The sequence below is a fragment of the Sediminibacterium sp. genome, from assembly GCF_030695065.1.
GTDB lineage: Bacteria > Bacteroidota > Bacteroidia > Chitinophagales > Chitinophagaceae > Sediminibacterium.
Genome location: NZ_JAUYTR010000011.1, coordinates 57,672 through 115,342 on the forward strand (window position 1 = coordinate 57,672; position 57,671 = coordinate 115,342).

Sequence of the window (57,671 nt, forward strand, 5' to 3'; positions counted from 1 at the left end):
AAGTTCAGATTCAATAGTTAGTGAACCATTTAATTCATCAATAAGTCGCTTTACTAAAGACAAGCCAAAGCCATATCCTTTTTCTCCAGTAGTGCCACTAGAAGAGGCTTTAACACCTTTTAAAATATCATCTATTTCGTTTTGAGCCAACCCTACCCCATTATCGGTAACTTCAATTTCTAAAATCTGCCCAGCTCCAGGATTTGAATGAATATTTAAATCAACTGAAATCTTTCCATTGTTATCGGTAAACTTAATAGCATTGGTAATTAGATTACCTGCAATCTGTAACAATTTATTTTTAGGGATAGGCTTTTGCTCTTGACCAACTTTAATTTTGAGCAATAATTCAATTTGTTTATTGGCAGCTTGTGGTGCATAAAGCCTTTCTAATTTTTCTTTAAAACTAAGTAGCGTAAACTCCTCTGCAACAATAACTCCTCTTGCTTGCAAATCTTCTGCATTTAATATTTCAGTAGCTAAGTCTAACAATGAATTACCTGCACGCTGAATTAGTTTCATGATTTCTAGAATATCATCGAGCTTTTGACCCTGTCCATGTTCTGTAACCATTTGCGCTAATCCAATAATTCCAGAAAGTGGTCCACGAATATCATGCGCAACTTTTTTACTGTTTTCGTTTATCTGACTTACTTTAGACTTCAGACTTTGTATATATTTTATTGTAGACAATCTGTTTACGACTTCTTTTGCTACAATTTTTAATAACTCCACTTTTTCTGGAGACAATTCCTTAGACTTTGTATCCATTACACAAAGTGCTCCTAAATTATGACCATCAGCTGTAGCCAGGGGAATACCAAAATAATATTCCAAATTAGGATTGTCTACAACATAAAATTTGTCTTTAAAACGATCATCTGAAGAAAGACTTTTAACTTCAAATTCATCATTATTCAAAATAGTGTATTGACAAACCGAGTCCTCTCTTTTCATTTGCTCAATTGGTAATCCAAAATTGGCAACTGACCATTGGGTGTAAGTATCAATTAAATTGACCAAAGAAATTTGGGTTCCAGCAATTTTTGCAGCTAATTCAACCAAGTCTTTTAATAAACTAGATATATCTGAATAATCAATATCGTATTCTGCTAAAGCCCAAACTCTATCATCTTCATTCTTGGGAATTGGTTGCTGCATTGTTTTAATTGGTTTATGCAAAATTAACGCAAGAATATGACGATTTTGTAATGATTCTTCTGAATTACTATAGCCCAATAAAAAAGGGGCCGTCTATTACTAGACAGCCCCCTTGGTTTGTTTAAGTTATTGGCTTACTTAATCTTGATCAACTGAACCACTTTACGCTGGTTGCCTTGAATAAACTCTACAAAGTAATTGCCTGTTGCATAGTTCTGACCCAATTGTAACGTGCTGTTCGCAGCTTGCTTAGCTTTCGCATCTACCAATCTACCCGCTGCATCTACTACTTTTATATTCACTGGCAATTCAGACTTACTTACCAATTTCAATGTAAAGTACGTAGTACTTGGATTTGGCATCACCGTCACTTTTAAGTCGTCGGCTACAACTACATCTTCTGCTGTTTTGTTGTACACTGGTTGTGCATCAGCCGCAGCTATTGGTGCAGCCGTTCCGCAAGCATAGCTGTTCCAGATAATATTTCTGCCATCTCCCTCTACCTCGTATCCAATGAATAGACCAGTCATCTTCACCACTGTACTGCTGTGGTTCTTATGACAACCTTCTCCACCTTTTACTTTAATGTCTCCAGTAGGGGCATATACATTCGCTATTACCGTGGTGTTGCCGCCTTTCACTTCAAACTTCTGATCGCCATCACCATGACCTCTGTCGTGGTCATCATCATCTCTATCGTCGTCATCGTTGTCGTGTCCTTCGCCATGTCCATTGCGGTGTTTATTGCAATCGTGGTTGCTTTGCTTGCCTAAGTAGAACGTTACTTTGTTTCCATCTGGATTAATAAAGCAATCTTCTTCTATGGTTACATGTTTCGCTACTCGTATGCTGGTATTGTCTGCAAATCTTACTTGGGTTAAACCATTGTTTGGTCCCTTACCCACTTTCAAGTGCTCTACATTAATAACTGTGCTTGTAAATCTTACCACACTGCCTTCTTCTATTTCAATATTGCCATAAGTATTACCACTTAAGGTTACATTAGAACCCTTTCTAATCTTCAGGTTCTTGTAGTTGCCACTTAAGCTGATGGTTGCGCCTTGGTTAGTTGTATAGTTTGGTAAGTTATTCGTGTTGCTGGTGTTGTACTGCATGGTTGGTAAGCTTACTGTTGCTACGCCTATCAATCTTACTGGCACATTGGCTCCTTGCTTCACTTCTATCTTAGGTGCTTTTACAAACGCACCAGGTGCTGCTACCGAACTGTTCTTACCAATCTCTGCCTTACCCTTCTTGCTCATTACACCTACACTACCTGTTTGTACCGTATTGTATTCTTTAAGTTCTGCTTCTTTATAAGCTAAGATGGTGTAATTGCTGATGGTGTTTTGTTTGCTGTACTGGTAGCTTACCGCTGTTAAGCTGGTACATCCCTTGTTGTCTGTTACATACAAACTATACGTACCATCTCCATTCGTATTGTCTAAGGATACCGCTTGTGTACTTGCAAACGATGCATTGTTGTAACTCCATGCATAGCTGCTGATAGCACTTGTGCTATTTGATACTAATACCAACTTATTACAGAACGCATCTGGGTTAGAAGCTGCAATAGTGGTCGTAGGTGCTTTGTTCACCGTTACAACTATTGACTTCACAGTTACATTACCGTTTACGTCAGTTACCGTATAAGTGATTGTGCTCGCTCCTACATTAAAGGCAGTGCCCGCATCAAAACCAGTACCGTTTCTTTGGGTAACACCCGTGATAGCGTAACTAACCGTTGCAACGCCACAATTATCTGAAGCACTTACCACAGGTAGCGTGTATAATCCTGAAGTATTCTCACAGAATACCGGTGCAGCAGGTAAGTTAATAACTGGTGCAGTATTGTCTGTTACGATAATCTCAAAAGTTCCTACTGATGTTCCTACCGCATTGGTGGCAGTAGCGGTTACTACCGTAGTGCCTAATGGGAAGGTTGATCCTGGTTGATGTGAATACGTAATCGTTGATGCTGGAATGGCTGTGGTTTCTGTTGCAGCAAAGTTTACTACCGCTCCACAATTGCTCGCAGAAGCATCTACACGAATAGTTGCAGGTACCACAATCACTGGTGGAACGCCTACTACGGTTACAGTGAATGTAGTGCTTGAACTATTGTTGTATTGGTCAGTAGCTAATACTGTTACAGTAGTGGTTCCTATTGGGAATACTGAACCACTTACTGGAGTTGCTACTATAGTTACTTGACCGCCACAATTATCTGTTGCAGTTGGTAAAGTATAATTAACAACTGCTCCGTTTGCACTAGTTGCAATCGCATTCAAATTAATAGTTGCTCCTATGATTGGTGCAGTTACATCTTTAACAGTTACTTCAAATGTTCCTACTGATGTTCCTACTGCATTGGTTGCAGTAGCGGTTACTACTGTGGTTCCAACAGGGAAAGTTGATCCAGGCTGATGTGAGTAGGTGAGTGTTGATGCAGGTATGGCTGTGGTCTCTGTTGCAGCAAAATTAACTACCGCTCCACATGCATTCGCTGGTGAAGCAACCGTAATTGTTGCAGGTACTACAATTGAAGGTGCTATCCCTTTAACAGTAATATTCATTGTTGAAGTAGCAATATTACCTACTTCGTCAATTGCAGTAAATGTTACTATAGTTGTTCCTATTGGGAAAGTTGAACCACTTGCAGGTAATGAAGTTACTATTACGTTGCTTGAGCAATTATCTGTTGCTGTTGGTAAAGTATAATTAACTATTGCACCTGCTGCAGATGTTGCAATTACTGAGCCATCTGCTTGTGTAGGAGTAACTATTGTTGATGTTCCAATAACTGGAGGCGTATTGTCTTGAACTGTTACAATTTGTTGAGCCATTGAGGTATTACCACTAGCATCTGTATAAGACCATGTACGCTCTAAATCATAAGTCTTAGGTGTTGATCCGCCAGCGTAAATTTTCAATTGATCTATTAAACCTATGAATGGTTTAGAATTGTCTCTGTAGTCTTTTCCAACATATGAACCAATTGTTCCATTCAATGGTAATAAAGGTCCTGAACCACTAGCAACAAGGTTTCCGTCTACAAACACTCTTCCGTTTGTTCCTTGTCTTTCAGCAATAATATGGTGCCATTTGCCATCATCTACTCTTACACTTGAAACCAATTCAAATTGGAAAGCGTTATTATATACCATAAAGTAGACCTTACCTGGAAATTGATTTCCGCCATTATGATCTGAACCAATATTTAAAATGTATTGACCATTGTACTGACCATCTCTTTGTTGAATTACAGTCATTGGTGAACCAGAGCTGGTTTTAACCCATACTGATAATCCAAAATTAATAGTACCGTTTAATGAAGCACTAGTACCAAAATTGACGTATTGGTTTAGGTTGCCATTGAAACTAAGTGCATTTCCAGATATGCCTGGTACAAAAGTTATTGAACCCACATTTGCTCCAGTAACAGCGCCCTTTGAATCATTTGCATTATTCTCGAAGTTAAATTCGTGAACCAAATCAGTCTTCATTCCACTACCCATAGACTCATACATCAGGCTGCTAGTAATAGCACTAAAATCAGAAACATTTAATGCTATTTGCGTTGGAATTGATTCACAAGTAACAATAATATTTGCCGGCGGATTACTAATAACAGGTGGTTGGATATCTAGCACTGTTACGGTGAATGTGCATGTTGCTGTACTACAAGTATTAGTTGCAGTAATAGTAACCGTTGTGGTTCCTATATTAAATGACTCTCCTGATCCTGTTCCTACTCCACTTCCTGTAGTTGCACCACTAAATGTATAAGATAGAGTAGCTGTAGGTGTAGAAGTAACAGTAGCATTATAAGTAACGATTGCGCTATTGAATCCTGAAGCATTGTTGGCAGTTTGATTGCTAGGACAACTCGTAAACACTGGCGCCTTATTCACTGTAATATTAACTGGCGCTGAAGTTGCAGAACAACCCGCTGCGTCCGTAACGGTTACAGTATATGGTCCATCAACAGTAGCAGCAATGGACGGTGTTATTGCTCCGTTACTCCATAAATATGTTTGCCCAGCTGATGCTGTAGACACCCATGTAGGATTATTAACTAAAGCACCAGTACCATTGCCAGCAGCATCTGCAGTTGATGTTCCTGTACCTTCATTAAACTTATAGTACCTAATTAAATTAGGCGTGCCTGATGGAATAGGAAGTGCAGCTGCATCAGATAATACTTGTGCATCTGTTCGCTGAACATTCCATATTCTGAAGTCGTCTATAGTTCCACTAAAAAATCGCTCATTGCCATTCCATGAACCAATACTATATGAAGCATTACCAACAACTGGAACCGATCCAAAGTATAGGCCAGTATTGATCAAGACTCCATTAACATAAAACTTCACATAATTTCCAAATCTAGAATAAACCACTGCTATGCGGTAGGTGGTATTTGGAACAAAATTAAAAGTACAATACTGATCTACTGGATTAGCTCCATTAATGGCAAACTGAAGGCGTCCATCAGGAAAGAATTGAAAATGAATTGTACCCGTGTACCAACTATTGTGGTTCATTAATACTTTAAAAGTACCGTCTGCTAGTACTGTTGGTGTTATGGTAGCTTCAATAGTAATATCATTTGTTGTAGCAAAACCATTAGGAACATTTACGTGTTGAGATCCATTAAACCTCAAAGCATATGGTGCAGCGTTTAACGGCACATTGGCTCCTTCACAAATGGTAGTTGCCCCATTGACTGCTATATCTGCTATTGGTTTACTAACAGTAACAGTGAATGTTTTGGTTGATGTACCTAAAGTGTTTGTTGCTGTTGCAACAACTGTAGTTGTACCTATTGGAAATATTGAACCTGGCGCAATTGAATAAGTAATAGTTGAACTAGGAATTCCTACTGTTTCAGTTGCAGCAAAATTAACCACAGGATCACAGCTTACTATATTCGTTGGAACAACTATTGAAGGAGCAACTCCTGCAATTACAGTGATGGTAAATTCTTGTTCAACATGAGAAGGATTACCATGGTGATAAATATCTTCTAATTCTAAATGAACAGTATTTGATCCAGCATTTGCTGCAGTAGGTGTACCTGTTAAAACAGCCGTGGTTGGGCTTGTTTGCGTAAGTGTTAACCAAGCTGGTTTTGTTGCAGCTACTATATCTAAATGATCACCAAATGGAATATCAGGATCTGTAGCCACAATATTATAAGTAAAAGGTTGACCTGCCATCACCGTTAATGATGTTGGAGGTGTACTCGCAAATACTGGTGGCGTATTTACTTCTATTTGATAATTATGTTGTGTAAATATGGAAGGCAAATTGCTTATAACAGCTTGAAAATTCAAATTGTGTAAGCCCCAATTTGCAGGGGTTGGCGTCCAACTTAATGTGGTTGTTGCTAAATTAGCGCCTGTTGTAGGAATTGCTGGTGAAAGCGTTGCTCCATTAGGAATGGTTGCAAATGCGATACTTACATTAGAACCTAAACTACTTGATGCAACAATTTGATCTTGGTGTAAAACACCAGTAAGTATTTGTCGAGCAGAATTCAGTACAGGTGTTGGTGCCACAAAAACTGGAGCAGGTTCAGCTACCACTTTAATAGTAACCGAAGTTGAACTTTGTACACCTACATTATCGGTTGCACTAAAATTTAAAACAGTAGCGCTTCCAATTGCAGCTCCATTAGGCGTGTAACTAAAACTGGTTACAGCAGGATTGCCAGTAGCTGGTAATGGATTCGCGCTAAAGTTGGCCAAACTGATGGCTGAATTTAAACCAGCAACTGATAAACTAACCGTACTATTAACATCAGGATCAGTTGCTCTAATTCCAAAACTTAAAGTTTGTCCTGCAATAACATTAAACTCGGCACCATTAGCAGGGGTTACTGAATAATCAAAAGCAGGAGGATTAGATGGTCCAACCATATTAATTAAAAAGTCTAGAAAAATAGTATTCCCATCATTATCTTTTACGGTAATCATGGCATTGTATTGTTGCCCTATTGATTTACCTACCGTATTGAAAGTGATTACACCTGCAGGAGAAATAGAAAACCCAGTTGGATTAGAAGAGTTGATTAAACTTCCAGTAAAAGCAGGAGTAGCAAATGTGAAAGTTGTACCAGCGTCAGGATCTGATACTGGAACTGAATAGGTTGCGGCAGGAGCACCAATAGGCATATTGATGATTGCTGGCATATTCGATACCGGCGGATTACCTGGTGCATTGGTGTTTAGAATACAATAAACATCCCAAGGTTGATTGGCGTTATTTGAGATGGTACTAATTTTAGCATTACTCGCAAAACTTAACCTTGTTGGGGTTGCTGATTTATTTAATACTACCGTAGCAGTTGCAATATGATTTCTCCATTGGCCGGAAGGATCTAGTACCAATGGACCTGTTACAAGGAATGATCCAGTATTTCCTCCTGATCTAACAATAGAGTGTGAAGGTGTAGTTGTTCCAAAATTCCATGCCAAGTTCCAAGATGTAGACAAGGTAACTTGATAAGTAACAGTGGTAGGCGTTTCAGACAATCGTGTTGCTGTCATCACACCATATCTAAAGTGCGATCCAAATACAGCAATTGTACTACTCATTAAAAAGAATAATACAAAAAATGTCTTTTTCCATTGAACGGAAAAGGTAGACTTTTCCGTTATGGGAATAGTTGGGCAGGTAGAAATTCGCATAGGTTTCTTTAATTAAGTATGAATAAATCAACGATTTTGGACTAGGGAATAAAAATGAGGAGTTGATTTATTCCATTGGATTTTAAGCAGTAAATATAGATTATTACGCAACAAAAAAAAGAAAATGTTAATAAACATTTTCTTTACTTAAGTATGCATTAAAGTTAACATGTTAACTTGACCGCCACTTTCTATACAATCGAATTGCGATAATTAGGACTGATATCAAAGCGATTATACCAATCACCATCCAAAAAAAACTAATCCATTGTTTTACAACAACCAACGCAACTATGGCAAAAAGAAGAAGCGTAGGTACTTCATTCCAATAACGAATTTGTTGAGCAGTGTAAGGATATTGCTCATCCTCTATTTTATTAATTAAATACTGCAATGAAAAATGAAAGGCGTACAAAAGGACCACTAATAAAATTTTGAGTTGAAACCATATTCCTTCTTTTGTAAAAAAAATGCTAAACCATTTACCGTTGATTGCTACAATTATACCAAGTATTAAGGTTATGATTGCAGATGGCCAAGTAATTGCCAGCCATAATCTATTCAACATAATTTTTAATTGAGTCTGTATGATTAGTCTTTCAGACGATGGTTTTGAATTAGCTTCAATTATATAAATAAGTAACCTAGGAACATAAAAAAGACCTGCAAACCAAGTCACAACAAAAATGATATGCAGCGCTTTTAAATAAGGATACATCAACTATAGCTTTAACGATAAGAATTAATAATTTGATCTACAGCATTTATCCAAGTGCTTTGTGCATTTAAACAAGGAATCATTGTAAAAGATTCCCCACCCGCTTTTAAAAATATTTCTTTCCCTTCTTCAGCAATTTCTTCTAAAGTTTCTAAACAATCAGAAACAAAAGCGGGACATGCAATTAATAAATTCTTAACACCTTCAGCAGGCAATTCTTTTAATCTTGCTGCTGTGTAGGGTGTAAGCCATTTATCTTGTCCTAAACGAGATTGAAATGTTTGTTCAAAAAGATTTGGTGCTAGCCCAAGCTTATTGGCAACTAAATTAGTGGTTTCAAAGGTTTGATGACGATAGCAAAATTCGTGTGATGCACAAGATACATTACAACAATCTTTCACTTTTAAACAATGATTTAAAGTAATATCGCCCTTTTTAATATGACGCTCAGGAACGCCATGATAGCTTAATAACAACTTATCAAATGGATTCTTTAAAAATGGAGCAATAGAATCTGCCAATGCATTTATGTAGTAAGTATTATTATAATAAGGTGGAATAGTAGTAAGCTTGAAAGGATAATATTTCTCCTTGTGAATTTGTTGAGCATATTCAACAGCAGTCTCAAAACTACTCATTGCATAATGCGGGTATAAAGGGAATAGAATCACTTCTTCCAAATCGGGTATATTACTCATTAAACTATCATAAGCTTGAGATGGATGTGGATTTCCATACCGCATACATACTTCCACCAATTCAGGTATTTTAGAAGAAAGCGCATGTTGCAATTCATAGGTATTAACCAATAATGGTGAACCTTCTTTAGTCCATATTGATTGATAAGCATGAGCAGATTTAGGCGAACGAAATGGAACTATAATACCTTTAACCAATAAGGTCCTCAGTATAAAAGGAATATCAATCACTTTTTCATCCATTAAAAATTCTTTCAGATATATCTTCACATCGCTTACTGATGGGGAATTAGGCGAACCCAAATTCATTAAAAGAATCCCTTTTTTAGTCATATAAGAATTAATATTATTAAGAAGACAAAGTTCAAGATAAAAGAAAGAATAAATAAGATTTTATAAAATGATTTTATAAAAAAGACAGTATCGTGACATACTCCAAGTAGCTACAAAATAACTTTGCTGTTATACTATACAGATTTATGAATTTATTTCAATTCATTTTAGTAGGCATTAATTATAAGAAAACTGAAGCTTCAACACGTGGACTATTTGCAATAAATAATCAAGAAAACAGTTCACTGCTTAAAGCAGCAAAAAAGGAAGGCATTGAACAATTATTTGTTTTGAGCACTTGCAATAGAACAGAAGTATACGCAGTTTGTGATTCTATTGAAAAGGTTTTTAAAATATTAGCAACACATACTAAAGGCGGAATAGCTTTATTAAAAGAAAAAGCTTACTGCAAATATTCTGAAGAAGCTATTCAGCATTTGTTTGAAGTAGCTGCTGGTATTGATTCTCAAATATTAGGAGATTATGAAATAATTGGACAATTAAAAAATTCTTTTAAAATAGCTAAACAAGAAAAAGTTGTCGGTGCCTTTTTAGAGAGACTATTTAATACAGTTTTGCAATCATCAAAAGCCATAAAGAATAATACTAATTTAAGTAGTGGAACAACTTCCATTTCTTTTGCAGCAATACAATATATACTTGACCATATTACCGAGCCTAGCTCAAAAATTTTTATAGTAATTGGCACTGGTAAAATTGGAATTAATACTTGTAAAAATATCAAAGACTATATCAATCCCAAAGAATTATGGGCATCCAATAGAACTGAGGAAAAAGCCGTAAGTCTGGCAAATGAGCTCAATATAACAGTACAGCCATTTGAACACATGAATGAAAACATCCAGAAAGCAGATGTAGTAATAGTCGCGACCAACTCAGCTGATTATATAATAAAAAAAGAAAATGTTTTTTCAGATAAGTCAAGATGTTTTATAGACTTATCTATTCCGAACAATATAGATGTTTCAATCTCAACAATATCACAGCAAACGTTAATCAACATAGATGATTTATCTAAAATTAATGATCAAACACTATCATTAAGAAAATCTAATATTCCGAAAGCCCTAGAAATTATTGCTATGCATGTTAATGAATTTAATGAGTGGCATCGATTAAGAAAATTTGCACCTGTTTTAAAACTATTAAAAACAAGTTTGGATACATTAAACCTTCAATCAACAAAAGCAAGTCAATCTAATTCTAAGGAAGTAAATTTTATAGTGAATAAAGTTGCTACTGAATTAAGGACTAAGCAACAGCCATCTTGTTTTTACATGCAAGCAGTTCAGGATTTTATAAAACAACCCAATTTCAATTAATGAAGTCAATTTGGAAAATTGGAACGAGAGAAAGTAAATTGGCATTGTGGCAAGCCAATTTAGTAAAGGATTTACTAGAATTGCAGGGAGAAAAAGCAGAATTAGTTCTTGTAAAATCTGAGGGTGATATTGATTTAGTTACGCCACTTTATGAAATGGGTGTTCAAGGAATATTTACTAAATCTTTAGATACTGCCTTACTAAAAGAATCCATTGATATTGCTGTACACTCAATGAAAGATGTGCCAACAAAATTACCAGAAGGTATCGTACAAGTGGCTGTTTTACCTAGAGCATCTTATAAAGATGTGTTTGTTATAAATCATTCAATTGATAACAATGCTTGTACAGAATTACTTGGGAGAGAGGAGAATGATTTTTTTAAAGAAATACCGATAACACTTGCTACAAGCAGTATCAGAAGAAAAGCACAATGGTTAAATAGATTCCCTCAACACCAAATAGAATCAATAAGAGGAAACGTAAATTCCAGACTACAAAAAGTATATGAGAGCAGATGGAATGGGGCCATTTTTGCAAAAGCTGGATTAGAAAGAATTGGAATTTTGCCTAAAGATGCCATAGAACTTGATTGGATGCTTCCAGCACCGGCACAAGGTGCAATAGTTTTAGTTACAAGAGACGATAATCAAGCACTTATCCAATTATTAAATACACTAAATGATTATCATACAGACTTATGTACAAAAATAGAGCGAGACTTTTTAAGAACCTTATTAGGCGGTTGTACTACACCCATTAGCGCATTAGCAGAAGTTAAAGAAGAGTTGGTTCACTTTTCTGGACAATTACTATCAGTTGATGGGTCAGAGAAAATAGAAATCAGTAGCATTAAGCCAATTTCAGAATCAAAAAACATAGGTATAAATGCTGGATTAGAGATTCTTGCAAATGGTGGAACCGCTATTATACAAAAAATGAATTTACATTGATTAATCCTATTCAAATATTATTTACAGGGCAAACCCTAGATAAAGAAATTGTGAAGGATATCCCAAATGGGTTTCATATAGATCATTTGCCATTTATTGAAACAATACCCACAAGAGACCAAAAAACAATTGAAGCATTACAAACAATCAGTAATCAAAAAGCAGTACTTGTAATCACTAGCCCAATTGCGGCAGAATGGACAAATGGAATTATTCAACATATTCCTGACTGGTCAATTGCTTGTATGGAAGGAAAAACTGAAGGAGTATTAAAAGAAAACAATTGGGAAGACTTAATTAAATATAAAGCTGATAACAGCCTTACACTTGCTGAACAAATTGCATCCAATACCTCAAAAGAACAACCAATTTATTATTTGGGAAGTAATTTAAGATTAGAACATCTACCCTATTTTCTTCGAGAACAAGGATACACCTTACATGAAATTGAAGCTTATCAAACTAAATACGTAATCCAACCAATACAAAAAAAATACAACGCTATTGCGTTTTTAAGTCCAAGTGGTGTGAAAAGTTTTTTTAACCAACATGCTATAGATGAATCAACATCATTATTTGCAATAGGAGATACAACAGGCCAATCATTACAAGAAATCTCCAATAAGGAAGTGATTATATCACCACTAGTAAATCAGAAAGCACTCTTTAATACTATTTATAATTATTATCAACTGATATGAATTTAAAAAACGATTTATTATTAAAAGCCCTAAGAGGGGAAGATATTGAGCGAGTTCCTGTTTGGATGATGCGACAAGCAGGCAGGTATTTACCTGAATATATAAAAATTAGAGAAAAATATAGTTTTTTTGAAAGGTGTCAAACACCTGAATTAGCAGCAGAAATCACTATCCAACCAATAGATATCATTGGAGTAGATGCAGCTATATTATTCTCTGATATCTTGGTAGTGCCGCAAGCTATGGGCTTAGAAGTTCAATTAATAGAATCGAAGGGGCCTTATTTACCCAATCCAATAAAAACAAAAAAGGATTTCGAGAGAATACGAGTTCCTGAAATTGATGAAACGTTGTTTTATGTGATGGACGCCATTAAATTAATCAAAGAAAGATTAGACAACAGAGTACCACTTATTGGTTTTGCTGGTGCGCCGTGGACCATTTTATGCTACATGGTACAAGGTAAAGGGAGTAAAACCTTTGATGAGGCTAAGGCATTCTGTTATCAAGAACCGGTATTGGCAAATCAACTTTTGCAAATGATAACCGATACTACCATTGCATATTTAGAAGCACAAATTGAAGCAGGAGTAGATACTGTTCAAATTTTTGATAGCTGGGGAGGTCTTTTAAGTAAAGCAGATTTTGAATTGTTTTCACTACCCTATATTGAACAAATAGTAACCGCCATAAAATCGAAAGCACCTACAATAGTATTCGCAAAAGGGGCATGGTCATCACTGAATACCCTAAGTAAAACTGGAGCAGCAGCTTTGGGTTTAGATTGGTGTATTACTGCTCCAATGGCTCGTCAATTTGCCGGAAGCAATATAACCTTGCAAGGAAATTTTGATCCAGCAAAATTACTATCGCCCATTCCTACCATTGTTAAAGAGACTGAAACAATGTTAAAAGGATTTGGCAAGAGAAATTATATTGCCAACCTAGGTCATGGTATTTTGCCTAATGTTCCAGTAGATCATGCTAAAGCATTTGTAAACACCGTAAAAAACTTTGATTATTCAAAACTGGCATAATGTACCTACAAAGAAGAAATAGAATACTTAGACAAACACCTGCTATTAGATCAATGGTGTCAGAAAACAATCTGCTTGAAAGTGATTTTATTGCACCTTTATTTATTGAAGAGGGTGAAAATAAAAAGACTGAGATTAACTCAATGCAGGGGTATTATCGTTACTCTATTGATAATACTATAAAAGAAGTGAAGGAGCTTTGGTCATTAGGAATAAAGAGTGTACTCATTTTCGTAAAGTCTGCAGATGAATTGAAAGATAATACTGGTAAAGAAGCTTGGAATCCTAATGGATTAATGCAAAGAAGTATTAAAGCAATCAAAGATGCAGTTCCTGAAATAGTTGTAATGACCGACATAGCTTTGGACCCCTACTCTTCATATGGCCATGATGGTATTGTTGAAAACGGAGAAATTGTAAACGACAAAACAGTAGATGCATTAATTAAAATGAGTATCAGTCATGCTGCTGCTGGCGCAGACTTTTTAGCCCCAAGTGATATGATGGATGGAAGAATTGGGGCTATTCGAAATGCTTTGGAACAAGAAAATTATACCCATATTGGTATTATGAGTTACAGTGCAAAATATGCTTCCTGTTTTTATGGTCCATTCAGAAATGCTTTAGATAGTGCCCCTGGTTTTGGAGATAAAAAAACCTATCAAATGAATTATGCCAATAGATTAGAAGCCATCAAAGAAACTCAAATGGATATTGAGGAGGGTGCTGATATTGTTATGATTAAACCTGCAATGGCCTATTTGGATATAATTAGAGAAATCAAGAATGCGGTTTCAGTTCCTGTAAGTGCTTATCATGTAAGTGGAGAATATGCTATGATTAAAGCAGCAGCCGAGAAAGGTTGGATTGACGAAGAAAAAGCAATCATAGAGAGTTTAACTTCTATCAAAAGAGCTGGTGCAGACTTAATTGCTACCTATTTTGCCAAAGATGCTATTAAAATAATGAATGAATTATAATTAAATGAGATTATGCTGCAATTAATCAAAAGCAAACACCTATTTGAGCAAGCACAAAAAAGTATACCTGGTGGAGTTAATTCTCCTGTTCGTGCATTTAAAAGTATTGGAGGTACCCCTTTATTTATAAAATCTGCAAAAGGGGCGTATCTTTTTGATGAGGACAACAATAAATATATAGATTATATAGCTTCGTGGGGGCCGATGATTTTAGGACACGCTCACCCGGCAATAATTAAAGCAATTCAACAACAAGTGGAGCTTTCCACTTCATATGGAGCACCTACTTCCTTAGAAATTTCTATGGCCGAACTCATTAAAGAGATGGTACCCAATGTAGACTTAATTAGAATGGTCAGTAGTGGAACAGAAGCTTGTATGAGTGCGCTAAGATTAGCAAGGGGTTATACCGGAAAAAATAAGTTTATCAAATTCAATGGATGTTATCACGGTCATGCCGATGCATTTTTAGTAAAAGCAGGTAGTGGTTTAGCTACTTTGGATATTCAATCTGTACCAGGAATTACAGCAGGTGTTAGCATTGATACATTAACCTGTGATTATAATGATCTTGAAGGTGTAAAAAAATTAGTAGGAACGCATAAAAATCAAATTGCGGCAATCATAATAGAACCTATTGCTGGTAATATGGGTTGTATATTACCTGAACAAGGATTTCTTGAAGCCCTTCGAGCTATTTGTACTGAAGAAAACATTGTGCTCATTTTCGATGAAGTAATGACCGGATTTAGGCTAGCGAAGGGTGGAGCTCAAGAGTTATTAGGAATACAAGCAGATCTTATAACTTATGGCAAAGTGATTGGTGGAGGAATGCCCGTTGGAGCATTTGGAGGTAGATATGAAATTATGCAACATATAGCTCCATTAGGAAATGTTTATCAAGCAGGTACATTAAGTGGAAATCCTATTGCCATTAGAGCTGGTTTTACCTTATTGTCGCTTTTAAATGAGGGCGATCACTTTCAATCGCTCGCAAAAAAAACAGCCTATTTAAAAGAAGGTCTTAATAAGGTTTTTTCGAATAGTAAAATCCCGTTTACTATTAATCAAATTGGCTCAATGATTAGTGTACATTTTAGCGACCAGCTAGTTACAAATTTTGAAACCGCAGGAGCTGCTAATAATCAACTCTTTAACCAATTCTTTCACCAGATGTTAGCGAAAGGGGTTTATTTGCCCCCCTCTGCATTTGAAAGTTGGTTTTTAAACGACGCCATAACTTATGCAGACTTAGACTTTACAATTAAGGCGGCGGAAGAAAGCTTATCCTTGATACTTTAAAACAATTACTATGCAAGTAAGTGCTACATTATTAGACAAATACAATATTCCAGTCCCTAGGTATACTAGTTATCCAACTGTACCCTACTGGAATGACACCATAGTAGTTGAGCAATGGCAAAATTTATTCATCAAGAGATTTGATGAGTGTAACCAACAAGAGGGTATTAGTTTATACATTCATTTACCTTTTTGTGAAAAACTTTGCACATTTTGCGGATGCAACAAAAAGATCACTACTAACCACGGTGTGGAACTAGAATATATTACTCATTTATTACAAGAGTGGAGTAATTATCGTTCTAAAATGAATAGTAAACCAATTATCAAGGAGTTGCACATAGGAGGGGGTACACCCACTTTTTTTTCTCCAGAAAATTTAAACAGAATAATCAATACCATTTTAGCTGATTCCATCATTCCTGAGTCACATGAATTTAGCTTTGAAGGGCATCCCAATAATACAACTTACGAACATTTAGAAACATTGTACCAACTCGGTTTTAATAGAGTCAGTTTTGGCGTACAAGACAGTAATATAGAAGTTCAAGAAGTAATCAACAGAATACAACCACACGAGAATGTAGTGAAAGTAGTAGAATGGGCTAGAACTATTGGCTATGAGTCTATTAATTTAGACTTAGTGTATGGTTTGCCACTACAAAACTTGAGTAGAATGGAAAAAACCATTCAAAATGCTTTATCAATTAAGCCAGACAGGATTGCGTTTTACAGTTATGCGCATGTGCCATGGACCAGTAAGGCACAACGTTTATTTGACGAGTCCGATTTACCCGATAGTGCCACTAAAATGCAATTGTATCAGTTGGGTACAAAAATGTTCACAGAAAATGGGTATACAGATATTGGAATGGATCACTTTGCACTACCCAATGATTTAATGGTTAAGGCAAGCAAAAAAGGAAATTTACATCGCAACTTCATGGGCTATACTGTTCAACAAACTGGGATGTTATTGGGTTTGGGCGTATCAAGCATCAGTGATATTTATTATGGATTTGCACAAAATAAAAAAACCATTCATGAATATTATGAGGAAGTATCTAAAGGGCATTTAGCAGTAACCAAAGGTTATTTTTTGACCACAATAGACCAAGCGATGCGTCAATATATTCTTGACATTGCTTGCAGGGGTGTTACAAAATTTAACCCTACAGACTACACACTCTTAAAAAAATATTCATTTCCTGTTTTATCAGATTTAGAAAAGGATGGTTTTATAATTTGGGATGACAAAGGATTAACAGTTACAACACTCGGCAAACATTTTATTAGAAATATTTGCCGAGCTTTTGATATAAAACTGTTATCAGCTGAAACGCAAAAACAAACTTTTAGTAAGGCAGTTTAAAAAATAGCCTTTATGCCCATATTAAAACCAAGGGGCATATTCGGCCTGTAACCATTAGGCAAATTGGCAACTATACTTTTGTTGTTCGTGATATTATTGATTGTTGCAAAGGCACTCAATGTTTTATTGATTTGATAATTGCTAGAAAGATCAATGATTACAAAACCGGCAATCGCATTTACGTTATTGTATAGAACATTCCTTTCGGGAACTATGGTATTAGTTTGACCAGGTGTTGTTCTGGTTTTGCCTACATAACGTGCAACCAAAGTAGTATTCATTTTTTGGGTTTCTATACCAATGCTTGCAGTAAATAGATGGGGCGTAATAAATGGAATGAAATCTCCTCTATTAATGATTCCACTCCCCCAATCTCCCCCACCATTCTGAAATGTTTCTCTAAATGTAGCATTGGTATAAGTATATGCCAAGTTGATGGGCATTTTTGTGGTAACATTTTCTTTGTATAACAAATCATAACCAACACTTAATTCTATTCCTTTGATGGTAGCATTTCCTGCATTAAACTGATCACCAGTACCTAACCCTCCTCCAGACATATTATCTGAACCCAAAATATTGGCATAATCGTTCAAGAAAGCAGCAGCTTGTAATTGGACAGCTTTATTGTTGTATCTATAGCCTAGTTCATAATTGATTGCAGTTTCAACTTTAGCTTGACCAGTTGTAGAATTAACTGAAGGCATGCCTGGAGGAGAAAATCCTTTGTGAATGCCGGCAAATAAATCATTGCCATTATTTAACGCATAATTAAATCCTATTCCAGGTAAAACAATTTTCATTTGATTAGTTGCAGATCTCAAATTAGCCCCTAGTCTTCCATTGTCTGCATTGCCAAAATTTTGAAAATCGAATTGTATATTTTCATAGCGGATGCCAGGACTTATGGTTAACCCCTTATAAGTTAAATCATAACTTAAATATGTTGCAACAGAATTTGCATTTCGTATTTGATTTTCTTGATTTCCATTTACACCAGCACTAGTCTGTACCATTGTTCCATTGGTCATTGCATAAACAGAACGGGTGGCATATCGATCTGCTTGATCAGCATGAATTCTAACTCCCAACTGTAACTTATGAATTAGATTACCCGTTGTAAAATTGAATTGTGCATTAGACTGAATACCTTTTGAAAAATAGGTCCTTGCAGCATTTTGAAAATCAATATTACCATTCGCTTTTCCAGTCATTATTTGATAAGGGAGTTGGTGCAAAGTTGGATTGCTTAAAATATTATTGACGCTTTGTCCACCTATGGTATTTACCCTACCCCAATCTCTGAATGTAGTTGAATAATAAGCAGTTGTTACTATAGAGAACTGATTGGTTGGTTTTATGGAATGGGTTAACGAAATATGATTATGACTCAAATTCAATAAATCTTTTTGTGTAGCTGAGTATCTTCTTAGTGCGTTTGCTTGATAGTCTTCGTATGTTAAACCCAAATAGGTTTCATTGGCTTTCTCAGAAGTGTTTACTATTTTAAGGGTGACTGATTGAGGAACTCTTGATGATGCGCCATTATGCCAACGTAACTTGGCCAAGACATCTCTTCTATCAAAACCTGTATTGTCGCCATTATCTAGCTCTTTAAATCCGTTGCTTGCTAAACGATTTACTTCAAAAACATAATCAAAGTTTTGTTGACTATCTCCCACCCAAATTCTTTGTTGATTGGTACCAAAACTTCCAACAGATAAATGTGCAAACCCTTTGAACGAATTGGGAATTGATGTAGAAAGAAGGTTAACAGCCCCTCCAACGGTGTAAGGACCGTATTTAATTTGGCTACTGCCTTTTAATACTTCTACCCCTTGCATGCGAGCAAAACTGGGGAAATAATATGCCGAAGGATCCGCATAAGGAGCTGGCGCAATTAGCACACCATCTTCCATCAAAGTAATTTTAGCACTCCGATTAACGGGAGTTCCTCTCAATCCAATATTCGGCCTTAATCCAAACCCCTCTTCATCCCTAATATTCACACCAGGAATGATTCTTAATACATTATTGATATTTGTTTGATTCAATTTAGCCAGTTGCTTACTGCTAATATATTGACCAGCACCTGGAATTAAATGTGCCCTTGATCCAACAATAGTAACCGACTCTAATTCAACTGTTGTTATAGAATCTTTTGCCTGTTGTGCTTTTAGGGTAAATGATATTAATATAAACGTTAAAACGACTAATCTCTTCACTTTTTTTACTTTTTTAATTAGGGTGCAAAAATGTAGCTTGAACCCCTATTAAAAAGTAGCAATCGGGAAATCGTTTTACGAAATCAGAAAATAGAAGAATGAAACTATTATTTAATAAGTGAATTGATCTTTTGCCATAAAGCATTATCAAAACCTGAAACGGCAAAGCTAGGATTGGTGGGATCAGACGCGTCTCCCATTCGAACAACCACCATGTTTTTGCTAGGGATCACATAAATACGCTGGTCTTCCGCACCCATTGCCGCATACATATCAGTGGGTGCATTAGGTACTAAGCTGCCCATAAAGTTAACTTGACCTCCAGGAACCATAAAACTGGTTTTTCCATTTAACCACCACAAGTAGCCGTATGAAGGATTAATAGTTTGTGAAGAAGTAATGCTTTCATTAAAGAATGATTGGGTTATAATTTGCTCATTATTCCATTTGCCCTTGTTTAAAGCCAAGATTCCAACTCGAGCCATGCTTCTTGTATTACTATGATAAATTTTAAAAATCAAACCATTGTTCCAAAAACCATCCATTCCAAGTTTGCTTTTGATTTTAGCATTGAAAAAAGATTCAAAATTTTGATTACTTGCTTTAGCAACCACATCCATTAATTTTTGAAATACATTATGGTATGACCATTTAGTTCCAGCATCAGCTAGATAAGTTAAATTAGAAGGTATCACTAAATTATTGGCATCACTTAAGCCAGAAGTCATGGTAAGCAAATGCTTAGACGTAATCAAGTTTTCTTTATTTAAAGGAGCATTGGTCCAACCGGTTCCTAAAAAATCAGACACCCTGGTATTGATATTCAATAACCCTTCCTGCTGGGCTATACCAGTTGCAGCAGTCACTAAGGTTTTACCTGCACTGTTCCAGGGCCAAGTGGTGGTTGCAGTATGGCTATTAAAGTATTCTTCCATTACAATACGTCCATTTACCAAAATCATGAAGGACTTGGTATTGTTTTGTACTAAAAAATCTTTTAGGGGTTGAATGGCAGATTGGTTCCAACTTAAACTACTGATGGTTTGGGTTTCCCAATTAGCTCCAGTAGCATCAGGGAAATACATGGTACTACTTGTTGACGATATGGTTGAATCTACTTTTTTGTAACAACTGATATTAAAAAACATAGCAAATACAAGCCCTGCAAATGAGTATTTCATAAAGCGTTTACATTAAGACTATAAGAAAACGATTAGGTTTAATACGCATGGTTATTCTTGACTTTTCCATATAACAGATAACTAGACGTTTCTTAACATTAAGTTTATAATTATAGTTAACCTTCGTATTAATAAATAAATTTAATATGAAAAGTTCAAGTAAAGCAGCTTTACATGCTATGTCTAGCAATCAATTAATCATTGCAGACAACAGTAGTATTTTTGAGGAAGAATTTGAATTTGCATAATTTTTATACTTTTCTTAGTGCAGAAAAGCCCCCATCTACCACAATAGTTTCTCCTGTAATGTAGGCAGAGGATTCCATGGCCAGGAAAGCAACTGCGTGGGCTATTTGATCAGGACTTGCAATTGTTTTTAAAGGTGTATTAGAGATTACAAAATTTTCTAGAGATTGATCTTGTAACATACTATTAATTCGGTTAGTAGACGTAAACCAAGGCGCAACAGAGTTTACTCTAATTGAATAAGGTGCCCATTCAATTGCTAAACTTTTAGTTAATTGGATAATTGCTGCCTTACAAACTGCATACATACTTCCGGTTCCAACATCTTCTAGCCCGGCTATTGAACTAATATTAATAATTACCGCCCCATTAGCAGCTTTTAATTTATTAAAAAGTACCTGAGTAAATTGAATATTGCTAAATAAATTAAGGTTGAAGATGGATTGTATATCGTTATAAGTGTATTCTAAAAATTTCTTCGGGAAATTACCACCAACATTATTTACAAGAATATCAATTGCAGGTAAGTCAATTTGATTCAGTATTGATTCATAAGTGTCATATGCTGTAATATCAGCTTTAATCCCTTTTACATTAAACCCTTTTGAATGCCACTCTGCAATTCGATTGGTCATATCGTCATTATTTCGCGCAATTACAATAACATAAGCACCTAGTTGTAATAACTCGTTTGCAATAGACCAACCAATTCCTTTTGTTCCACCAGTAACAATCGCCGTTTTATTTTTTAAATCCCAACTCACTAATTCCAGTTTTTAAGTATATATGACAATAAATTCTGTGCAATTAATTCTTTAGTCATTGACATCATTGGATGAACCATTTCATTATCAACAAAAGATACTGCCATTTTATCTTGATTAAAGCAAGTATTGGCATGATCTAATTTATTCAGAATAATTAGATTGGCAAGTTTCCTTTTTAATTTAGCTTTTGCATTGTCAATACCGTTTTCTGTTTCTAGTGCAAACCCAATTATTTTCTGATGGGGTGCCTTTTGAGTGCCCATTGAACCAATAATATCCACCGTTTTAACAAGGGTTAAATCCAAATTTTCATTTGACTTTTTAATTTTTTGAGGTCTAGGGTCTGCTATAGTATAATCTGCAACTGCAGCTGAAAAAATACCTATATCAAAAATTGGTTGATATTGCTTACAAGCATCATACATTTCTGTTGCAGTAGATACTTTAATAAGTTGAATGCCTGTATAATTAGGACTTATTGAAACAGGTCCTGATACTAAAATAACATTTGCACCAGCCATATAAAGTGTTTCTGCAATAGCATAACCCATTTTACCTGAAGAGCGATTGGTAATCACCCGTACTGGATCAATAGGCTCCTCCGTTGGTCCGGCAGTTACTAAAACGGTTTTACCAGTTAACTCGCTTGATCTTAAAAAGTTTTCTTTAATATAAGTGATAATTTCTGCTGGTTCTGGCAATCTACCTTTCCCCGTTAAACCGCTAGCTAATAAACCTGAATTAGGTTCAACTATTTGGTTACCTTGTTCTTTTAATAATTCAATATTGCGTTGAGTGCTTGGATGCAACCACATATCTTCATCCATTGCAGGTAAAACTAAAACCGGAGAGATACAACTTAAATAGGTTGCAAGTAAAAAATTATCCGATATTCCATTTGCCATTTTGGCAATTGTATTACAACTTGCAGGTGCAACTAAAAATAAATTAGCCCATCGCCCTAAAAGCACATGATTTTGCCAGTGGTCGTTTTCCACAAAGTCACAATAAACACTATGTTCAGAAAAAGTAGTCAACAATGTAGGAGAAATAAAATTTTTAGCAGTTGGTGTAATAATAACCCTGATATCAGCCCCCATCTGCTTTAACTGCCTTATTACAGTGTACATTTTGTACGCGGAAATACTACCTGTTATTCCAACTAAAATTTTGAAATCTGATATCATTATTTAAAATTAGCCATTGTTTTTGAAAAATCATTATTAACTAAGTAACAACAAAAATGAAAATATTCGCACAAATTGATCAACTAAAAGCTTTTTTAAAAGAGGAGAATCAAACCAAATTAATTGGTTTTGTTCCAACCATGGGCGCTTTACATGAAGGTCATCTGAAATTAGTAGAAAAGTCCATTCAAGAAAACGACCTTACAGTTTGTAGCATTTTTGTAAACAAAATACAATTTAACAACGAAGAGGACTTTGCTAAATATCCTAATACGTTAGAAGAAGACATCCAACTACTAGAAAGTATTGGATGCAATTGCTTATTTGCACCAGATCACTCAACTATTTATCCAGAAGGATATAGGTTAAAAGAATATAGCTTAGGAGATATTGAATATGTTTTAGAAGGCTCTTACCGGCCTGGTCATTTTCAAGGAGTTTGTAATGTAGTGAACAGATTATTAGGTATTATTCAACCTGACCGCTTATACCTTGGTTTAAAAGACTTTCAACAATGCAAAGTGATAGAAAAAATGACTCAATTAGTTTGTTTAGAACGAAAACTGGAATTGAAATTTTGTGAAACTATTAGAAATAACGATGGATTAGCGTTGAGTAGTAGAAATAAACGATTAAGTGTAGAGGGTATAAATAAAGCAACAATATTAATCAAAATTTTAAACCAAGCTAGGGAAAAAATACTTGCTGCGAAAGAATCAATAGACTTAACGTTATTAGGTCAAGAATCAATTAAAAAAATATTGAATAGCGGCTTTGATTCTGTTGATTATTTTGCATTTGTAAATGAACATTTTGAAGTGATAGATTTAACATCAAACAAGAATAAACCATCAACTATCTTAACAGCTGGCACCATTGAAGGTGTAAGGCTAATAGACAATATTAAAATTTAAATAAATGACTTTCCGTAAAAAAACAATAAAAACCCTGTTTCAAATGAAACAGAATGGACAACCAATCAGTATGCTCACTGCTTATGATTATACATTTGCAAGCATACTAGACGCAGCAGAAATTGATATTATTCTAGTTGGCGATAGTTTATCAAATGTATTTCAAGGGAACGAAACCACTTTACCAGTTACTTTAGAAGAAATGATTTATCATGGGAAAGCGGTGATGAAAGGAGTTAAACAAGCATTCGTAGTAATAGATTTACCATTTGGCTCTTACCAAGTAAATGATTCTGAAGCATTAAAAAATGCCATACAACTCTTAAAAAATACCAATGCACAAGCAGTTAAATTAGAAGGTGGTCAAGAAATGACCACCACAATTACTAAGATGGTTCAAGCTGGTATACCAGTAATGGGTCATTTAGGATTGACGCCACAGAGCATTCATCAGCTAGGATCCTATGAATTACAAGCAACTTCTCAAGCATCAAAAGACCGATTAAAAGCAGATGCTACTGCTTTAGAACAAGCTGGTTGTTTTGCAATTGTACTAGAAAAAATTCCAGCTGATTTAGCCACTGAAATTGCGACTTCAATGTCAATTCCAGTTATAGGAATTGGAGCAGGAAATGGTTGTGATGGACAAGTATTGGTAATTAATGATTTATTGGGCCTAGATGAATCATTTAAGCCAAAATTTGTTAGAAATTATTTAAACTTAAATACATCTATTTTAGAAGCTGTTAAATTATACATCAAAGATGTAAAAAAGAAAGATTTTCCAAATTCAAATGAATCTTATTGATTTATAAAATCAAACGACTATAATTAGAACTAAGATCTTTTATGATAACTGAGTACAGCCCAAGTATTTATAAATATGGCGTAAATAACCATTATGAGTAATTGGGGCGCTATATCATTTATTCTACTACCTTTTAGCACAACCATTCGCATAACTTCAATAAAATAAGAGATTGGATTCAGTCTTGTAAACCATCTAGCCCAAATGGGCATACTGTCTATACTGGTATATAATCCACCCATTAGTACAAAAATCATCATAATGAAAAATGTGACCAACATAGCTTGTTGTTGATTTTCAGAGTAAGAAGATATTAATAATCCAATTCCAAGAATAACCATTAAATAAATAGCAGCAAATACATATAAAGTAAAATATGAGCCAAGTGGTATGATTCCATAAACCAGCCATGCAATTAAAAAACCTACACTTATTACCACTATTCCAATGACCCAAAACGGAATTAACTTCCCCAATATAAAATGGGCTTTTTTGATAGGGGTTACATTAATCTGTTCTATTGTACCCATTTCCTTTTCGCGAACAATATTGATAGAAGAAAGATTCATACCTACAATAGTAATGAGTAAAACCAATATACCTGGAACCATGAATATTTTATAATTCATTTTAGGATTATACCAATTGGAAGAACTTATTTCTATGATGGGCATTTCCGTAAATCTTCCAGGGGTAAGGGTTTCAATTCTAAAATCAGCATTATACGCTTGTACTATATTCGTTAAATAGGCTGCTCCTAAATTTGCCTTCACGCCGTTGATGGCATTTACTGCAAGAAAAAGTTTTGACTCTTTTTCATTGTATAAATTAACTTCAAAATTTTTAGGGATTTCTAAAATCAAATCAGCTTTGTCATTTTCAATGGATTCCATTGCTGCATCAAAATCATTATCGTAACTCACTAATTTAAAATAATTAGAGGCTGTTATTTTTTGAACCAATTGATTCGATACAGCAGAATGATCTCTATCAATCACGGCAATATTAATATTTTTTATTTCATAATCAGCTGCCATTGGTAACATAATCAGCTGTATTACCGGCATAATAAAAATCACTTTCAAAATAGCCGGGTTCCTAAATATTTGTTTGAACTCTTTTTCGAGAATATAGCGTAATGGACTCATGCTAATCTGATTTTAAACTTTTTAATTGCCATGGTAAAAAAGAAAATCATCATCATAAATAAAATCAGAGTTTCTTTCCAAACCAATTGAATGCCTACACCTTTAATCATTACCGACTTCACTATAATGAAAAACCATTTTGCAGGTATAATATTTGAAACAATTCTTAATGGCAAGGGCATATTTTCAATTGGAAAAATAAATCCACTAAACATGACCGTTGGCAAAAACATAACAATAAGTGATATAAACATAGCTGATTGTTGAGAGTCAGTTCCAGCGGAAATAAGTAATCCCAATCCTAAAGAAACCATAATAAAAAGCGCACTCTCGGCATATAGCAATACCAAACTGCCGTTTATAGGCACATCTAAAACAAAATAACTAAGTAATAAAATGGTAGTAATATTAATTATAGAAAGCAATAAATAAGGAACAGCTTTAGCTAAAATTATTTTAATAGGATTTATTGGTGAAGTGAGTAGAATTTCCATATTACCCAATTCTTTTTCCTTAACAACGGTTAAAGCTGTCATCATTGTACAAACCAATAATAATACCATTGCCATCACTCCAGGAACAAAATTATATGCCCCTTTCAGCTGGGGATTATACATCATTCTAGTATCTACCTCCATTTTGTAAGGAATGATATTGTTCGGATTCAACTCTTTTTGAAAATCTTGTATGATAACAGAAAGGTAATTGGTAAGTGCGGTTGCCACATTCGGATCTGTAGCATCTGTGATAATTTGAAGTTGACCTTTATTTTGAGCAATTAAAGCTGGCGCAAAATCATGAGGTATAATTAATGCAACTTTTACTGTTCCTTTTTTAAACAGCTGATCTATAATGGAAGGATCTTTCGTTTGGCTATACAACTCAAAATAAGCGCTTGATTCTATTTTTTCCACCAACTTCATAGCAGTAGCAGAAGTAGACTGGTTTACTATAACAATGCGGGTATTTTTTACTTCATTGGTTAGTGCAAAACCAAAAATAATAATTTGTACCATGGGCATACCCAATAAAATAAACAGGGTTTTCCGATCCCGAAAAATATGGTAAAATTCTTTGACTATAAAATGATAAAACTGTTTCATGCTATTCAATTCTTTTTGCTTTTCGAGCCAGATGAAGAAAAACTTCATCCATACTTTTTGCATTAAAAGTCTTTTTTAAATTGCCAGGTGAGTCCAGCGCTTCAATTTTCCCATCTACCATAATTGAAACACGATTACAATATTCTGCTTCATCCATATAGTGTGTAGTAACAAAAATAGTGATGCCAATAGCCGCCGCATCGTAAATAAGATTCCAGAACTCTCTTCTGGTAATAGGATCCACTCCGCCTGTAGGCTCATCTAAAAAAACAATTTGAGGTTCATGAAAAATAGCCACTGAGAAAGCTAATTTTTGCTTCCACCCAAGTGGTAATTGACTTACCAGCATATCTGCTTCTTTTTCTAATACCAACTGCTGCAATAACTGATTGGTCTTATCTTTTATTTTTTGTGGCGCAATGCCATAAATACCGGCATAAAATTTAATATTCTCTCTCACTGTTAAATCTTCATATAAAGAGAATTTTTGACTCATGTACCCAATATTTTTTTTTATTGATTCGTTTTCCTTGTAAACATCAAAACCTGCTACAGATGCTTGCCCACTTGTTGGCATAGATAATCCACATAACATTTTCATTGCAGTTGTTTTACCGGCACCATTAGCCCCCAAAAATCCAAATATCTCTCCTTTAGCAACTTCAAAACTGATATCATCTACCGCTTTAAACTGCCCAAATTGTTTAGATAAATTATTTACTACAATGGCATTTTTATTCATGATGCTGCATTAAATGGATGAACAGATCTTCTATATTGGGTTTTATTTTATTGATAGTTACGCTTAGAGGCAAAACAGGAAGAACATCTTTTTCTTTCATTACCAAATGATGGTGCTCTCCAAAAGGATAAATCCTTTCTACAGAGGGATCTTTTTCTAATTCTCTTAATAGCTGTAACATATTTGCACCCTTTATAGCATAAATTGGATTGGTGAATTTATTTACCATTTGAGCAGGTGTGTCAACATCCAATATTTTACCTTCCTGAATTAAAGCTACTTGATCACAAAGTGTTGCTTCGTCCATATATGGAGTAGAAACTAAAATTGTAATTCCTTCTTTCTTTAATGATTGTAATATTTCCCAAAACTCTTTTCTAGAAACCGCATCAACCCCTGTTGTAGGTTCATCTAAGAATAATATAGTTGGCCTATGAATCAATGCACAACATAACGCCAACTTTTGCTTCATTCCACCAGATAACTGACCCGCACGACGATCTTTAAATGGCTCAATTTGAACGTAGAGATCTTTAATAAGATCATAATTTTCTTCAAAACTGGTTCCAAATAAACTGGCAAAAAAATCAAGATTTTCTTTGATAGTAAGATCAGTGTACAAAGAAAATTTCCCTGGCATGTATCCAATTCGCTTTCTAAGTTTTTTATATTCAGTAATCACATTTAAACCGTCTACCCAAATTTCTCCGCTATCAGGTAATAAAAGGGAAGTCAATATTCTAAACAAGGAAGTTTTGCCAGAACCGTCTGGTCCAATTAATCCAAACAAAGTTCCAGCTTGAATAGTCAAATTAATATTTTCTAGTGCAGGAGTTTTCTTTTTCCCAACAATATAAGACTTGTTCACAGCAGTAACCTTAATGGCAATATCACTAGAATTTAACTTCACCATACATACCAATTTTTAGTAACCCATCATTCTTTACCAATATTTTTACCGCATATACCAAATTTGCACGTTCATCTTTTGTTTGAATTGTCTTAGGGGTAAATTCTGCTTTGGAAGCAATAGCACTAATTTTTCCAGCCAACTCTGTGTATTCGTCTTTGTTTTTATCTACAAAAACTTTAACCAGCTGACCTATTTTGATATTGGCTAATTGATCCCCAGTTACATATACCCTTAAAGTCATTATTGACAAATCGGCAATTTTATACAAAGGCTTTCCTACTCCTATCATTTCGCCTTGTTCAACATAAGTAGTTAATACAACTCCATTAATGGGATTGGTAACCGTTGATTTATTAATTAGATCTTGGACTTGGTCAATTCTTCTCTGCATAGGATCTTCTTCACTTAAAACAGCTCTATTTTGGGTACCAATTGTAGATTCTTGCACTTTAATTTGCTGTTTTGTAACATTTACTTGCTTTTGAACAGATTCAATTTGAAACAACAAATCATCTAATTGCTTTTGGGTTGCAGCATCACTTTTTAACAACTGTTCAATCCTATTTTTTTCAAAATGCAAATTCTTCAACTGCGTATTTTGTACTTCTATTTGATTTTTCAGCAATTCAATTTGAGGAGCAACATCTACCATTTTTTGATTTAATGCATTTAATGAAGATCGTAATTGTGCTCTTTGAAGTAATAAATTGTTTGAATCAACTTGAGCAACAATTTGGTTTTGTATCAAACTATCCCCTTCACTAATTTCAAATGCAAGAATCTTACCTGGCACTTCAGATGAAACCATTACTTCGTCTGACTCAAATACGCCTTGCGCATCAAATTTTCCATTTTTGGGTGCACAGCTAAAAAAGAGCATCGTGATAAAAATCCATAGTATATTTTTCATTTGCTTAATTTTTCCCTTTGATTAATTGGTATTGTAATTTTGATTGTATTAATTGGGTTTGGTGTTGAACAAAAGCTTGATTGGCTAAATCAAATTCACTTATTTCTTTTAAATAATCATTCGCAGTAATAACACCGTTATTCAATTGAACCAAACTGGTATTTTTAATCTGTTCCCTTATTTCAATAATTTGTTTATCGGTGGTCAATAGTTTTTCAAGCTTATTTATTTCATCTAATTGTTGCTTCAGCTGAATATTATTATTTAACTCATAGGTTTCTTTTTCGTTTTGTACCAACTTAACTTGGTTAGTTAAAATAGTTTTCTCCTTTTTGGCCGTATAATAGCCACCTAAAGACCACTGCAACTTTAATCCACCAATTCCAAACCAACTAAAATCATTGTTAAGCATATTCAATGCCGGCCTACCAAATCCAGTTTGTACAAAAGCTCCAAGTTTTGGATTAGTCTTTACATCTACCAATGCCAATTGTGTTTCAATGCTATTTTTTTGAGCATCAAATAATAATATCTCTGGTCTAATTGATGCGGTGCTTTTCATTTCATCAAATTGAACCACAGGTAGTTCAAAAATTGCTTTATCTGAAATTGAAATATTGGCCAGAAGCGCCATCGCGTCTAAAAGTGTTCTTTTTGCAGCCAAAGCCTCTTCCTTTTTTTGCCCATTTTTTAAAAGTTGTGCCTTAATTTGTAGCACATTGTTTTTAAATACTAAACCATTATTTAATAAAGCTTCTACTTTTTGCAAAGCATTATTTAAATCTTGATTAATAATGTCAATTTGCTTAACCACTTCATTGGTATATAATATACTGCAATAAATTTGGGTCACCCTTTCTCTAAGTTTATAAATATCCACCTCGTTTTTTAACAATTCCACTTTAGAACCAGCTATAACCACATCCTGCATTTTTTTATTCAACCCTCCATCATAAATATTTTGCTGAATATCAACAGTAGCTCTGTATTGATCTTTTGACAAAGGGTTGGGAGAAAATCCTGCAATGGGTATATTAATACTGGTTACATCTGACTGGTAAGTTGCTTGCCCGTTCACACTCACCTGTGGATATAATGCTTTTTTAATATTATCGATGTTTAATTCGGCAGTATTATTTAAAATATTAGCCTGTTTTAACAATGGATAATTTTTAATTGAAAGTGCTTCTAACGCTTGTATGGTATAGGTTTGCGCTTGTGAAACTCCTTGCATTCCTACGATGAATAAAAAAAATAGTAAACGCATTTGCTATTATATTTTAATTGAATCAATTATAAAATGAGGGACAGCTTTAATGCGCTCAAGCATTAACTGATTAAATAATTCTTTGTCAGCTTGCATCCCGATAATAAAAATTGGTTTGAAAACAAAAGGAAAAACACACATGCTCATCATGTTCAAAATCAATTGTTGGGGATGTATAGGTTTAATATTTCCTAAGCTAACTTCCCTTTTAATTTGAGCTGCTAGTTTAGGGAAATCAGGCAGATCTCCACCAAACATTTTTTGAATAAAAAGTTCAGGCTGTTTGTTTACTTCACTTAACACAAAAACAGGCACAAAAGGATTATCAATTGCCATTGTTATATAAGCTTCACATATTTGGTGAATTTTTTGGTACAAATCCACTTCTTGCTCTATTGCATTTTTTAAAATGGGATGAAACTTTTTTACTGCATCTAAAAAAACCTCTTCAAATAACAAGTCTTTATTTCTGAAATAATAATGCAACAATGCTTTATTAATGCCAGCTTCATTGGCAATTTCCTGCATGGTAGCACCATCTTTACCCTTTACTGAAAAAATTGACTTTGCCGCTGTTAGTATGGCAATTTCTGCCTCATTTTTACTTTTAACCATTTAGTTTAACCGTTTGGTTAACAAAAGTACATAAGTTTTTCTATCCAAGAAATTTAATTTTTTAAAGCAAAAGCTGGTTAGGTAAGGAAATACTGTTTCCCCAGATATTAATTCACATAATTCACTACACTTAATAAAATATTATTAGGATCAAGCACTATTTTCTCCGGCGCTGAATTTGAAGGAAAACTAAACAATTGCTCTTTTTTATTCAACTGCACTTTAATCGTTTTAGGAGAAGCATTTCCCTTGGTGTAATAATTAATTTCTACTGGTAAATCAAAAAGCATATCACTGTTTTGTACTTGTTCAAGTTTCAGTATCAGCTTTTTTTGCTTAGTATCAAAACTCCAGCTAGCATTGATGATGGGATTGATTGGCTGGTATAACCATTGCTTAAAAAATGGTTTTAAATCTTTGCCAGAAGCCCTTTCCATTTCTTCCCTAAATTCATCGGTATTGGCATTAGCATTAAAATATTTTGCATAATACAACTGTATTCCTTTTTGAAAATTGGCATCGCCTACTAAATTGCGAAGCATATGTAATATCCAAGCTCCTTTTTGGTAAGTAAGTCCTGTAGTAACTACTTCTTTTTCTGCGGTTCTATTACTTATGATACTAAAATTGGGCATTTTAGCTGACATATCGAATACTGCTTTTTTTGCTTTTTGTATGCCTTTATCAAATTCAGCCTTGCCGTATTCGCTTTCAATAAACAATAAAGTAAAGTAAGTAGCAAAACCTTCGCTTAGCCATGCATCATCCCAAGTAGTTTCCGTAACTGCATTGCCAAACCACTGGTGGGCTATTTCATGAATAACAATATTTCTGGTACGTTCATCTCTTTTACCATTCACTAAATCTTCCCCGTAAAAAATGGCAGAAGAAGTTTCCATTCCACCATTTACACTCGGTGTTTGAATGTTCGCCAACTTTTCATAAGCAAATGGACCCACATACTCGGAATAAAATTCTAATACTTTTTTAGTGGGTTCTTTGAAATCATAAAATCCAGCTTCCCTATTTTTTGCATATACCCAGGTTTCAATAGACTTACCATTAAATTGGTCTACATATTGAACAGCAAATTCTGCTACACCCAAAACAAATAGCCAAGAAGAAACGGGCACCGATTGTTTCCAATGCGTAAGCTTCACATTATTTCCTAAATATGATTCCTCTAATAACAGACCGTTTGAAACCACTTTATATTTGGCTGGTGCCTTCACTATAAATTCAGAAGTGGCTTTATCATAGGGATGATCAATCGTAGGTAACCAATGCCTTGTTCTATTAGGCCAGTTTTCATTAAAGAAACTGCGATCACCAAATTTAGTGGCCCCAATTCTTAAACCATCAAAGGGAACCCCATGGTATTGAATAGAAAATACCAATTCGGCATCCACAGCAGTTGGACTCGGTAAATGAAGTAAGAGTTCATCGTTAACATGTGTAAATGTCAATTTTTCACTACCCATCATAATGGATTCTACTTTCATTCCTTTACCCTGTCTTTTATCTGTTTGATTCACCAAGTCTAATCGAAATTGCTGGATACCTGATTTTTTAAACAGCACCCTTATTTTGGTTGTCCCTATAATTTCATTCGTACTATCTGAAAGACTGATTTCAAAAGAATAATGCTTAACATCAATATGCTTATTGATGGGATAATAATCAGCCCATGAGAATAATGGCGCTAGAAGAAATAGGAGAGCATACAAGTATTTCATCAGATTGTGTATTTGATAAATAGTAATTTACTTAAATTAAATTTATCTTCATCAGCAATAGTTTAATTATGAAATACCCTTTTTCAATATTCCTTTTTTTAAGTATGCTCAGCAGTTATGCTCAAACAGAAATACCTATTTATTCAGGGGCAATACCCAACGCAATTCCCTGTAGTTTGAGGAATGATAGTTTTGTGAACGCTACAGGAGTAACACTTTCTTCAAATATTGTAACCCCTACCCTAAGCATTTATTTGCCCCAAAAACAAAATGAAGCTAAATCGGCTATCTTAATTTTGCCAGGGGGTGGATATGCTTATTTAGCTACCAATCATGAAGGAGTTGCGATAGCGAAAGCTTTTAATGAAATAGGGGTAACTGCTTTTGTACTAAAATATCGAATACCCAATGATATATGTATGAGTAATAAGGAAACGGTGCCGTTAATGGATGCGCAGCAATCAATGAAATATATTAGAGATCATGCTAAAGAGTATGGCATTAATCAAAACAAAGTTGGAGTCATTGGTTTCTCTGCGGGTGGCCATTTAGCCAGCACGTTGACTACCAAATTCAAGTTGAATTTATTAAAAACTAAAACGAATATAAAACCTGATTTTGCTATTTTAGCATACCCAGTTATTAGTATGGAAGATTCGATGGTACATATGGGTTCTAGAAATAGACTATTGGGATTAAACCCAACTCAAGAGCAGAAAGCCTATTTTTCTTCCAACTTACAAGTAACAACGAACACTCCACCTACTTTTATTTTTCATGCAAAAGACGATAAAACAGTTCCGGTAATGAACAGCATACAAATGAAAGAAGCATTGGATGCAAAAAAAGTTCGGGCACAATTACTACTGATGGAAACAGGCAATCATGGATTTGGATTACGCAATGCTAAAACAACCGTTGATTGGTTTAGCATTGCAACTGAATGGATGAAGGAACAGTCGTTTATAAAATAAGAATGGGTATTCTTTTCTGAATGATACCTGCCCTATTAATGATGGCATAATAAACGCCTCTAGGTAAAATGGGTAATTGTATCGTTTCAATGAAACTACTGATAAATTGTGTGTGTACCTTTTTTCCCGATATATCAAAGAGTTGCAATACCGTACTATCCACTTCACTCGACATTAATTTTAATTGCCCACCTGAAACTACAGGATTTGGAAATAAGTAATAGGGCTTCTCAGTGAAATTTAATACTTGAGCAGGTGAGGTATAATAACTTTGTCCATTCAACAATTCAACTTTAGCCCTATAGGTATTTAATCCAGGGCTTGCCGTTTCTATACTACTGATTTGAGCTGTTGTAACCGGGCTAATGGTTCGAATGGGTTTGAATCCATTAGCGAATAATTTTTCGAATATAATTTTATCTACTTGAAAGGTGGTACCTAATTGCAACGTAAGATTTGCATTACTTGTACCAGATGGATCCGCAAAAAAACCATTGATATAGCAAGCAATTTGTTGTTGGGTATAATTAATTGCATATCCTGGTAAACCTTTGATATTATTGGGTAATATAGGAGCAACAGTATAAACCTGAAATGGGTTATTTAATTTTTCTTTAATCAAAATGGTATCAGCACTAATTAAAAATGGTTCAAGGTATTGATTTCCTAGTTGCGAAACCTGGTATTGGTTAACACCTATTTTGGGCCAATACAATAAAAATGAATCTGCACAATTGAAACCTATTTTTGCGGAAATAATAGGTGCTAGTGCTATAGAATCTGTTTGCTTATTTATTGAACCAGCAATCATTCTTAATTGAAGTGCCCCCAATTGATTGGGACAATTCCATTCATAATAATTATTTGTAAGATTTATATTGTTGGCAATCGTTTCCCAGGTCCCGCCATCAATACGGTATTGCAAGTTTGCAGTACTAGGTATATTGGTTTCCCATCTAATGGTATTAATTGTATTTGGAATCAATTGGTTTCCTTTTACGGGAAATGTAAATTGAAAATGGCTAATGGTATCATACTGCCAAGCAATGCTATAGGCCTGCTCTAAACCAGTTAGCTTTGATCCCCTCACTACCAACTGATAATTCCCAGTAGCTGGTTGATCAACTGTAATTTGTTCTGTATTATTTAAACTATCTCTACCCCTTGTAGCTGGAGATTGCAATGCTGATAAATTAGGACTGCTATTTAATACCCAAGGAAGGTATTTATTTGAATTGGCTATTTGTGTTAGTTCAAAATCTAAGTCGTTCACTAATGCAGTGGTATTATTTGCTGTTGCAGCAGGATCAATCCAACTAATTGTGATTTTTAATTTATTCACATTATTGGGCACAATAATGTTGTATGTATTTACTTGATTAAGACCAATTGTTCCTTGAATGATTTTCCCCTCCTCTACTGTTTGCAATGCCCGCCAAGCATTTGCTGCACCATAACCTGATGTATAATCAATATTTGGAGCACCAATATCATCTGCACTATTTAAAAGAATTGCTTTAATAAGTGAAGAACTTGGGGGTTTGGTGTTGCCATATTTTTTTACCAAAGCTTCTCTAACCAACATACTAATGCCTGAAACAATAGCTGCGGCACCTGAACTACCATCTTCTCCTAATGCTACCAATTCTGGCTTAACCCTTCCATCATATGCAGGACCACGCGAACTTATTGAAGTGGTGTGATTAAACAAATCGGTAGCACCAACAGTAAGTATATTCTTAGCCATTTTAAAGCTTCCCGTCAAATTAGCAAAACCAGCTATGCCATTGTATAAGCCTGCTGTTGAAGTTTGGTTGCCAAAATTGCCAGCAGAAAAAACATGAAGCAAGGTAGTATCTTGATTCATTTGTGCATCATATGCTTGAGCGTCTACACCATAATAATTTTCAATACCCACACCATAAGAATGGTTTTGTACTGCTACTTTTAATTGCTTCAATAAATTGGTATTATCGGGCAATAAATTAATAAAATCTGAATTCGCAATGCTTGCACCCCATGCAACACCTTTTCCTGTGTAAAAAGTATTTCCCCCACCAGCTGCTATAGTAGCCATAGTGGTAGCATGCGTTTGTAAATTGGTAGAAGCCAAAGAAGATGTCAGATACCGACCTTTAAAATCGATATCCAATGTATCCATCAGTTCTTCTTTTATAGAAACCGTTGCCCCTTTTCCATTGATGGTAGGCCAGCCCGCGTGTGCAAGATTTACTTTATTTACAGATAAGTCAAAACCCGTAAGTTCTCTTTCGGTAAATGGTTTTCTAACATTGGCAATGAATTGAATATTCGAATCGAGTAACGCTTTTCTTAACCAGTCGGTATTTGCTTTTACTTGAACAGCACCAAATAAAGCATTTTGCGACTCCATTTTAAATGAATGGTCACCCGCATATTGTTGTTTTAATTTAATAAGGTCGTTTACTGAAATCAATAGTGATAAAATTGCCTTCTTGTCAATTTTTTTTTGTTGAACCTGTTCAAATAAATCAGGAGAAAGTTTCTGAAGTCCTAGTTCGCTAGCCCTTTTCTGTTGAACAACACCTTCTATTTGTCCATATAATGGGCAGACAAATAAGCAAAGGAGTAAACAGAAATAGTTCTTGAGCATATTCATTGACTAAAAAATTAAAAATAGATTTTATTTTTTTAACAAAAGTTTCTATATTAAATAAATTTTAAACCAATAAAAAACCAACCAAATGAACAAAACTTTAAAAAGCTTAATTGCTTGTTTTTGTATTGCCGTAACCACATTCTCTTGTACCAAAGCAACCAATGAACTTACTAGCAATGAAATTACACCAGACGTGATAGCTAGTATTAAATCAATGGGATTCAGCACTTCGGGTATTACAGCTGAAGATGGAGGATACATTGTAGAAGGGGATATTTTTATTCCGGCAGCAGACCTGAAGCGCAACCTAGGTGGTCAATTTTTGCGTGTAGGTAACACTGAGCAGTACAGAACCACTAATTTAGTGACTGGATTACCAAGAGTAATAACTGTAGCGTTAACTTCTAAAATTAAAGCATCAGTATACGGACCAGTTCTAGATGAAGTAGTTAGAAGATACAATGCTCAAAATTTACAAATTACCTTACAGCGTGTTAATTCTGGTGCAAATATTACTTTTGACAATGCTAATGGATCATACCTTGCTTCAGCAGGCTTTCCCACAGCTTCAGGCAACCCACATAATTTAGTAAAAGTGAATACTAGAGCAATTGGATCAGGCACTTCTACTACTTTTATCAATTATGCTGCAACTATTTTTGCACACGAGTTGGGTCATTGCATCGGTTTCCGTCATACAGATTATATGGATCGCTCTTATAGCTGTGGTGGTTCAGTCTCTAATGAAGGGGCTTCTACTGTTGGTGCTATTTTAATTCCAGGCACACCAGCTGCTGCTGATCCAAACTCATTTATGTTGGCTTGTATTGGTTCAAACCAGAATCGTCCTTTCAATGCTAATGATGTAACTGCTTTGAATTATTTATATTAATCAAAATATAAAATTGTATAAAGCCGTCCCGATAAATCGGGACGGCTTTATTTTATTACAGCAAGTCTGTATCAGTCATCTTTTTGTAAATCACTACCCAATAAATGGTGAAATACAGCATTCGTATTCAATAAGAATATTACAAGCAACAAGTAATTCGAGCCCTATAATTTAAATAGCCATCTATTTTTTTATAAGTACAAACCTACTATTATCACTTTTTCGTACCCCATCAAGAAATTTCTGGGCATCTGCATATTTTTCAGGAGACAATTGAAATTTATTTCTAAGGTATTTTCGTACCATCTCAATTTCATTACCTATAAGTGTAAAAGAAATTGAATACTCCCCAAATTCGCTTTTCAAGGAGCTTGATTTAGGCATACTTTCAATTGAATACTCAGATGGAAAAGCAATATTTACCGTATCAACATCAAGGAAATTAGAGGTAAAAACTAACGGATACTTTCTATAAGATACTTCTGGTAACCTACTACTTGATTTATTAAATAGATTAGGAACAATAAAAAGTCTTTTACCTGATGCAGGAGCAAAACCACTAGCTTCAATTTCCAAATTTTCAATTACCTCAGGAATAAAATTCATTTTCTCTGTATAGGTAGACTTAGTAACTTTATATGTTGGCAAACTGATTACTTTATTTAAATACTTAATTCTTTCTTCAGGGGTTGATTCATGAATTAAATTGTGTTGCAACTCTTGTTGTTCTCCTGTAAACTTTGTATTAACATTTACAAAAAGATCACCTTCATTATTAATCACAGCTTTTACTTTTCGAATCTGTTGATTATCGTATGGTGTATAATAGGGTGTTTGAACAACATGACCTCCATCATCATCTATTAGTAATGCTTTTCTATTCCCCGTAAAAGTGCCCATATAACCTGATGCTACAGTTTGATTTGTACATTCTAACCAAATTGTATCTTTTCCATTGGGCACACAAGTAATTGCATGATTAAACATCGGAGATGGAAAATCGTCTACTAATTCCCTTGCATTTTCACCAGCATCTATTAAAACATAATTAGCTTTAATACCAGCAGCTTTTAAAAGACTGATCATATAGTTAGATAAAGCTTTACAATCGCCATACTTGTTAGAAGCAACATATTTTGCATCGAAAGGTTGCCAACTACCAATACCCAACTGTATGCTTATATATCTAGTATTCTTTTGTAAGAAAGAATAAAGTGCTTCAGTTTTATCTTTAATTGAAGTGTATTTAGCTGTTAACTCACGAACTTTATTCTTTACATCTTCTGGCAATTCATCCTTACCATTATTTATCTCTTTAATAAAAAGACCTAGCGACTTCCATGTTGACATACTTCCTTTATATTCTCCAAATTCAAAATTACTCGCTGCTATATATACAGCAGGAGTAACATTTCTCCAAGACGGGCTCAACACTTCATAAATAATGGGTTTCTGATTTTTAATCTCCCATAAATAAGAATGAACTTTATCATTACTAATTTTGGGCACATCAAAATAATTAAACTGCTTATAACGCAATTGGTAATCAATAGGAAATTCAACTATAAATCTACTTTCTTGAATAGCCATTTTCTCATCAGAAAAAGGTATCCACTTTGGAAGAAAAAATAAACCATTGTATACTTGCTCATCTTCAAACTCAACTGTGTAGGGATAAGTTTTATGATAAAAAGAAAAGCTTTTATATCGAGCATCGGATAAAATACTTACATCATCACCTGCACTCATATCTGCAATTTCCTTCTTTTTAACATTTTTGATAATAGCCCCTTTTGCGTCATATAATTTACCAGAAATATCACTTAACGATATAAGATTGGTATACCCATTATAATATGTTGCCCAATCATCTCCATTTTGATTTAAGACGGTTATAATATATTTTCTTTTAACAACCGCTTTGGAATTTGATTTAATTGTAACCCTAATTTCTTCGAAACGTTTAATTACATCAGCATTTACTTTTAATGAGTCAGGTATATTAGAAATGGAATATTCCTGAGCATTAATTGTAAAAGGTAATACTATTAAAAAAAATTGAATTAAATATTTCATAAGATATCAACTAGTTCTTTTTAAAAACAATTTGTTCAGAATGCTTTTTAACAACATAACCAAAAAAGTTTCTAAGTACATCATAATCCTTTGGGGTAAAAATTGCTTTAGTGAAATAAATTTTACTTCGTAACATAATTTTACCTTCGGTCTTTCCAATAACATATTCAAATCCACCCTCACTTCCATTAAAAAGCACTTTAGTATTCTTTGGTAATTCTTCTACTGAATAACCCTTCGGAATGTCCATTGTTAACATATATGTTTCATTCAATCTATACGGCATTTCAACTGGGTGCTGACGTTCAGTTAAACTAAATGGATTCTTTTTATATCCCTCAGCTAACATTGGGTTGAAATAGATTATGTCTTGATCTGAATCTTCATCTTTCAGTTTCAAATCATACTGAACTGTTAATGGATTATCAAATTGTTGTAAAGAATCAATTATAATGTTAGAAAAATTAAATGCTTGTGAAAATTCCTGAGTTACTTGCTTGTTTATTTCTTCATCGCTCTTTTTTATAAGTTTATTCCTTAAAGTCATACTACTAAACTTGCCAAGTGTGTTATAATAATGACCTGAAATAGTTCCACTACTATCATTCATTAGCAAAACGCTAGTGAAAGTAGCATCTGAAATAGAATCTGTTATAAAATCAACTGATTCTGGACTTTGCTGTATAACTCTGGCTGGTCCATTGTAACAATCTGGAGCCAACATAGCAAATCCTAAATAGGGTCTTGAAGCATCCAAATAATAAATATTCCCTCCTATTTTCGTTCTTGTTATAACGTAGTTATATTGAGTTAAAAGTGCAATTCGTTCATCTATTTTACCATTATCTGTAGTGCTTAATATTACAGGAACAGCTTCAACGCCTGCTTTTCTTAACATTGCACATAATAATAAATTAACATCTCCAACACTACCTACTTTTGTTTGGAACGTTTTTCTTAGCGTTTGCGTCAACCACTTGTTATCATAATCATTGCAACTAAAATTATCTCTAACATAAGTAAATATATTCTTGGCCTTTTGAACTGGATCTATATGACTTAACTTATCTAAATTTTCTTTCATCCATTCATTAGGCTCATTTAATGTTTTAGCAAAAGACTCATCCTGTAATAAATCATAGGCAGTTGAATACCAATCTTTGATAACTTGTTTGCGATTAGTTTCTGAATAATTAATTGACCTTAAATGAAACTGAATTCTAGTAAGATGATTAAAAGAAGTGAATGTGTAATTTTCAGCTTTAAATGGAGGAACGTTTTCAATAGCCCAAGTATTTACTACATCTTCACCAGATAAATTAATATACTCAGGTAAATCTGAAGGATTATTAGATGGAAACTTAATAACGTAAGTTTTAAACCTAGTAGAAGCACTATTCACAGTAAATGGCAAATAACCTCTCTTAGTTGTTAAATAATCAAATATAGGCGGTATCGAAACTGTATACTGACTCCACAAAACTGGATTTTCACTCTGAAATGCCCAAGATTTTAATCTTGTATAATAGGGTGATTTTATTGTGTATTCAAAATCTACTATACAGCCTTCGGTTAAAGCAGGAAATGTGAATTTCTTATTCGTAATTGAACTGCTTTCTTTTTCAGTTAGTAAATCTTTTTGACTAAGCTTTACATCATTTACTTTTCCGTTTTCCAAATTGTAAGTAGCTGCTCTAAAATCTGATAACATTTCAGTTGAGCTAGAATTTCCTCCAGAATACAATGCTATTTGTATTGTAGCGTCATCAAATCCCGTTCTTTTCTTAATTAACATTCGTTGACGACGTTTAAACACTAAGCTAAAATCTCCATCATTATTACCGATGAAATCTGAACTTCCAACTTCAAAGAGTACCACTACGCTGGTGGAAGAATCGATCAAAGTAGATTGAATAGAAAAATCTTCTGGTTTAACTACACCAAACTTGGGAATTGATTTTGTTTGAGAAAAAGACACAGCAAAGCTCAAAGTGAGCAATAAAGTTACTAAGGATTTCATTTTAGGATATTTGATAAAAAAACAGGGCTAATTTATATTAGTTTAAACAATAAAAAAAATAAATCAATTTTTATCAAATTTTATGCAAGAAATATTTTGGTTAAAATCTTAATACAGATTCATCTCCACTTAAAATCCCAAATGGGTTGTTGATTCAATAAATGTTCAACAAAATAATTCCATTTCTTTTTGGTAAAATAATCATTGTAGATACCAGTATATCCATGGCGTTGACTAGGAAGAATCAACATATCAAATTCTTTATCTGCTTTTATTAATGCCTCCGCCAATTTAAAAGTAGCAGATGGATTTACGTTCTCATCAATGCCGCCATGCGTAATAAGTAATTTGCCTTTAAGATTAGGAGCCATGGTAATATTAGAAGCCAAGTGGTAACTACTGTCTACAGGCCAACCCATATACATTTCGGGCCACCAATCTTTTTCCATTCTAAAATCGTGGTCAGCCGAACTAGCAACAGCCACTTTATAAAAATCTGGATAAGCTAACACCGCATGCCCTGCATCATATCCACCAGCTGAATGTCCAAATATGCCCACTCGAGAGGTATCTATCCAGACATATTTTTGGCCCATTGCATTAATGGCAATTTGATGGTCGAGCAGGTTCTGCCCCATATTTTTGTATGATACAGATTGGAATGCTTTTGATCTACCAGCAGTTCCCATTCCATCTATGGTAACCACAATAAATCCCAGTTCTGCCAATGCCTGATTAGATCTGCTCAGGCTACTACTAAAATTGCGAGGAAACATATTGGTATGCGGTCCTGAATAGGTTTGATCAATTACTGGATATTTTTTAGCAGGATCAAAATTCGACGGCTTATGTATCACTGTATAAATAGGGGTAATACCATCTCTTCCCTTGGTTACAAATTCTTCTGGAAATTGATATCCCATTTGCATTAAAGCGTCTATATTGGCTTTGCTAATTATTTGTAATAGCTTACCCTCTGCAGTAGACCTTAACACAGTAGTACTAGGTTGTTGATGAGTAGAACTGATATCAAGAAAATATTTTCCGTTAGGAGATAATACTATGTCATGATTGGCATGTTCAGTGGTCAGTAATACGGGTGGTTTCCCATCCAACCCTATGCTATAAAAATATTGGTGATAAGGATTTTTACCGTGTTCTTTTCCAGATGCTAAAAAGAAAATGTTTTTTGTTTTCTTATTAATAAAAAAAGTGTTCACGTAGTATTGCCCATTGGTTAAGGGTTTAATTGAAGCTGTTGCTAAGTTCAGCAAGTACAACTGCTTCCATCCTTCTTTTTCAGAAGTAATGACAGCCTCTCCCCAATCTTCTACAATGTCAATGCTAAAATTATCAATATTGGTTTTACTGGTTTCCCTATACAATTGTTGTGCGGTGTTGCTATTTAGATTAATGAGATTCAGCTCCTGTTCTTGAAACCCTCTTTTTCTATTCATTTCGTAAATTATTCCAGGCTGTTTAGACCATTCATAATTAGTTGGGAAAGTATGGGTGTTGCGGGCAATATCTCTTTGGATGATTTTTCCAGTAGCTATTTCAAAAAATACAGGAGTATAATACACCAAATTGGTGTCACCAGGAGAAGCTCGATAATATGAGAGCAGTTTGGGTTTGAATAAACTGTCTACGCTCCAATCGAGCAAATACATTTTCTCTCCTTTTGTTAAATCAACTAAATAGGTTTGAACCCACTTAGAATCAGGCGACCATCTCACTTGTAAGCGCTGAGGCCTATCTCCGTTCTCACCCTCTATAATATCACTCCAACCATATGGAAGGGCATATTCCAAACCTTTTTTTCCATTGCTCGATAATTGCTTTATTTCACCAGAAGTTGAAGATTTTACAAACAAGTTATAATTATTTACAAAAGCAATCCATTTACCATCTGGAGATTTAGATTCCATTGGGTTGCGATTGTTGGTAGCTGTTCTAGCTAAGGTGTACGTTAAAAAATTGATATGGTAAGTTCTACCTGCTATTCCAATAGTTGCATTGTTTGCATCATGTATTGAAATCAAATTGATGGGTAAATCATTTTCATTTGCAGTAATTTTTAGTGAATCATATAAGAGCTTTACAATTTGCTGGTGATTAAATAATCGCTCAGGTGATTTATTCCAAAGCAGTTTATAAAATATTTTTGCTTGAGCATCTTGATTTACCCAAGCCATACCAGTGCTATCCGCAAACCAATATGGGGTGGTACTAATATTGAATATTTTTTTATTGATGAGATTAGGCCACATAAATTGAACTGCCCTATTATAATCGTTTACGGTGATTTGCTGAGATTGGACAGATGTATGTAAGCTTACTAATACAGCAAGGGCGAATAAGTATTTTCGCATGAACAGAGTTTTACTTGTTTATCCAATAATCTAATACAGTAACCTTATCTAAAATATTGGGCAGCAATTTGGTGAATGCCACATGAGCAGGATGCACTAAATATTCATCGCGGTCTTTCTCGCTAGAAAAAGTTAACACAAAACAATGAGTTAAACCCTGGTTTAACTTTTCTGGACTATTGTTAACTCCCCATTCATAGCTTTTTATACTACTAATTTGTTTGGGCAATTCACCAAATGCATTAATGGCGCTTTTTATTGCTGCACTATCTGCTCCTTCTTTCCAGCCAAATAAAACTACGTGGCGGAGTTCTGTAGTAGCAGGTAAAAGTTGCTTTGCCATTTGTATAGAGTTCTTTAAAGAATTAATATCTCTCCAATCACTATGTGTAGTAATGATAAATTGGGGATTCGGGAATTTTTGCTGAACCTTCAAAAGGGAATTAGCATATTCGTTTGTATTGCCATCGCCTAAATAGCCCAGATTGGCATCTTTGGCCCCTTTAATTAAACACCCCCCTAATAAAATCCTTTGCTTTGGAAACCAAATAACAATATTGTCTTGTGTATGCCCTTCACCAGGATAGTAGGTTTCAAATTGATATTGATCTACTAAAAATGATGTGTCTTTAGTCATTAAGAATTGGGCTCTCTTAGCATTGTACTTTTTACTCAAAGAATCTGTTAACTGGGTGGTATAGGTTTTTATTCCCAACTGCTTATAATACTCGAGCCCTGCGGTTTTATCGCTATGCCAATGAGTAGCAAAAGCCATGATTACTTTTTTATTATGTCTGGTAGCAATACTATCTAGTAAAGGTTGAAATTGGGTTGTATCCCAAGGCGTATCAAATAATACCACTCCTTTTTTGGTAACTAAGTAAACTCCGTTTGCACGCACTTTGCTGTCTTGATATATATTATAAGTGGTATAAACATAGAAGTTTCCAGATAAGTGTTCAATCAGTAATTTCTTATCAGCTTGTGCGGATAGTATAGTGGAGATGATAGTAAATAAAAAAACAATTAAATAATGTGGCTTCATGTTGAGTTTGTAAAAGGTTATTTTGACTTTACAGCCCTGATTAACTTTTCGTTGCGTTTATCGGCTCTTGAATTTTGGAGAGATATTACAGCCCAAATAGCTGCTGGAATCCATCCAATTAAAGTGATTTGTAAAATGAAACAGATAAAAGCAGTAAAAATTCTACCCCTTAGAAAGAAGGAAAGTGCAGGGAAGAAAATTGCTATAAGTGTCATAAGGAAAATTATGAATTAAATATACCAATTATTGATACAATATTACTGCTGAACTTCCATCAATAATTAATTGATTTCCGTTCATTGATGACTTATGGCTGATTGAAGCAATTTTCCAATTTCCTCCCGGAAGACTGAGCGTTTGTGACGTTTGAGCGCCATTAAAGCCCACCCATATTTTTTTCCAACTATCCCCTACAGCGGCCCCATTCAACGTATAAGCTATAATCCCCTCGGGTAAATTATGATGAAACCCCAAATGATTGGCTATTTGTTTTGCCGAAGTCATTCTGAAAGCAGGATGTGCCCTTCTAATTTTAACAAGCGTTTGAATGTATTGATAAGTGGAAGCATTACGGGTCTTTAAATCCCAGTTAATTCCATTTACTAAGTCGCCTTTATCAAAAGAATTCTCTACTCCATTCTTTGTTCTTAAAAATTCAGAGCCCGCAGTTAAAAAGGGAGTACCCTGCGATGTCAATACAATGGCATAAGCCAATTCGTGCATTTTAATTCGATCTATTTCAGTAGCATCTTTATATGAAAGCGCAATCTTATCCCACAAAATATTATTGTCGTGACAATCTGCATAATTAATTAAACCGGCAGGGCTGGCTGTATAAGGAGCTTTGGAATAATTAACTTTAGCGTAATCTATTTGCGGATGTTTGCCAGCTGCAACAATGCCAAATTTCACTGATTCGCTGTTGGCCAATTTTCCTGTTGCGAAACCCCTATCATCAATATTAAATACGCTACCCTTTATACCATCTCGCATATCGTCACTAAAAACAGCAATGCCGTTTAACTCAGTTGCATTCTTTTTGATGGCTCTTTTATCTTCGGGAAGTGGAGAACCACCAGCAGTCCATCCTTCTCCATATAACACAATAGAAGGTTTTATTTTTCGTAAAGTATCTGCTATTAAATTCATGGTTTCAATATCATGTATACCCATAAGGTCAAAACGAAATCCATCTATATGGTATTCCTTTACCCAGTACAATACACTTTCTAACATGAATTGTTGAAACATTACTTTGTCACTTGCTGTTTCATTGCCACATGCACTTGCATCAGAGAACGTTCCATCATTACGTTTTCTATAATAGTAATCAGGTGCTAGTATATTAAAATTAGAATTAGCAGTTAACGCAGTATGATTATAAACAACATCCATTATGATTCTCAACCCATTGCTGTGCATGGTTTTGACCAACTCTTTTAATTCTTTAATGCGCACTTTACCATCTGAAGGATTGGTGCTGTATGATCCTTCGGGAATATTATAATTGACTGGATCATATCCCCAATTGTATTGATTGGGTTTGGTTTCATCTACTGAATTGTAATCGTAAAAAGGCAGCAAATGTATATGCGTAACACCCAATTCCTTTAAATGCGAAAGTCCTGTGGATTTTCCTGAACTATTTTTGGTACCCAATTCTGTAAGACCTGTAAACTTCCCTTTGTTTTTAATACCACTGTTTGCATGAATACTTGCATCCCGAATATGCAATTCGTAAATCACTGCATCTGTTTGTTTATTCCCCTTAGAAAAGTTAGGAGATTGATCTTGCTCCCATCCAATTGGGTTGGTTTCTTTCAAATTGATTATTTGTGCCCTAACACCATTGGTACCACAAGCTTTTGCATAAGGGTCAATTATTTCATCGCTCCATTTATTATTGTTCAACACTTGGAATGTATAGTATTGGTCTTTTAAGTTTTGTGGAATTGAGACAACCCAAACACCATTCGCTGCTTTTTTCATTTGCTCGGAGCAATCATACACGCCGCCTAAATCGGTCTTGTACAAATTAATTCTAGCAGCTGTTGCTGTAGGCGCCCAGATTTTAAAAGTGGAAGCTTCTGGCGCATAAGTAAGTCCTAAGTCATTGCCCTTGTATACCGGGTAATTAAAGGTAGGGGCTTGGGCAAATCCATAAACAACTATTGCAACAAAAATGAGCCCTAGAATACTTCTGTATAAGCGTTTATTATTGGTAGAATTGAACACGGTATTCATATTTTTTTCTTTTGAAAGTTCAGCAGTCAGACACAATTTAGCAATAAACACAAACTAGCCATCATGCTTGATTAATGTAATAGAAAAATGTATAATAAGTGTATTCTATAAAATAATATTTGAATATTATAAATTTTTAATAAAGAAAATAGTTCGCTAAACAACTATTATTGTTAAACAATATTGCTACATTGTCGTAAATATTTAAACAAATGTTGCAAAATTTTCAAGAATCCTTAGACCTAAACGACTCAGTTTGCCAAAACCTTTTAAACAACCTTCCGGGTATGTTTTTTAGGTGTTTAAATGATGATGACAGGACTGTTGTTTTTGTTTCAAATGGATGCAATGAATTAACCGGATATAGCCCCGCTGAATTGTGTTTAAATCAGAATATACCCTTTTACGCACTATTGCATCCAGAAGATACTTTTAAATTGAAACGGAATACAGACAAAGCAATAACTGAAAAATCTAATTGCAATACAGAATATAGAATACTCTGCAGAAAGGGTAAAACAAAATGGGTTAATGAAATTTCAAATGGCGTTTACGATGGTGATAAATTAATTTATATTGAAGGGTATATAAGAGATATTACTAGTGAAAGAGAATCTAGTAAATTAAACTCCATGTTGAACACCTATCAAAACGCGGTGAACAGCGGTTCTTTGGTCTCAATAACAGATCCAAAAGGTCAAATACTATTTGCAAATGATCAATTTTGCAAATACTCAAAATACTCCCGAAAAGAATTAATTGGTCAAAATCATAGAATAGTAAATTCAAAATATCATTCCGACTATTTTTTTATAGAAATGTGGACAACGCTAAAGTCTGGAGATACCTGGAGGGGTGAAATTAGGAATAAAGCGAAAGACGGAAGCTACTATTGGGTAGATACCGTAATAACACCAGTATTTGATACAAGGCATAAAATAGTACAATATCTTTCAATAAGAAATATCATAACAGAAAAAAAGGAAAATGAATTTGCACTAATAAAAAAACAGGAAGATTTAACTAGGGCTGTTGAAGAAATAAAAAACAGATTCAATGAAATGATGCAATTCAACTATATTGTTTCGCACAACTTGAGAGCACCGGTTGCCAATGTTTTAGGTTTAGCCAATTTGCTTAAGAACAATGACATTGAAGAGATTGAAAAGAAATCATTAATTGAATCAATTCATTTCTCTACACTTAAAATAGATGAAGTGCTCTCAGATTTAAATTTAATTCTTTCTTCAAAGTCTGATATAAACAAAACAAAAGACCATATTTCACTCTTAGAAATTATTGGTAGCGTTTTTGAAACGTTGAATATTCAACATGAAGAAAAGCTAAATCATTTTAGTATTGATATTGAATCTGAATCAGAAAAAATTATAAGTACAAAAAGCTATATAGAAAGTATTTTTTATAATTTAATTAGCAACGCAATTAAATACAAGTCTCTAGAGCGAAATTTAGAAGTCAAAATTAAAATTTCAAAATTATTGGGCGCACTTCAAATAGTATTTAGCGATAATGGTATAGGAATTGATATGGAAAGACATGGTAAATCAATTTTTGGATTATACAAAAGATTCAATACAAATGTAGAGGGTAAAGGTTTAGGGCTTCATATGACCAAAACACAAATAGAATCTTTAGGCGGAAATATTCTTGTTGAAAGCAAACTAAATGAGGGCACTACTTTTACGATAACAATTCCTGCTAGTTTTGAAGAAAAACATTAAGTTGAGTTGTTAATTAGGAGACATGTATTTTAAAGTATACTAGGGCTTATTAAACTTGAGCTTGCTTGTCATATTGGTTATGTCTTTTATAATCTCGTCAAACGAATCTGCAACAGTTTTTAATTTACGAAATATTTCAGGATTATCTGGATGCTGAAGATCTTCGAAGTTGAAAATATTGAATAAGCCTTGAATTTGAACTACAGGAACTCTAACTTGGTGTGATTGCAAAAAAGCTATGTCATAAAGCGATTTATTTTGTTCAGTCAATTCATTGCATGCATAAACATTTTCAATAGAAACAGAAGTTATATCTGCTAGTGATTGCAAAATAAACATCTCTTCTGGAGATGGGGAATGTTTATTACCCCAATAATTACCAATAGCACCAATTGGGTCAATCGTTCTAATTGGAACCATTGCTAAACTTTTGACAAAAGTAGGCCTGTACGCCTCAATAGGTATTCTGTAGTCTTCATATATATCTTCTATAATAGCCCATTTTTTATTAATCATTGTCCATCCACTTATGCAAGCAGTCATTTGAAATCTTTGGCCTTTCCATAATGGCTCAATAGCATCTTCATCTACATAATAACACATGTTATTATCTTTAAGAACAAAAGTTGCTCCATCAGCCCCAGTTAAACTTCTGGCAGCTTTTCTTACTACATCCGTAATTGTTTCAATATCTCTAGCCAATGACAATTTCTGAACGGTAGTAACAAGCAATTTCAGTTTTTCAATATTCATAGTAATATTTCAGGTTTGGATAATAAATCACTAAATGCCAGTTAATTCTATCTCCAATCAAGTTTACTAGTCTACTAAATTAAATTTTAAATATTAAAAATGCAAGCTAAAAAAGCTAAAATTCTAGACAGCTTCATAAAACACATTACATAACAGAAAAAACATTTTAGCAATTGTTTTAGTATCGCAACTTAAGTACTATATTACCTAGGTTTTTAATCTCATCTTGTGATGTGAATACCACCCTGCCATTTTTTGAAATCACTTCCCATGCAATCGTACTAGTAATATCGTCAATTGCATCTGGTATTGAAGCGTCTTCTATTAAATCAAAAGTGCGGTCATCTCGCATTATGACAGATTGTGAAAAATCGTGGTGAACAATTAGCAAGTCGCTTCTTCCATCAATAGAAGCCTGATAAATTTCTTGTAAATCTGTTAAAACTTTTCCGCTAGATACCGCTTCTTGCATTTCGTCAATAGCTTCTGTTCTGCGTTTCTTTTGTAGCTCTTTTACTAATTCCCAAGACTGCTTAGCAATATGGTGTGGTAAAATATTATTATAATCAATACTTGCACAACCTAAATAAACGCCTGGCAGGTCGGCTACTTGCTGTAAACGACTGTAGTTGTCTTCAGTAGCAATAAGAACACATTTTAAATTTGTTTCATTATGCACTTTAACTAGTGCTTTGTCTACCTTATTTAAAAACTCACGAACTAAATCATCAAGATGCTTAGAATCACTTCCTTTATCGGAATGGGTATTATAATGACCGTTTTCAGCAAACGGAAAGTCTTCATTCTTAACTTCTCTTATAATCTCATTATTAACCGCTTCAAATAGTTGAACACCACTTTGGGAAAGTAGCATTATTAAATAATTTTCACTCCTATTATAATTTTTAATCAGTGGGCGAATAGCGAAATTATTTGAAATATGAACACCTACATTACTGGTTTCCCAAGTGGATTTTACCATTTCCTTAGTATCGTTCGAAAGAAAAATATGTAAACTTTCCAAATTATAGTTTACATCAATTTCATCAACTATTTGACTAATTTTTTCTAATAAACTTATCACTGGTCTTTTGCCAAATTCATTAATTACTCGCTCTTCAGCTTCTTTTAGTAGGTTTTTAAGTACAACTACATCTTGTGCATTGTCAGGATGCGTTCGATGCGTGTTCAGTGAAATAGTTACGCAAGGGGTATTTTTTTCTGTTGCCAGTTTTTGCAATTGTTCTTTTATAGTCATGATTTCAAGTTTTTTTATTGGTTATTGTAAAATGCAATAAGCTCAAACTATCCGAAAAATGGATATTGCAAAGTGAATTACAAGAAGATACTTGAAGTTAAACAATAAAAAAAGGATGAATTGTTAAATTTATAACAATCTTATCGTGTTTCAATTTCAATAATTTTTCCTCCGTATTCTCCAAGGTAATGAAGCAATAACTTTTCGTAAACTTTGTATCCATCATCTACATTGGTAAAAATAATTAATCCCTGTTTTGATTTTGGAAAAATAAATACGATTGTTTGACAACCTTTATCTGCACCTCCGTGGGAAATAGCGTATTCGCCATTTCCGAAATCATATAATTCAAAACCAAGCCCAAAATACTTATCTTTTTTTGTTGCAACTTGGGGCGCTATCATATCAGAAAATACTTTTTCTGACAAGCCTTCCCGATCCATCACACTCACTAGGAATTTTCCATAATCTTCAACAGTTGTTAATAAATTATCAGCTCCATTTGCAGTTGTATTTTTTTCTATTTCATATGCAATACCATTATTATTGTACCCAATAGCGAATCTTGAACTATCTGTGTTTTTGTCCCAAAAGTACTTTGTGTCGGTCATCTGCAATGGAACAAAAATTAGCTCAGTTGCTAATTGGTTGATTGACTTATGAAATTTTGCTTCTAAAGAAGCTCTCAAATATTCAAATCCTTCACCTGAATATTGGTATTTGGTTCCAGGTGAAAATTCAAAGTGCAATTTTCCGTCTTTGTTATTTCCACGCCAATTTGGAAATCCGGTTTGGTGGCTTAAAATATGCCTAGTGGTTAGAATTTTAGCATTTTTATCATTTGCAATATCTGGGTCCATCCAATACTTATAAATAGGTTCATCTAAATTCCACTTGCCCATACTTACCAACTTTAAAGTCACTATTGCGGTTATGGGTTTTGTTAAAGAAGCCACATTAAAAATTGTATTGTAGGGTGCGGTCATATCCTTTTTAATATTACCAAACACTTTTACTTGTTGCAATTTCCCATCTTTAATAACGCCAATTCCTAATGTAGGAACTTTGTTTTCATGTAACCAGTTTTCAATTTTAGTATCATTGTCAAAAATTGAAGAAAAGAAGTTGGCTGAATTGTTATCTTGGTGATCATAACTTAAACTTTTGGTTAATTTCCAATCCCCATTTTCCAAGAGCCATATATGGGTAAATTTAGCTGAACTTGCATATGTTTCTTTTTTTCCTGCAATTTTTTCATAGAATTTATGATTACCAGATTGAATTGCTCCGTACAATACTTTGCCTTTGTAGAGAGGATAAATTTCTATACTTTCTTTAACCAATTCACGTCTTGATTGGTAATTGTTTGGTGATTTACACAAGCCATTTCTTAAATTGTATATAAAGTCTTTTTTATATGAAATACTGTCCTTATCATGGTAAAACTCAAATTTATTACTGATCAAGTATTCAAACTGAGAAATATCGCAGGTGTTGAAACCAACATTAAATAACAAACTGTCTTTAGCTATAATCGTTTTATAAAGTGCTGAATTGCTGTCAACTTGTGTTATCCCAACTGTACTAACAATAAGGACAATAATAAAGGTTAAAGTGATTCTCTTTTGCATAATTGAATTTTGTTTCGCAATAAATTTTGATTTGCGCAAAGGTTGAAAATTCAATCACAAAACCCTAAAAATCTGCACGACAAAAGTTAGACAATTACCCGACAATTATCATATAATATTGAAATTCAGCCTATAATACAACCTTTTATTTTTATCTATTTCAAGTGTATTCCTAAGAATGATATACACATTAGCTATTGCAATGAAGGCTAAAAAGTAGATAGTAAATTGATTACCCAATTTTAAAAATACTCCTAAAATGAACAGGATGGGGGCAATAATTGTCCATATTATTTGAACTGAAATTAATTGTTTTATTAAGCTGTTTCTCTGTTTCAACGCTAGCATTAGAACTAATGGAACAACAATATTCAATGGGGGCAGAATGATAAATGGAATAGAAGACAGGTTTATAAGCTTCAAATAAGAATAATTAATAATATCTATTTCAACAGGTATAAGATCCTTTTGCTCAGTATCATTTAATTCAGGTTCAGCATAATCTATCTTATTTGTGCGAAGTTTATCCTCCCCTATTTCTAATGCTTTTGCTAAAGCTCTAAGCGTAAAGCCCTTGGGTTCCTTACCAGTTTCAATTCGCTGTATTGTTCTTGCCGAAATGCCTGATTTTTCTGATAACTCTTCTTGAGTTAGATTCTTTTGTTCCCTAAATGCTTTTAATCTAGACATTCTTAATTAATCTTATACTGAAGGCGCGCAATATTGAGTAGGCACTAAATGTATAATTTTTTCCGTAAAGCAAATGGGGGGTAAGGATACTTATTCCTAACCTAAGCGTTACTCTACTATTTCATTTACATCATGTGAAGTACCTTTTGCATTGCATTCGGTACAGGGGCGAGACCTTTGTTCAGTTGGGTATGTTTGTATATAAGTTTTGGTTTCAGTAATGGTTTTTCTCCAAGTTGTATAATCTAATACTTCAGTTTCATATCTCGTATTAACAATAACTTTTTCTGTTGGAGGTCTTTGATAAGTGAAGCTTTCCATTCCACTTCCTTTGCATTTGTTGCAGGTTTGAATAAATGCAGAAGAATTATGTTTCGACAGCTGAACTTTTGAACCAGAGAGCATGGTAATAGTTGTGTTGTTTTTTAATTTAAAATAAATTGAACCAGACACACTCATTACAAGACTAGCCATTCCATTTACAACCACTACATCCCCAATTGTTAAATCTTTGGAATCAATAAATCCATTTGTGACAATTCTCTGTTTTCTAGTTTCAGCTATGGTTTTTCCTAAACTAACCCATACGTCTTTGGGGTAACCATTTACTTTTTCACCAAATTCTTCACGCTTAATAAACCAACGCTTGAGTTTTTCATCAAAAGAAAAAATACTTTTTGAGTAGTATCCATTCACTATATCCTTAAATATTTCGCTATATATTTTGATAGATTTATCATCCGAACCACGAAAACTGATAAGTACTTTTTCATTAACCCCTTCTGGTTTAATTAGTGCACCGTTTCGAATGATTCCATTAACAAAAAAACCACCCATGATCACATTCAGATCTTCGTATTGATCATCTTCTAATCTTATAATACCCCAACCTTCGGGTTTTTCATTATCAACAAAACCCTCATAAAACCATTTTGAGCCAGAGTCATATAACTGTAAAATACCAAATCCAAAAGGTCTACCCTTTTCATCCACTTCACCAGTATACTTTGCGCCATTAGCTAAAATCACTTCTTTTACATTCAAAGATTGCTCTACAGTAGGAATTCTAAATAATTCTACATTTCCAACATATAGAACTCGGAAGGGATCAACATTTTTAAGATAACCAGATTTAGCATCAACACCATAATCCTTTACAATCCAGCCATTTAAAAAATCTAAGTTCATTCTTCTTGCTATTGAAGTACCTTGAATATTACCAGTGTATTCCGTTTCTTGACAATCAGTACAAAAATTGTTGTTTATAGTACCATATAATTGTCTACCAACTAGTATTTTGTATTTGTTCGTTTTAAGATCCTTATCAACTTTAAAAAATCCATTTCGAGACGATCGAATACTATAAGACGATCCTTTTGTTTTTCCTGCTACAAAATCAGCTTCTGTTATAAATACTTCTTTCATCATTTGAAACCCTTTTCCATTGAGTAATCCATTGGAGTATGTTCCTTTTTCATACCAAATACACGAACTAGCAATTGAATCAATTAAGTTTTGCTTTACCATATTAATTAACCAAGCGTGAGAACCTTGGGCATTAAAAGAACCTGGAACACTCAATTTATAACCCATACCATTTAATTCCTTCTTTTCAAATTGACCCACTTTATAATAATAATAGTAAGTTCCAGGATCGTTAATAACAATATTTTTTACATGAAAAGGAGCAGGCGAATTCACAAATTTATTGCCTTTAATGGCAAGAATACCGAAACCATTTTTGCAGTTACCATAAATACATTCTTCTTCATGGAACTGTGAGAAGACTATGTTTGATTTAACAATTAAGAGTAATGCTAAATAAAATAGTAGTTTTTTCATAATTACTTAATATATAGTTAGATGATATATTGTAGTAGCTAATTGGGGAATAGACTAAATATATAATTTTTTTGATTTAATTCAATTGGAAGTAGGAATTGATTTAAAACCAACTCAGCATTAACCACTTCATTATCAATCATATAAGTTTACCGAAATCATATACCGTTAAAAAACGGTCTGCTATTAAGTAAAATCATGCTTAGTTTTAAAAAACTTATTTGGAAATTGTTAGAAGAAAAACCGAAAATTGAAAGCCTTAATAGTAGAAGACGAATACCAAAGCCAGATTCAATTGGATTCTGCTATCAAAAAATACTGTCCCGAAATTTCAATAACTGGAATAGCTGACAATATAGACCAGGCTGTTAGCTTATTTCTAGAACATAGACCAGAAATTATTTTTCTTGATGTAAATCTAGGAACTGAGTCTGGTTTTGATTTACTTGAAAAGATTCAGGGTATTCCTTATTCGGTAATTTTTATAACGGCGTATGAAGAGTATGCACTTAAAGCCATCAAATTCTCTGCACTAGATTATTTACTTAAACCAATTGTTCATACTGAATTAATAGCTTCAGTTCAAAAGGCTAAAAAGTTCAAAATAAGTGATTATAATAAAGTGCAATTAAAAAATCTATTGAATAACCTAAATTTAAAGAATGAAATAGAACCTACAATTGCTGTTCCACAAAGTCAAGAAATAATACTTTTAAAAATTAGCCAAATTATATACTTAGAAGCCGCTAATAATTATACCCTAATCTACTCAACTACTAATGAAAAGTTGATTATTTCAAAAGGCATTTACTACTTCCAAGAACTACTGGGTGAAACAGGTTTCATAAGAGTTCATCAATCCTATCTTGTTAATCAGAATTATATTAGAAGTATTAGAAAAGATTCAACATTAGAATTAATGAATAAAAAAATCGTACCAATTTCAAAACTTAAGATAGCACAGGTTAGGGAAATACTGCTTTCTACTAAATTATAAAAACCAATATTTAAATCGCAAGGTTGAAATTGAATGAGTATCATGCATGTCAAGTTTGTAAATAATGGTGTTCTGTGGGTTAAGTTGATTAAAATGGTTAATTCGATTTTCAGTATATTTTAGCCCATACCCACCAGCAGTGCCCACTTCATTTTTATTCAAATTTCGATTATTAGTTATCAAAATCTCTAAATCAAGCCCAGCTTTAGCAATATCAATTTTTAAAGACCCTTTTTTCTTCAGGGATGATAAACCATGCTTAATAGCATTTTCAATAATTGGTTGAAGCAACATTGGCGGTAATTCAAGTTCGGCTGTACTAATAACCTCATCAACTTCAATTATATAACTAAATCCAAATCTTAGTTGCTCTACTTTACAATATTTGTCAATAAAAAGCAATTCCTCTTCTAAGCTTATAAAAATCCGATTAGCGTTTTTTAAGGTCTCTCTTAAAATACTTGAGAAGTTTGTTAAATACTCGTTGGCTAAATCGTTTTGACCAGTTGAAACAAGCCCTTCGATTGAACTTAGTGCATTAAAAACAAAATGGGGATTAAGCTGTGATTGTATCATTTTCAATTGCTCTTCTATTCTATTTCTTTGAATAGTAAGCTGCCGTATTTTTCTTCGATAGTACCATTTTGTTGTAAAAAAGATAAAACAAATAATGCTAAAAATATATAACAGAATAAACCATAATTCTTGGTAAAATCTCTTTTTGGTATTAATTTCTATCCTATTAGTTTCAGACTGTCCACTATATTTTATTTCAAGTATATAGGTACTATTAGGTTTTAACTTTGATAAGGTTAATAGATGCCCTGCTTTAATCCAATTTTGATTCAACTTGTTATCTAACTTAAGTAATCGGTATTTAATTGAAGAATCTAACAGTAAATCTGGCTTAACGAATCTCAATTCCATATTATTGTCAGCAATTAATTGGAGGTTCTTGCCTTCCTGCTGAATAAACCCATAAGTAAGGAAATTTGACTTTACGAATTGCCTTGCTTTATGAATTTGATCTATACTATCGTTATTTTTAAAATTACGATACCCTGAAAGTTTTGGCGCTAAATTCTCACACTTGAAAACCATTCGCTGGTAAATCTTATTCCTTGTGCTTAACCAAAAGACTGTAATAATATGGCCAGGCTCCATTAAAGTGTCTAAAATCTTATTGTCTTTTTCATTTAATTCAATGCTAATTTGATTTTGTTTATTTAATCCTTGATTAAACTCAGCTATAATCCATTTCCTTTCCTTTGTACTTAAAGGTGCTTTTAATTGAATTAAATGATCAAACTCAACTATTTTATTTCTACTAAAAGAATTTAAAATCAACCTGCCGCTTCCTATTCTAAACGTATCTACATTGTTAAAACCAAATACAATACCCTTTGTTTGAATTACAAATGGACTGTAGTCAATAACGCCAA

42 protein-coding genes (1 of these 42 only partly in view) are annotated in these 57,671 nt (G+C 33.9%); 13 read left to right on the forward strand and 29 right to left on the reverse strand.

Annotated features, from left to right (window positions below; translation table 11 throughout):
* The 4 genes from Q8S25_RS04165 to hemH form a co-directional block, all read right to left on the reverse strand.
* Positions 1 to 1,161 carry the 5' portion of a GAF domain-containing sensor histidine kinase gene (locus Q8S25_RS04165; protein ID WP_305535139.1) on the reverse strand. Its footprint begins 39 nt before the window's first position, so 1,161 of the gene's 1,200 nt are visible here — the first part of the coding sequence; its start codon is at positions 1,159 to 1,161; its stop codon lies off the left edge, out of view.
* A gap of 134 nt (positions 1,162 to 1,295) precedes the next feature.
* Positions 1,296 to 7,856 (reverse strand): LamG-like jellyroll fold domain-containing protein, encoded by a 6,561-nt coding sequence (locus Q8S25_RS04170; protein ID WP_305535141.1) that lies wholly within the window; start codon positions 7,854 to 7,856, stop codon positions 1,296 to 1,298.
* 172 nt (positions 7,857 to 8,028) lie between these two features.
* Positions 8,029 to 8,574 carry a CopD family protein gene (locus Q8S25_RS04175; protein WP_305535143.1) on the reverse strand — a complete coding sequence of 182 codons (546 nt, stop codon included), beginning with the start codon at positions 8,572 to 8,574 and terminating at the stop codon, positions 8,029 to 8,031.
* A gap of 11 nt (positions 8,575 to 8,585) precedes the next feature.
* Positions 8,586 to 9,605: a ferrochelatase gene (hemH, locus tag Q8S25_RS04180; RefSeq protein ID WP_305535145.1), complete on the reverse strand. Its 1,020-nt coding sequence runs from the start codon at positions 9,603 to 9,605 to the stop codon at positions 8,586 to 8,588.
* 146 nt (positions 9,606 to 9,751) lie between these two features.
* Between hemH and hemA the strand changes: the two genes are divergently transcribed.
* Genes hemA through hemN form a run of 7 tightly spaced genes read left to right on the forward strand, consistent with a single transcriptional unit; the run spans position 9,752 to position 17,293 of the window.
* Complete coding sequence (gene hemA, locus Q8S25_RS04185; RefSeq protein WP_305535147.1) at positions 9,752 to 10,948, forward strand: glutamyl-tRNA reductase; 1,197 nt, start codon at positions 9,752 to 9,754, stop codon at positions 10,946 to 10,948.
* A complete protein-coding gene (gene hemC / locus Q8S25_RS04190) occupies positions 10,948 to 11,901 on the forward strand; it encodes a hydroxymethylbilane synthase (protein ID WP_305535149.1) in 954 nt (317 codons plus the stop codon). The genes hemA and hemC overlap by 1 nt, the downstream gene beginning before the upstream one ends.
* Complete coding sequence (locus Q8S25_RS04195) at positions 11,898 to 12,602, forward strand: uroporphyrinogen-III synthase (RefSeq protein WP_305535151.1); 705 nt, start codon at positions 11,898 to 11,900, stop codon at positions 12,600 to 12,602. Before hemC ends, Q8S25_RS04195 begins: the two co-directional genes overlap by 4 nt.
* Positions 12,599 to 13,639, forward strand: coding sequence for a uroporphyrinogen decarboxylase (gene hemE / locus Q8S25_RS04200; protein WP_305535153.1), 1,041 nt, complete (start codon positions 12,599 to 12,601; stop codon positions 13,637 to 13,639). Before Q8S25_RS04195 ends, hemE begins: the two co-directional genes overlap by 4 nt.
* Positions 13,639 to 14,619: a porphobilinogen synthase gene (gene hemB / locus Q8S25_RS04205; RefSeq protein ID WP_305535155.1), complete on the forward strand. Its 981-nt coding sequence runs from the start codon at positions 13,639 to 13,641 to the stop codon at positions 14,617 to 14,619. The genes hemE and hemB overlap by 1 nt, the downstream gene beginning before the upstream one ends.
* 12 nt (positions 14,620 to 14,631) lie before the next feature.
* Positions 14,632 to 15,921, forward strand: a complete 1,290-nt coding sequence (gene hemL / locus Q8S25_RS04210) for a glutamate-1-semialdehyde 2,1-aminomutase (protein ID WP_305535157.1) — start codon at positions 14,632 to 14,634, stop codon at positions 15,919 to 15,921.
* Positions 15,922 to 15,931: 10 nt separating this feature from the next.
* Positions 15,932 to 17,293, forward strand: a complete 1,362-nt coding sequence (gene hemN, locus Q8S25_RS04215) for an oxygen-independent coproporphyrinogen III oxidase (RefSeq protein ID WP_305535159.1) — start codon at positions 15,932 to 15,934, stop codon at positions 17,291 to 17,293.
* Here the strand turns inward: hemN and Q8S25_RS04220 are convergent.
* The 4 genes from Q8S25_RS04220 to coaBC all read right to left on the reverse strand — a co-directional run bounded on the left by Q8S25_RS04220 (position 17,290) and on the right by coaBC (position 22,899).
* Positions 17,290 to 19,518, reverse strand: a complete 2,229-nt coding sequence (locus tag Q8S25_RS04220) for a TonB-dependent receptor domain-containing protein (RefSeq protein WP_305535161.1) — start codon at positions 19,516 to 19,518, stop codon at positions 17,290 to 17,292. The two genes, hemN and Q8S25_RS04220, sit on opposite strands and share 4 nt — an antisense overlap.
* A gap of 107 nt (positions 19,519 to 19,625) precedes the next feature.
* Entirely contained in the window at positions 19,626 to 20,699 is a 1,074-nt protein-coding gene (locus tag Q8S25_RS04225) for a serine hydrolase (RefSeq protein ID WP_305535163.1), read from the reverse strand.
* Positions 20,700 to 20,950: 251 nt separating this feature from the next.
* Positions 20,951 to 21,709: an SDR family oxidoreductase gene (locus Q8S25_RS04230; RefSeq protein WP_305535165.1), complete on the reverse strand. Its 759-nt coding sequence runs from the start codon at positions 21,707 to 21,709 to the stop codon at positions 20,951 to 20,953.
* A complete protein-coding gene (gene coaBC / locus Q8S25_RS04235) occupies positions 21,709 to 22,899 on the reverse strand; it encodes a bifunctional phosphopantothenoylcysteine decarboxylase/phosphopantothenate--cysteine ligase CoaBC (protein ID WP_305535167.1) in 1,191 nt (396 codons plus the stop codon). The genes Q8S25_RS04230 and coaBC overlap by 1 nt, the downstream gene beginning before the upstream one ends.
* 56 nt (positions 22,900 to 22,955) lie before the next feature.
* Here coaBC and panC point away from each other — a divergent pair, with 56 nt between their 5' ends.
* Together panC and panB are read left to right on the forward strand one after the other, a co-directional pair.
* The gene (panC, locus tag Q8S25_RS04240) at positions 22,956 to 23,813 is read left to right on the forward strand and encodes a pantoate--beta-alanine ligase (RefSeq protein WP_305535168.1); all 858 of its coding nucleotides are present in this window, start codon (positions 22,956 to 22,958) and stop codon (positions 23,811 to 23,813) included.
* 4 nt (positions 23,814 to 23,817) lie between these two features.
* Positions 23,818 to 24,621 carry a 3-methyl-2-oxobutanoate hydroxymethyltransferase gene (gene panB, locus Q8S25_RS04245; protein WP_305535170.1) on the forward strand — a complete coding sequence of 268 codons (804 nt, stop codon included), beginning with the start codon at positions 23,818 to 23,820 and terminating at the stop codon, positions 24,619 to 24,621.
* 29 nt (positions 24,622 to 24,650) lie between these two features.
* Here panB and Q8S25_RS04250 read toward each other — a convergent pair whose 3' ends face one another.
* The 8 genes from Q8S25_RS04250 to Q8S25_RS04285 form a co-directional block, all read right to left on the reverse strand.
* Positions 24,651 to 25,769, reverse strand: coding sequence for an ABC transporter permease (locus Q8S25_RS04250; protein WP_305535172.1), 1,119 nt, complete (start codon positions 25,767 to 25,769; stop codon positions 24,651 to 24,653).
* Positions 25,766 to 26,935 (reverse strand): ABC transporter permease, encoded by a 1,170-nt coding sequence (locus Q8S25_RS04255; protein WP_371131576.1) that lies wholly within the window; start codon positions 26,933 to 26,935, stop codon positions 25,766 to 25,768. Before Q8S25_RS04255 ends, Q8S25_RS04250 begins: the two co-directional genes overlap by 4 nt.
* Positions 26,874 to 27,614 carry an ABC transporter ATP-binding protein gene (locus Q8S25_RS04260; RefSeq protein ID WP_305535174.1) on the reverse strand — a complete coding sequence of 247 codons (741 nt, stop codon included), beginning with the start codon at positions 27,612 to 27,614 and terminating at the stop codon, positions 26,874 to 26,876. Before Q8S25_RS04260 ends, Q8S25_RS04255 begins: the two co-directional genes overlap by 62 nt.
* The gene (locus Q8S25_RS04265) at positions 27,607 to 28,527 is read right to left on the reverse strand and encodes an ABC transporter ATP-binding protein (protein ID WP_305535176.1); all 921 of its coding nucleotides are present in this window, start codon (positions 28,525 to 28,527) and stop codon (positions 27,607 to 27,609) included. Before Q8S25_RS04265 ends, Q8S25_RS04260 begins: the two co-directional genes overlap by 8 nt.
* Positions 28,508 to 29,437: an HlyD family secretion protein gene (locus Q8S25_RS04270; protein ID WP_305535178.1), complete on the reverse strand. Its 930-nt coding sequence runs from the start codon at positions 29,435 to 29,437 to the stop codon at positions 28,508 to 28,510. Before Q8S25_RS04270 ends, Q8S25_RS04265 begins: the two co-directional genes overlap by 20 nt.
* Before the next feature lie 4 nt (positions 29,438 to 29,441).
* On the reverse strand, positions 29,442 to 30,704 hold the full coding sequence (locus Q8S25_RS04275; RefSeq protein ID WP_305535180.1) for a TolC family protein: 1,263 nt from the start codon (positions 30,702 to 30,704) through the stop codon (positions 29,442 to 29,444).
* Between the two features lie 6 nt (positions 30,705 to 30,710).
* Entirely contained in the window at positions 30,711 to 31,319 is a 609-nt protein-coding gene (locus Q8S25_RS04280; protein ID WP_305535182.1) for a TetR/AcrR family transcriptional regulator, read from the reverse strand.
* 107 nt (positions 31,320 to 31,426) lie between these two features.
* Positions 31,427 to 33,055 (reverse strand): M1 family metallopeptidase, encoded by a 1,629-nt coding sequence (locus Q8S25_RS04285; RefSeq protein WP_305535184.1) that lies wholly within the window; start codon positions 33,053 to 33,055, stop codon positions 31,427 to 31,429.
* 68 nt (positions 33,056 to 33,123) lie between these two features.
* Here Q8S25_RS04285 and Q8S25_RS04290 point away from each other — a divergent pair, with 68 nt between their 5' ends.
* Entirely contained in the window at positions 33,124 to 34,029 is a 906-nt protein-coding gene (locus tag Q8S25_RS04290; protein WP_305535186.1) for an alpha/beta hydrolase, read from the forward strand.
* Here the strand turns inward: Q8S25_RS04290 and Q8S25_RS04295 are convergent.
* On the reverse strand, positions 34,019 to 36,661 hold the full coding sequence (locus Q8S25_RS04295) for a S8 family serine peptidase (RefSeq protein WP_305535187.1): 2,643 nt from the start codon (positions 36,659 to 36,661) through the stop codon (positions 34,019 to 34,021). The two genes, Q8S25_RS04290 and Q8S25_RS04295, sit on opposite strands and share 11 nt — an antisense overlap.
* A gap of 91 nt (positions 36,662 to 36,752) precedes the next feature.
* Between Q8S25_RS04295 and Q8S25_RS04300 the strand changes: the two genes are divergently transcribed.
* Complete coding sequence (locus Q8S25_RS04300) at positions 36,753 to 37,559, forward strand: M57 family metalloprotease (protein WP_305535189.1); 807 nt, start codon at positions 36,753 to 36,755, stop codon at positions 37,557 to 37,559.
* 183 nt (positions 37,560 to 37,742) lie between these two features.
* Here the strand turns inward: Q8S25_RS04300 and Q8S25_RS04305 are convergent, their stop codons facing one another.
* The 6 genes from Q8S25_RS04305 to pulA all read right to left on the reverse strand — a co-directional run bounded on the left by Q8S25_RS04305 (position 37,743) and on the right by pulA (position 47,316).
* The gene (locus Q8S25_RS04305; protein ID WP_305535191.1) at positions 37,743 to 39,635 is read right to left on the reverse strand and encodes a DUF3857 and transglutaminase domain-containing protein; all 1,893 of its coding nucleotides are present in this window, start codon (positions 39,633 to 39,635) and stop codon (positions 37,743 to 37,745) included.
* 10 nt (positions 39,636 to 39,645) lie between these two features.
* Positions 39,646 to 41,655, reverse strand: coding sequence for a DUF3857 domain-containing protein (locus Q8S25_RS04310; protein ID WP_305535193.1), 2,010 nt, complete (start codon positions 41,653 to 41,655; stop codon positions 39,646 to 39,648).
* A 119-nt stretch (positions 41,656 to 41,774) separates the two neighbouring features.
* Entirely contained in the window at positions 41,775 to 44,027 is a 2,253-nt protein-coding gene (locus Q8S25_RS04315; RefSeq protein WP_305535195.1) for a prolyl oligopeptidase family serine peptidase, read from the reverse strand.
* Between the two features lie 10 nt (positions 44,028 to 44,037).
* Positions 44,038 to 45,072 (reverse strand): BlaB/IND/MUS family subclass B1 metallo-beta-lactamase, encoded by a 1,035-nt coding sequence (bla, locus tag Q8S25_RS04320; protein ID WP_305535197.1) that lies wholly within the window; start codon positions 45,070 to 45,072, stop codon positions 44,038 to 44,040.
* A 17-nt stretch (positions 45,073 to 45,089) separates the two neighbouring features.
* Positions 45,090 to 45,287 carry a YqaE/Pmp3 family membrane protein gene (locus Q8S25_RS04325; RefSeq protein WP_305535199.1) on the reverse strand — a complete coding sequence of 66 codons (198 nt, stop codon included), beginning with the start codon at positions 45,285 to 45,287 and terminating at the stop codon, positions 45,090 to 45,092.
* Between the two features lie 28 nt (positions 45,288 to 45,315).
* A complete protein-coding gene (gene pulA / locus Q8S25_RS04330) occupies positions 45,316 to 47,316 on the reverse strand; it encodes a type I pullulanase (protein WP_305535201.1) in 2,001 nt (666 codons plus the stop codon).
* A 287-nt stretch (positions 47,317 to 47,603) separates the two neighbouring features.
* Between pulA and Q8S25_RS04335 the strand changes: the two genes are divergently transcribed.
* Positions 47,604 to 49,058, forward strand: coding sequence for a PAS domain-containing sensor histidine kinase (locus Q8S25_RS04335; RefSeq protein WP_305535203.1), 1,455 nt, complete (start codon positions 47,604 to 47,606; stop codon positions 49,056 to 49,058).
* A 39-nt stretch (positions 49,059 to 49,097) separates the two neighbouring features.
* Here the strand turns inward: Q8S25_RS04335 and Q8S25_RS04340 are convergent, their stop codons facing one another.
* From Q8S25_RS04340 to Q8S25_RS04360, 5 genes are all read right to left on the reverse strand, one after another.
* Positions 49,098 to 49,811, reverse strand: coding sequence for a GAF domain-containing protein (locus tag Q8S25_RS04340; protein ID WP_305535205.1), 714 nt, complete (start codon positions 49,809 to 49,811; stop codon positions 49,098 to 49,100).
* Positions 49,812 to 49,989: 178 nt separating this feature from the next.
* Positions 49,990 to 51,069, reverse strand: coding sequence for a hypothetical protein (locus Q8S25_RS04345; protein WP_305535207.1), 1,080 nt, complete (start codon positions 51,067 to 51,069; stop codon positions 49,990 to 49,992).
* Between the two features lie 140 nt (positions 51,070 to 51,209).
* On the reverse strand, positions 51,210 to 52,700 hold the full coding sequence (locus tag Q8S25_RS04350; RefSeq protein ID WP_305535209.1) for a serine hydrolase: 1,491 nt from the start codon (positions 52,698 to 52,700) through the stop codon (positions 51,210 to 51,212).
* Positions 52,701 to 52,808: 108 nt separating this feature from the next.
* Positions 52,809 to 53,390, reverse strand: a complete 582-nt coding sequence (locus Q8S25_RS04355) for a helix-turn-helix domain-containing protein (RefSeq protein WP_305535211.1) — start codon at positions 53,388 to 53,390, stop codon at positions 52,809 to 52,811.
* Between the two features lie 108 nt (positions 53,391 to 53,498).
* The gene (locus Q8S25_RS04360; RefSeq protein ID WP_305535213.1) at positions 53,499 to 55,232 is read right to left on the reverse strand and encodes a hypothetical protein; all 1,734 of its coding nucleotides are present in this window, start codon (positions 55,230 to 55,232) and stop codon (positions 53,499 to 53,501) included.
* 250 nt (positions 55,233 to 55,482) lie between these two features.
* On the opposite strand from Q8S25_RS04360, the gene Q8S25_RS04365 reads away from it, so the two are divergent.
* The gene (locus tag Q8S25_RS04365; protein WP_305535215.1) at positions 55,483 to 56,229 is read left to right on the forward strand and encodes a LytTR family DNA-binding domain-containing protein; all 747 of its coding nucleotides are present in this window, start codon (positions 55,483 to 55,485) and stop codon (positions 56,227 to 56,229) included.
* On the opposite strand, the gene Q8S25_RS04370 is transcribed toward Q8S25_RS04365, so the two are convergent.
* Positions 56,224 to 57,576 carry a sensor histidine kinase gene (locus Q8S25_RS04370; protein ID WP_305535217.1) on the reverse strand — a complete coding sequence of 451 codons (1,353 nt, stop codon included), beginning with the start codon at positions 57,574 to 57,576 and terminating at the stop codon, positions 56,224 to 56,226. The two genes, Q8S25_RS04365 and Q8S25_RS04370, sit on opposite strands and share 6 nt — an antisense overlap.
* Positions 57,577 to 57,671: the final 95 nt, after the last annotated feature.

Bases quoted from the DNA above. Each gene is read 5' to 3' on its own strand.
- hemC (WP_305535149.1), top strand. From the start codon at position 10,948: ATGAAGTCAATTTGGAAAATTGGAACGAGAGAAAGTAAATTGGCATTG.
- Q8S25_RS04175 (WP_305535143.1), bottom strand. From the start codon at position 8,574: ATGTATCCTTATTTAAAAGCGCTGCATATCATTTTTGTTGTGACTTGG.
- Q8S25_RS04255 (WP_371131576.1), bottom strand. From the start codon at position 26,935: ATGCAAAAAGTATGGATGAAGTTTTTCTTCATCTGGCTCGAAAAGCAA.
- Q8S25_RS04340 (WP_305535205.1), bottom strand. From the start codon at position 49,811: ATGAATATTGAAAAACTGAAATTGCTTGTTACTACCGTTCAGAAATTG.
- Q8S25_RS04305 (WP_305535191.1), bottom strand. From the start codon at position 39,635: ATGAAATATTTAATTCAATTTTTTTTAATAGTATTACCTTTTACAATT.
- Q8S25_RS04285 (WP_305535184.1), bottom strand. From the start codon at position 33,055: ATGAAATACTTGTATGCTCTCCTATTTCTTCTAGCGCCATTATTCTCA.
- hemH (WP_305535145.1), bottom strand. From the start codon at position 9,605: ATGACTAAAAAAGGGATTCTTTTAATGAATTTGGGTTCGCCTAATTCC.
- Q8S25_RS04350 (WP_305535209.1), bottom strand. From the start codon at position 52,700: ATGCAAAAGAGAATCACTTTAACCTTTATTATTGTCCTTATTGTTAGT.
- Q8S25_RS04345 (WP_305535207.1), bottom strand. From the start codon at position 51,069: ATGACTATAAAAGAACAATTGCAAAAACTGGCAACAGAAAAAAATACC.
- Q8S25_RS04360 (WP_305535213.1), bottom strand. From the start codon at position 55,232: ATGAAAAAACTACTATTTTATTTAGCATTACTCTTAATTGTTAAATCA.
- Q8S25_RS04225 (WP_305535163.1), bottom strand. From the start codon at position 20,699: ATGAAATACTCATTTGCAGGGCTTGTATTTGCTATGTTTTTTAATATC.
- Q8S25_RS04355 (WP_305535211.1), bottom strand. From the start codon at position 53,390: ATGTCTAGATTAAAAGCATTTAGGGAACAAAAGAATCTAACTCAAGAA.
- Q8S25_RS04335 (WP_305535203.1), top strand. From the start codon at position 47,604: ATGTTTTTTAGGTGTTTAAATGATGATGACAGGACTGTTGTTTTTGTT.
- Q8S25_RS04170 (WP_305535141.1), bottom strand. From the start codon at position 7,856: ATGCGAATTTCTACCTGCCCAACTATTCCCATAACGGAAAAGTCTACC.
- Q8S25_RS04290 (WP_305535186.1), top strand. From the start codon at position 33,124: ATGAAATACCCTTTTTCAATATTCCTTTTTTTAAGTATGCTCAGCAGT.
- Q8S25_RS04275 (WP_305535180.1), bottom strand. From the start codon at position 30,704: ATGCGTTTACTATTTTTTTTATTCATCGTAGGAATGCAAGGAGTTTCA.
- Q8S25_RS04250 (WP_305535172.1), bottom strand. From the start codon at position 25,769: ATGAGTCCATTACGCTATATTCTCGAAAAAGAGTTCAAACAAATATTT.
- Q8S25_RS04295 (WP_305535187.1), bottom strand. From the start codon at position 36,661: ATGCTCAAGAACTATTTCTGTTTACTCCTTTGCTTATTTGTCTGCCCA.
- bla (WP_305535197.1), bottom strand. From the start codon at position 45,072: ATGAAGCCACATTATTTAATTGTTTTTTTATTTACTATCATCTCCACT.
- Q8S25_RS04265 (WP_305535176.1), bottom strand. From the start codon at position 28,527: ATGGTGAAGTTAAATTCTAGTGATATTGCCATTAAGGTTACTGCTGTG.
- hemN (WP_305535159.1), top strand. From the start codon at position 15,932: ATGCAAGTAAGTGCTACATTATTAGACAAATACAATATTCCAGTCCCT.
- hemB (WP_305535155.1), top strand. From the start codon at position 13,639: ATGTACCTACAAAGAAGAAATAGAATACTTAGACAAACACCTGCTATT.
- hemL (WP_305535157.1), top strand. From the start codon at position 14,632: ATGCTGCAATTAATCAAAAGCAAACACCTATTTGAGCAAGCACAAAAA.
- hemE (WP_305535153.1), top strand. From the start codon at position 12,599: ATGAATTTAAAAAACGATTTATTATTAAAAGCCCTAAGAGGGGAAGAT.
- Q8S25_RS04315 (WP_305535195.1), bottom strand. From the start codon at position 44,027: ATGCGAAAATACTTATTCGCCCTTGCTGTATTAGTAAGCTTACATACA.
- Q8S25_RS04260 (WP_305535174.1), bottom strand. From the start codon at position 27,614: ATGAATAAAAATGCCATTGTAGTAAATAATTTATCTAAACAATTTGGG.
- panC (WP_305535168.1), top strand. From the start codon at position 22,956: ATGAAAATATTCGCACAAATTGATCAACTAAAAGCTTTTTTAAAAGAG.
- Q8S25_RS04270 (WP_305535178.1), bottom strand. From the start codon at position 29,437: ATGAAAAATATACTATGGATTTTTATCACGATGCTCTTTTTTAGCTGT.
- Q8S25_RS04310 (WP_305535193.1), bottom strand. From the start codon at position 41,655: ATGAAATCCTTAGTAACTTTATTGCTCACTTTGAGCTTTGCTGTGTCT.
- pulA (WP_305535201.1), bottom strand. From the start codon at position 47,316: ATGAATACCGTGTTCAATTCTACCAATAATAAACGCTTATACAGAAGT.
- Q8S25_RS04325 (WP_305535199.1), bottom strand. From the start codon at position 45,287: ATGACACTTATAGCAATTTTCTTCCCTGCACTTTCCTTCTTTCTAAGG.
- Q8S25_RS04280 (WP_305535182.1), bottom strand. From the start codon at position 31,319: ATGGTTAAAAGTAAAAATGAGGCAGAAATTGCCATACTAACAGCGGCA.
- panB (WP_305535170.1), top strand. From the start codon at position 23,818: ATGACTTTCCGTAAAAAAACAATAAAAACCCTGTTTCAAATGAAACAG.
- Q8S25_RS04300 (WP_305535189.1), top strand. From the start codon at position 36,753: ATGAACAAAACTTTAAAAAGCTTAATTGCTTGTTTTTGTATTGCCGTA.
- coaBC (WP_305535167.1), bottom strand. From the start codon at position 22,899: ATGATATCAGATTTCAAAATTTTAGTTGGAATAACAGGTAGTATTTCC.
- hemA (WP_305535147.1), top strand. From the start codon at position 9,752: ATGAATTTATTTCAATTCATTTTAGTAGGCATTAATTATAAGAAAACT.